This window comes from Eremococcus coleocola ACS-139-V-Col8, from assembly GCF_000183205.1.
In the GTDB taxonomy this organism is placed as follows: Bacteria; Bacillota; Bacilli; order Lactobacillales; family Aerococcaceae; genus Eremococcus; species Eremococcus coleocola.
Genome location: NZ_AENN01000005.1, coordinates 1 through 57671 on the forward strand (window position 1 = coordinate 1; position 57671 = coordinate 57671).

Here is a 57671-nt window from a genome sequence, read left to right on the forward strand (position 1 = left end):
GCTCAACAAATGGAGAAGGGGTTCTTTATATTAAAGTGCTTGAGACAGGTGATAAGTCCTTTATCTCTCAAGTACAGGATTTAATCAGCCAAGCTCAAAGTCAACCTTCTCGTGCAGAAAATATTGCTCAAAAAGTTGCAGGGTGGCTCTTCTATATTGCTGTTATTGTCGCGCTAATTGCTTTCGTAACATGGATGGTTATAGAAGATTTGCCAACGGCAGTTATATTTACTATTACTACATTAGTAATTGCTTGTCCGCACGCATTGGGTCTGGCTATTCCATTGGTAACCGCCCGTAGCACAAGCTTAGGAGCTAGTCGTGGCTTACTAGTAAAAGACCGCCAAGCCTTAGAAATAGCTCAAGATGCAGATGTGATGATTTTAGATAAAACGGGTACTTTAACAACTGGTGAGTTTAAAGTATTAGATGTAAAACTTCTTAATGACAAATATACAAAAGAGGAAATCATTGCCTTACTGGCAGGTATTGAAGGAGGATCTAGCCACCCAATTGCTCAATCAATTATAAGCTTCGCCAACCAAGAAGGTATAAGTCCAGTATCCTTTGATTCCATTGATGTAATTTCCGGTGCTGGCGTAGAAGGTAAAGCCAATGGGCACCAATACCAATTAATCAGTCAAAAAGCATACGGACGTAATCTAGATATGGATATTCCAAAAGGAGCAACCCTCAGTGTCTTAGTAGAAAACGATGATGCCATTGGTGCTGTAGCTTTGGGGGATGAATTAAAAGCAACCAGTAAAGAGTTAATTAAAGTTCTTAAAAAGAACAATATAGAGCCAATTATGGCAACAGGTGATAATGAAAAAGCGGCTCAAGGCGCGGCAGAAGATTTAGGGATTAAATATAGATCAAATCAATCTCCACAAGACAAATATGAGTTAGTAAAAAACTTAAAGAAGAAGGAAAAAAAGTTATCATGGTAGGTGACGGTGTCAATGATGCTCCTTCTCTTGCCTTGGCAGATGTTGGAATAGCGGTCGGTGCAGGAACTCAAGTGGCGTTGGATTCAGCTGATGTCATCTTGACTCAATCTGATCCAGGAGATATTGAATCATTTATTGAATTAGCACACAAAACAACTCGTAAAATGAAACAAAATCTCTTTTGGGGAGCCGGTTATAACTTTATAGCTATCCCTCTAGCTGCAGGAATTTTGGCTCCTATTGGTATCACATTAAGCCCTGCATTAGGAGCAATTCTAATGTCTGTGTCAACAGTCTTAGTTGCAATTAATGCTATTTTATTAAGATTAGATCCGAAAAAATAACGGTTAACAGATTGAATGATTGAAACTCCTTAAAGTATCAAGATACAATAGTTTTACAGGAGAAAAAGAGATATAAGTACTGGCTCTTTGTAAAATCGTGTTGGTAGAAGTAGACGATTTTTCTACCAACACGATTTTTAATTTATTATAGAACTGATTTCTTTTAAAATCCTAAAAGCCATTGATTTCAACAGTCCTATAGACTATTATCTTATTTTCTACACATCAATACTACCGCTTCAGTAGCCGATTGCACCCAATCATTCACTCGCTTCGCTCGTCATTCTTGGGCAATCCGTGCACGGGCAGGACAGCTGCTTCTTCAGTCGCTAACGCGCCTTCACAAGCAGTGTCACTGCCTCAACGTGTCCTTCCTTATCCCACCTAATTTCATTGGCCATTACACTATCACCAACATATTCCCAACGGTCATAAATCATCTCACCATGTTTTTCAATCAACTTGGCATTCTTATGTGGGACTAAATCACCTTTTGTGTAATCACTAGTTGCAAAACTCAACGGAAACTTAAAGACTATCTTTTTCACGGCTCTTTCTTTTCTGTCAAAGTCTTCAAAAAGTTCCACTCGTTCGATATATCTTCTAAAAAACTTCTTTTGTTCAAGCTCACTCATTGAACGCCAATTCCACAAGTATTCGCTCAAAGCCCTATACTCATCTGCAGCACTATTGCTTATGATGATTTCCTGTCTAAGTCGTCTATCAACTTCCCTAATTTCCTGCTTTACCCTTGCTAAATCCGTGTATTTTTTATCTTGGTCAAAGACTAAATCATCATATTTCATCTGGTAGGCGATATCATCAACATCAAGCTCATCTAATCTTGTGCTGATATTTTGAATTTGTGCCTTTAAGATCCTTTTGGTCTTTTCTAATCCTTCAAGCTCTTTTTCAATCTTCTCTTTATCCGACATCTCAAGCATTTTCGCCTTTAATTCCTCAATAATTAAATCTCCTATATCTGCACTTCGTAAAGCCAAATAAACTTCTAAGTCAATCTTATCTTGCGGTGGTTGTCTTCTAAACGTGCATATTCTGCCATCTGCGAGCTTTTGATGCTTGCAAACATAAAAGAAACTGTCTTTATAATATGTTCCATCTTTCTTACGCTTTCTATTGACGTTGCCATACATATTACCCCCACAAGATGGACATTTTAATATTCCTGATAGCTTATGTTCATGCTCAAGGCTATGGGTCTTGATATTGCCTACCCCTGTTCTTTTACGCTTTTCATGTGCCTTATTCCATAATTCTTCACTGACAATAGCTTCATGAACACCCTCTGAAACGATATAATCATCACTTTTTACCATCTCATACTGATTACGGTTTCCTTTTTTCTTCTGTGTTTTTCTCTTTCCATAGGCAATCTTGCCCATGTAGACTTCATTGTCTAAAACTCGTTTCACAAAATCAGCTGTAAAAAGCTCTAAGCTATTGTTCTTGTACTTCTTTCTCCTATAACCCCTGTCGTTTAGATGATTAGCAACCCTCATCATGCCGTTATCATCAAGATACAACTCATAAATCATCTTAACGATTTTTGCTTCTTCTTCGACTATTTCTAGCTCTCCATTAACTAGATTATAGCCATAAGGGGCTTGCCCACCATTCCATCTTCCTTGACGGGCTTTCTCTTTTCGTCCTTCCATGGTTTGAACGGCGATATTATCCCTTTCAAGCTCTGCTAAAGCCCCGAGTATCGTGATAATGACCTTGCCAATCCCTTTTGATGAATCAATCCCATCTTCAACGCATATAAGGTCCACGCCATAGTCTTGGATTAATTCAAAAGTATCTAAGATATCTCTTGTGTTACGCCCAAAACGGCTCAACTTATAGACAATGATTTAGTCTACATCTTCGCCTGCCATGACATACTCGAGCATTCTTTGAAACTCTTCACGCCCTTCAATCGACTTGCCACTTTTTCCTTCATCTGAGAACTCTCTGATGATATCTATATCAAGGCTTTTCGCATAACTTTCTATTCTTTGCTTTTGTGCATCGAGAGAAAAGCCCTCAATCTGCATTGAGGTACTAACCCTTGTGTATGAGTAGGCTCTTTTCTTTGCCAAAAGAACACCTCCTAGTCAATGTTGGTATTTTTATCAGCGATACAATCAAATTCATTGTATGTGCTAAAACCAAGCATATACATAGCTAAAATCATTCCCATATTTTCGCTTGTTCCTTCAAACCCATCAGCTACTCTTTTAATTTCTTCATAAACTTTATCTTTAGGAACAGCTAATTCATCACCTTCATCAATGACTTCTTTTACAATTTCTGGAAGGACTTTACAGATTTGATAAAACGCATCGCTTTGCCCTGTAACAATCTCATAGAACCTATCAATGCTTACTCGTCTAATCCTATTATGTGATACTTTTTGCCCATCAACTGTGGTTTGCCAAATAATATTTTGACTTCTTGCCGCTATGGCTTCAACTAAAAAGCAAACACAATTATCATCATGTAATAACTGATTTTGCATTTTCATATAAGTTTTACCTGCTGATGATGAGTTCATCGTATTGTGTTTATTTTTAAGCTCAACGCATACTTTGGCTACCTCATTTCCATTATCCAAAACATAACCTTCAGGTGATTCATAAATCACATCCCAACCACCTTCTTTGCCATTATCTGGCACACGACAATGTTCTATATAGTTAAAAATTCTCTGATGAAAATAACCTATTTCGTTTGTGTTTGACTTATCCCTTTGTCTAAATATCTCATTGGCAATGATTGTTTCCCAATCCTCACCATAAACTGCCTTATCAAATATCATTTTGACAGGGTCAATAAAATTTCTATTAAATTTTTTGACATCATAAGAAACTAGCTTAGTTCCATAATGTTTTATTGTATTTTTAACATGCTTTTTAAAGTCCTCTTGACTTATGAAATCAATTGTCCATTCCATTTTTATCCTCCATATCCAACGCCTTTATTATTTCTAAACCAATCCTTCTTGCAAGTTCTACTGGAACAGCGTTACCAATTTGCTTATATTGGTCACTTAGCCCACCACAAAATTCCCATTCATCAGGGAAACTTTGAATCCTTGCATATTCCCTCACTGTGAAGGGTCTTGTTTCTTCAGGATGGCATCTTTCTGTTTGTTTTTGTGATGGGGAAGTGGTCAAGGTCAAACTTGGCTCATCCCAAGATATCCTTCTTGCCATTCCTCTTCGTCCACCACCTGAATAATAGCTTTTGCCCATATAGTCTTTGGCTACCTCTTCAGGTAAATCAACCCAACAACCCCCAGCAGGAACAAGCTCCATAACCTTACGCTTATTCTCACTATATGGCTGATAAGGACTATCTGGAACATCTTTCAAAACATCTCTTAAAATTGTCATTTCTCCATCTTCTTTAGGATATTCAAAATCAATTTTATCCTTCAAATCGCTTCGAATACCAATAACAATGAGCCTTTGCCTTTTTTGTCCAACGCCAAAATAGGCTGCGTTTAATACCTTATAGCCTATTTCATATCCCAAAGACTCAAATTCATGTTTAATGGTCTTAAAAGTTCTTCCTTTATCATGACTTAAAAGCCCTTTGACATTTTCAAACAAAAATATTTTAGGCTGAACTTCTTTTACGCATCTTGCAAACTCCGCAAATAACGTTCCTCTGGTATCGCCAAATCCTAATCTTTTACCAGCATAGGAAAATGCTTGACAAGGAGCCCCACCACTCACCACATCAATTTTGTTTTTATATTGGCTAAAATCCACATTAGCAATATCATCTTCAATGACATTCCAATCTGGTCTGTTTTCTCTTAATGTTTCGCAAGCCCTTTGGTCAAATTCAACAAATAATTTTCCTTCAATGCCAGCTTCTTCCAAACCTAGAGCTAAACCACCAGCACCAGCAAATAATTCAATACCTGTGTATTTCATCATTTCTCCAATCAATCTTTCTTATTATTTTCAACATATTTAGCAGCTGCAAGCCTTAAAAAAGCAGACAAGCTAAGCCCGTATTTCTTCGCTATTTCCTTTAGTTCATCTCGTTCTTTTGGTGTTAAAGATACAGATATACTGCATCTTTTATTATCATCATTTTTACTCATATCTAAATCCTCCAATAAAAAATGGACCTATTTTTTAATAAGTCCATTATACTATATTCTTGACCAAGATTTCAATAACAGTTGACTAATAACCATAGTCAATACCTTTGTCTTGTGCATCTTCAATTTGAAGCCTTAAAGCATCCTGCATCAATGCCTCTTGTTTCTTAATCAAATCACTATTGCGACCACTTTTTACCCTATTGCCTAAAAATCGTTTTTGTTCTTCTTTCATTGTGGATTGCATTTTTTCCCCATGTCTTTTTTCTTCTTCAACTTCTTTCTTGTCAGCATTTAGATTGATTTTTTTACTATAATCAATTACTTTTTCAACCTTAATTTGAGCTGGTTTTTCAACTTCTTTTTCCAATTGTTCTTTTTCACGTCTTTCAGCTTCTCTTCTTGCTTCTTCTCGCTCTTTCGCCATTTTTTCTTGAACTCTTTGCCAAATGTCATCAACATCTTTTTGTCTTTGTGTTCTTGTATCTACTTTTTCTTTTCTCAGAGCTTTTTGTCTTTGTTCCTCTTGTTCTTCTTCTAGGGCTTCTTGTTTCTTTCTTTCTTCTTCGACCTTTCTCTTTGCTTCAGATTCTATTCTTGCTTCTTCTTCTTTTCGTTTTGCTTCAGCTTCTTGTTGCTCTTGCAAATTATCCTTAAAAAAATCATTTAATTCATAAGGCGAGTATACTTTACCCAACTTATATGACCTTGACTTCAAAGCTCTGTTTGGTAACTTAGTGCCTTCTGGAACATTGGATAAATCTTTCAGTTCATAGGTATAATATGCACCATATTTCTTGCTTTTACCTTTTCTTATACCAACACCATTTTCTTCAAGATTTTTAAAAAAAACATCTACACTTGTTACATTAAATGCCGATTTAGCAATTCGCTCTCTAATATCTTCTTTCCAAGAATACGTATCTTTGTCTTTTTTGACCCTTTCCATTTGCGTTATTTTAGAATAATAACCATAATTCTCTTTTCCATCGTCAAGCTCAAAATATCTACTTGCTACCTTATCTGTCCACTTAGTGATGTTGGGCCAGTAGTATTGATTATTTTTACAGCCTTTGCTCGTTTGCATGTGAACGTCATTGACGATGATATGGTTATGAATCAGTCCACTCTTACCATCTGTTTGAGTAAAAATTATACTTTGTCTACCCGGATAAAACTCTCTTGCAAACTCCATACCTATCTCATTTGCCGTCAAAATATCATTTCTGTTTTGAGAGTCAAGCTCATTCTTGCTAAAGCTTTGAACAATACGCAAAACTTGTGTGGTATGATTCTTGCCTGCCCTCATCCAATACTTTTGCATCTGAGTGATTGGGTCCATGCCATCAAACATGTTCACCATTCCGATATACTCATTACGGTTTTCTTTTCCGTTATGACCTTTACCTTTTCCCTGTGCATACTCGATTGCACCACGCCCATTCGCTGTTCTAGTTACCCTTGAATATGCCATAATGCTTCACTCACTTCCTGTGCAACCTGCTCATAATTAGTCACGATATCTTCCAACTTTTGCATGTCTAATATTTCTACATCTCTATCGAGCTTACCGTCATACTTCAATTTCAAATCTTGATAAAAATTCACTCCAATACGTCTTATCTGTTGTTTCATTTCACTTAATTCGTTCGCCAAAATAATCAAAATGCTATTGATTGCATCTGCTTGCTCTCTATCTATATACCTCAAATTTCCAAAGTATCTTTCAAGTCCTCCAGCAGCTGCAATACGGACTACTTGTGCCTTACTCACCCCATTACGGTCAGCTAATTCCTGAAACACTTCATTAGCTTCTCTACTGAATCGTACAGTCATTGGCACAAGCCAATCTTTCTTCATATCATCAATCATGTCTTCAGCTTCTTTATCGCTTACATTATTTCCCGTGCCGGTTAATAATGTTTGCTCATCGTCGTTAGCCCTCATGTTCTTATTCACTGCGTTCATAAATCTAACTCCTTTTATTTCACTTCTTCGGGCTTACGCATAGGGAGGTCAACTCGTTCATCTAACTTCAGTTTTTTCCCCTAACTACCTCCCTATGCTTATACAAGCATAGAGTTTCGGTGCCACATAGTGGCTTACCTCAACTCTACCGCTCGGACCATAGGTCCTTCGCTTGCTTGTAGGGTGGGGCTTCGCCCCTCCCTTAACCCTCCCTAATCGGCTAACGCCATAAGGGTCTGCAAGCCCCTGTAACTTCTTTTTCCTAACGATAGTTACTCTCTTGTTGATAATCCTGTTCAGGAAAATCTTCCTCTATGTCAGAAGAATTTTCTTCTTGTTTCTTCTTTGCATACTCCTCAAGATGTTGCTCATGTCTAAGTTTTGTTTCTCTTCTTCTTGCATTTGTTTCTTTTCGTTTGAGTCTTGCTTGCTCAAGCTCTTCACTTGCCATCTCAAGCACATGGTCAAAACTTTTTTCATAGAATGTCGCCAATACTTTTGCATCAGTCTTGGTATTCTGCTCTAACCAGACAGTGAGCTTGTCACTGTCTGTTAATGCATCAAAGATAACTTGAAGTTTATCTTTTACCTTTAACATTCTCGCTTCTTTTTCAAGTCGCTCTTTCTCTCTTGTTGCTTCTTCCAATTGCTTTTGCACTTGTCGTAAGTGATTGCTTTTGTTGTTTATATTACTCATGTGCAGATACCCTCCTTAAAATTTTATTTTTCTATACAATCAAGCTCTAAGTCTTCGCAGACTTGCTTGTATTTTCCTTGTTCCATTAAATCTTTTGGACATGTATTGTTATCTTGGCAATACTCCCACATTTTCTTTCTGACAATTCCTCTTTGGCGACCACCATAATAAACATCTTTATCATTAACCCTTATGGAAAGGACCCTTGATACTTCATGCCAATTATCAGAATTAATCAATAAACCCTTACCATCAGTTGTCTTAGGTTGTATCCACTTACCACTTTGCTCAACGATAATATTTAATCTTTTGATAAATGTGCGATTTGACATGACTGATGTATTTGGTCGGTTTTGTTTTAGCCACCAATTAAATAACTCCCACAAATAGCAGTTTGCTAAAAAGTCTTCATGAGAATTAGCGATATATTCATGGTAAAACTCAACCACAGGGTCGTTTTCCATGACATATTCTTCTTTCAACGCTTTTGAATCACTTGGTTCTAAAAGTTCATAAACCTTGTCCATTTCAACAAGCAGATGATAAAGCATATACTCACTAAACTCACGGGACTTCACCCATGGTTGGATTAACTTATCGTCTTCTTCACCGTCAAACCTTGCAGGAAAAGGAACTAATACGAGTCTATCTAGCCATGCTTGACTCTTATCTCTTGACTTTGGTAAATCATTAGCGGCAGCAAGAAGAAAAATAAGTGGTCTATAACTAAACATGTTTTCACCTTTTCTCTCCACAGCAATTGTTCCGTGGGCAATGAGCGTTTTTAATTTTCTTGTATTCCTAATATAAGTATTAGTATCGGAATCGTCACAAAGAACTAAACTCTTACCAACAATACCAGCTAAAGCAAATCGTCCAGCCCCATCAGTGTTAGATAAATCCTCAAGACTGCTTGGCATAACATTACCTTCACCAACAAGAGCGTTTATCATTTCAAGAAATGTACTTTTTCCATTCTTCCCGCTGTTATAAAGCAAAGCCATTTGTCGCCATATCCACTTAGGTCGAACACAAGCACAGGCAATCACTAAAAGGGCTTGGGAAAGCTTTTGATTGTCAGCCGCCAACTCGTTAATCCAATCAAGAGGGTTTATCCTTGTCCCATCAGGTTTAATGTGATATGGAATCGAAGGTGGTGACTCCGCTAAATTGGTTGATAGCTTGGATAAAAACACGTAATCGGGTGAAAAAGGAATACGCTGTTTTGTTTCGTAATTAAACAAAGTATTATTTAATGCAATGATATTTGGGTCATCACATTCAAGTATTCTATTTTCTGGTCTTGCTGCATAATCATGAAGACTAGTATAAAATTCACTTTTCCAACGTGAACTTCTATCACTACCGAGTAATTCAATCCAAAGGTTTAAAAGTCCATCACCAATAAATTCATATAAACCTGTCTTTTCGTTATAACGACAAATAGGTCCCTCAGCTCTTGGGTTTCTCATCGTTTCTGGTGTTACAACCATATTGATTTTCTCAGCCAAAGTAAGTATACGAACGGCTTGAGCAGGAGATAAACCTTTTGAAGATGGCCAGTTTAATTGACGGTAATTTTCCATCTCCTGAAGAGCCACCCCTTTTGGTGGTCTTTCATTAAGAATTTTAATCATTTCATTAAAATTTCCAACTACACTATTAGCAAAATCTTTCATAGTATCCAATAAGACCATCGCCTCATTAATCTGCCAATCAGCCATGGTATATTCCACAGCATAAAGTTCCAATTCTGCATAAAGATTTATAGTTTCTAAAAACTTATCACGTTGAGCATTTAAAGGTTCATTAGTTGTAATGAAATATGAATCATTAGCTATACCAGCGACAAATTGTTTTTCATATTCTTCAAATTCTGACAAAGTTTCTTCATCAATCTCTTGTAAAATCTCTTCATTTATGTTAAAATTATTTTGAGAATTGGAGATAGTCTCTTTTGATTCGTCATCAAGGGGGCTATCTTTTTTTATGTCTTCATTTTTTTATTCATAATAGAAATCCTTTCTTTTTTTATTTTCACGAACAAAAAAAGCGGCAAACCAAAAGAACCCTTTAAAAGGTCTTTTGATTCACCGCTTGTGACTTTGTTTGTCCAATTTTAGCCTAGGGCTACAATTCAAGATTGTAGTTTACCTGCTAAGACGCTGTATACATCGCAATTAGGTTGTCAGCCCTAATCACTCCCAGAAAGACTTACACCCTCTTACGCTTAATGCTGGTAGTTGCTTTTCTCTTGTATTTCGTGTTCGTGAATTTTTGCTATTCAATTTTCTTATTCTCTTATATTTTAGCACCTTTGAATAAAAAAATCAACCACTAACCACAATATATTGACTTTTTAAGTCGTTCTATTGCCATATGTTGTGGTTTTCTGTTCATTTATGAGGAGAAATTCCCTCACAACAAAAAGAAAAAAGGTGGGGATGAAGACCATCACAGACAAAAAAGCATGTTATTAATTTAAAAAATATATTCCTGAACACTTGAACACTTCAAAAATCCTAAGTGTTCAGCTAAGTGTTCAGCTCAAAGCCTTGATTTTACTAGGTTTCTTCCTCCCCTGAACACTTGAACACTTGACTTCCAACTCAATCCTTATTTATATAATATATATTATTTTTTCTCTCCCCCGCGTAAGAGGTGGTTTTCTAAGTGTTCAAGTGTTCAGACCCTCTACAAACGGCTAAATATCAACGTTTTATCCTGAACACTTAGAAAATCCAAGTGTTCAGCTAAGTGTTCAAGTGTTCAGTTATCACCCCCTTTTCTTGCTTTCTTCACTTCCACCACCCAACCAATGCCCAATATTGGGACGTACACTTCTAAGTTCCACCTCACAAAATCACCCTCCACCCTTTCCTGTGATAAATCCCCCATATAAGACTAACCCTAGCAAGGCGAAGCCTTGCGACAGTATGCTTGAACATCTATAGCAGGAGGGTAAAAACATGTTTGATAATATTAAAACTTATAAGGACTTTGCAGACCGTCTTGGTGGTCTTATTCTTTGTAATGAAATGGCTGGCCGTGACATAGAACTCATATCAGGGGAACTAACCTATGATGAAGATTGCTATTATGAAATCTTTCAATGGTTCATTATTCAAGACCCATCTTTTGCGATGGACCATACCGATGAACTAATCTTTTATGATAATGAGCTAAATCTTTATATCCTAGGTGTAACCCATTATGGAACAGCATGGGATTATGTATCTGCTCCAGACTTTCACTAAACGAAAAAGGCAAGATAGACTACTTCTAGTCCGTCTTGCCTTTATTTTCTTTTATAAGCCCATATAAGCCTCTAGAACGCCTGTAAACGCCCTAGGTATATCATTACTCGTCTAAACTCTAAAACAGTCCTTAAAACGTATCCTATGTGTTGCTTTTATTTCTTTCTCCATCCATCAATCATCTTGAAGTGGATAAAAGCTTCTTTGATAGCTTCCATCTTTTCTTCAGGACACTTAGGAACAACTTGGTCTTCTTTTTTGCTCAAATTATAGTTTTTCCTCTTTGCCAGCCCAAACTTTTCCTTAGCTTGACCAATGTATAAGTTCGTCACATTGAACCCATTCGTCTTCTTTATCCACGCTTTAATTTCCTCATAAGTAGCATCTTTATAAGGTATTATCTCATTATCTTTAGGTTCATACTCAATGTAAATAGTCTTCTCGACCTCTTGGTGGGATAAAAGGGCAACCGTCTCGACATGTGCCGGTTATAAAGTATGGATTGATTTCACTATGATGATTAGGTAGTGTGGATATTTAATTGAAAAAAGCCACTTAAAACTTTAACAATATTATTTTATTACTTGATAACTTCATGTTTATCAACAATCTCATACCAATCTACTCCAAATAAATATTCTGATGTTTCGGTATCAGGAAAGATGCCAAAGGCTAAACCATTCTCTAAATAAACATCATCATAATCGTATTGGCTATAACGGTGTCCATCAATATAATCAGTTTCTCCTTCTAATGCTATTGAAACTTCTATACCATGATCTTCAATCTCGATACAAGCAAATCGTTCTCCAGAATTTGGGCCTGATTTTAGCAATTGGTCTGACTCCAAAGTGCAAGAAATCGTATGTGCTTTACCATCAGGAACATATTCAATACCAATATAATATCGAAATTCGTAGCCCCAAATGCTACCTGTCTCACTATAATCATAAGGAACAGACTGACCATCAATTTTAATGTCTATATTACCCAATGGAGTACTTAATTTTTTTATCTTTTTCATTTGTCATTCACCCGTCTACAGTATACCAAAATAAGAGACACCGAACTATACTATACCGCTACAACATGGTTCTATCTCTAGAGTTGTGAACATGCCTACATAAAATGAAGTATCTTGGTAATTCAAGTCGTAATACCTTTCATTTTTTAAGATGTATCAAAAGAATAAACTTATTTTGATGTGACCCTCAAAAGTTAGATTTATGCTCCAACTTTTCGGGGCACTACACACTTACCTTGTTGATAGTTTAATGATAGAATTATGATAATAAAAAAGGAGGTCTTCTTATGAATATTCGTCCTGTTTCAGATCTAAGAAATAAATTTCCTGAAGTCGAAGAAGAAGTTATTGAATCTGGACATCCTGTCTTTTTAACTAAAAATGGCTATGGCACGATGGTATTAATGAGCATCGATCAATACGAATTTATGACCCAAGACATTGAAAGCAAACTTGATGAAGCGGATCACTTAGCAGCTTCCACAGAGACAAGGTATGGCCTCGATGAGGTGATTGAGCGAGTCATGGAGCGCATTAATCAGCATGGCTAACTATCAAATTCGTATTCTTCCTAGCTTTGAGCAAGATTTAAATCAAATTGTGGATTATATTGCTTTAACGTTGTCCAATCCATCTGCAGCGATGAATCTAGTAGAGAATATTCATAAAGCAATTGAGGAGCGAGCTAACTATCCTCTTAACTTCCAACCTTTCTTAAGTCAAAAATAGAGAAAACATCCATATTATGTCATCCGAGTTGGAAACTACTCTATTTTCTAAGTGGTGATTGATTCCTTCATGGAAACCGCCGTATACTTTACAGCAAACGACACCTAGACTCTCATCTATAAAAGATAGGGAGTGGGCAAGAAGTAGAAAATCAGTTGATTTTCGCTTCGTCTACTCAACCACTGCGCTTTGAATTAAATAGATATGCCTGAACAGAATTTAAAAAGTTTTTGCCCAACCTCAAACACTATCACGTTTAATCGCGACACTATAGCTAATCGCTATCGCTAAATGCGTTTTATCCGTACCTGGATTCCCTACTAATTCCACTTCTTGCTTCGTTATAAAGATGACTCAATAATCGTTCTTATTTGATTTTCTTCAACACTCGGCTGAAACGTGAAGTCGTAATCGTCGATGGTCTTTAAGTAAGGGAAAGCAGCCACTTTAACATTATACAAATGCTTATTTTCTATCAAAAGTGAATCACTTTTAAACTGCGAAATGGCTCAATTTTAACTTGCGAAATACAAATTTTCTTTTCATCTACCATTGAAAGTATTTCGGGGATAAGTTCAGTAAGGCGGATATATCTCTGTACCTGATTACGGCTTGAGCCTGCTTGCTCCGCAACTATTTCAACGGATTTTTTGCCATCTAACTTGTGCCCAACTTGGGTACAAGTTAAGTACGACCTTGCACCTTGCCTCTTAATAGCCTCTAATTTCAGCTTAAATGCAAAGGCTCGTTCGCTTGGTAAGATATTTTCTCTCTGCAAATTGCTGTCAACCATAATGATTATGGCGGCATCATCGTCAAGGTTACGGACTATTACAGGCATTGTATCAAGCTCAGCAAGTTCACAGGCTCTTTTTCTGCGATGTCCTGCAACAAGTTCATAACCACCTTCATCACGAGGTCTTGCAATGGCAGGAACAAGTAAACCATATTGCTTAACGCTTTCTGCTGTATCAAGCATGGCTTCATTGTCAATCACCTTAAATGGGTGGTCTTTAAAAGGAAACAGTTCTGTTAAAGGGATTTCAATTATCTTCTCTCGACTTTCATCAGCCCTGCTTTCTTCTGTGGAGAATAAATCATCTACTGATGCCAGCTTTATGTTTTTGGCGGATTTTTTCAATTTTAAGCACCTCCTTAGTCAAACTTGTATATCCCTCGGCAACCTTTCCTTTGGGGTCATGGGCAAAGATACTTTTTCCCTCTTCACTGATTTCTGCAGCTTTCACCGAACGGGGTATATCAGCATTAAATACTTTAATACTGCCTCCATAAGTCTCTCGTACCAATGCACTGATGTCCTTTGCAAAATTAGTGCGCCCATCTACCATAGTTAAGAGAATGCCGTCAATTTTCAATTTGGGATTTATCTGCCTGCGTACCTTTCCAATGGTCTGTAATAGCTGCTCTAATCCCTTTGCTGGGAGATAATCGGCTTGTACAGGAACGATTACACTATCTGCTGCAGCAAGGGCTTGATTGTCAGCGTTCCTAAAGAGGGCATACAGTCTAAAAGAATATAGTCATACTGTTTTTTTACCGTATCAAGGTATTGTTTAAGTATGGTTTCCCTGCTCATGGCATTAACTAGGGATATTTCCATACCTGATAACTCAATGTTGGCAGGTAGTAAATCTACTCCCTCATAGTGATGTAAAATACCCTCTTTAGGTTTAAGGGTAGTATCAGTAATCACTTTCCCCATAACCGTAGTAAGAGTAGTATCTATGCTATCTGGGTGTGAATACCCTAAGCTAATGGACAAACTACCTTGAGGATCTGCATCCACTAGCAAGACTTTCTTATTTTCCATAGCTAAACCTATACCTAAGTTGGCTCAGGTGATTGTTTTGCCAACACCGCCTTTTTGATTGGCTATGGCAATGATTTTTGCATTCAATTCTGTTCCTCCTTTTAATTTTGTGCATAAAAAAAGAGCTAGTCATATATAGACTAACTCCTTTTTCTAAAATATTTTATTGTAATCACGCGTTATGATTGGGAATCAAGACGCAATCTAAGTGTATTAATAGCACGATATCTATTTAATGCTTCTATTTCGCTATAAACATCTAAAGTATTGCTTACATCTTCAATGGTTACAGCTAATGCATATGGAACATCAATATTCTCTTCATCCCAACGTGAAAATAATTCAAGCCAAATCTGCCAATCACCAGCTTCAAATTTTGAAAACAATTTTGTAAACTGGTGACAAACATCCCATTTTTGTCTACCAACTTTAAAATCTTGTTTAACTGGCTTTAAACGTCCATCAGAACTACTCTTTTTTAATGATGCCCGTATATATGCCCCTAAATATTCTGTTCCTTTTGTTCTGTCAACTGGTGGCATTGAAATACATGTTACTGAAACTTTTGCAACATTTCTTCCAACCTGAGCAGCTAAAATTTCAGGCATATAAATTGTTACACGTTCTTTAGTAACCTTATTTAAGGTACCTGTTCTCACAAATGTTACTTTGGAGGGAGAAGAATACTTGCTCTCATCTACATTGGATAAACCTCTACCGTATAAATTATGAGTATATGCCAATTCTTCATCAGTAATACTGTCCTCATCCCAAATAGGCATAGCATTGTGATATAACAAGACTTTTGCCAACAGGATATCTTGGTTAGGGATAATTCCTAATATTTCTGCAAAATCTCCAGCTACAACAGGAGCAGTAAAACTTGTTCCTGCATCTGGCGTCAGTTGACCGTTTTTGTCTAAAAGTAAAGAATATTTATCTTCAGGCACTGATACTGAACCTGCAATACATGTTATACAACCACCGTAAGCAGTCAAATCAGGTTTAGAAAAACCATTAAATCCTGAACCTATCCGACTATATGAAGAAACTTCATTTATAGCAGAAAGACTATTTGGGTGCGTTTCTCCTGAAGTTGCTCCAACAACAACAGATAACATAGAATCAGCTGGAGCTGATACTCTCGAATCATCATCATCTAGAATATCTTCTAAACAAGATTCAGTGCTCCACAATTGGTGATTTCCAGCTGAAATAACAAACTGCACATTTCGTTTTAGTTGTAGAGCATCCAATTCATAACCTAAAATACTCATTTCATCCCCTTCAATTGGTGAGGATGCATTTGCAGATAGATTATATATTTTAGATATATCACAAAATGTAGCTACAGCATTCTGAATTCTTTTGATAAACACATTTACAGGAACACTTCCATCTAAAATGTTGCAATCAATAATACGAGTTCTTGGAGTAATTTTCGTACTAGGCAATTGGTCACATATGTATTTGAATGCAACTCTACTAGCAACTTTTGTTCCATGCTCACTATCACCACCAGAAGAACCATCTGTCCAATGATGGAGTATAAGTGGTTCTAATCCTTCTGGAAAATTCACTCCCGAGTCTAATACAGTTACTATGGGTAATTTATCAATAAGAACACTATCGTCCAATTCCAATTCATTTAAATCAATTGCATCTTTTGATGCTACATCTGCACTAAAAAAATCAGTTTCCTCAATCCTATAAATTGCTGAATCATTCTCGTAATGAAATAAGGAATTCGAAGGTATAATTACCCGAATTACTGGCGTGTTATCTGACAAGTAATATAGTTCTTCCTGAATAATCCCATCTCTGTCTCCAATTTTTTCAACTAATCTTTGTATTGCTAAATCATATATTTCTTCTCTTAAGTTAGGCACAAGCATTAACTGAATATCCAATGAATCAGAAACCAGATCCGAACAAGTGGTTTTTTTCAAAGAACTTGAATTCTTTTCACTGCCAAGATAAGGCTTAAAATCTTCTATATAATCAAAATATGTTTTACCTGATCCTGAACGAGTATAATCATCTATTCTCTTTTTTAATGATTGAAACTGGTTTTCTGTTGTAGCAATTACAGCCTTATTCTCACTTTTAACAACTTTAACTTCCATACCAGTTGATGTAAATAAATCCTTTTTATCTTTGATCTTTTCTCCATCTGGCAATTCAACTTTGAATATCATTAATCCTGTATCTGATAAAGAATCATCCTCTGAAACATTTTCAATCGCTTGTTTTATTGATTGAAGACTGCTACTTAATTTTTGTCCATGCTCAGTAAAAGATATATTTCTTGGTGTTGTTCTCCCTGTTGGTTTTTTGTCTACCCTAGTAACTTCTTCATCAGGTATCCACAAATGGTTTCTTCTTTTATCACTCATCATTTAGCTCCTCCTTTTTAAAGCGATAGTCCAACGTAGATTTGGGAATACTTGTTATCTCTTCTAATGTTCTTAATGATATACCATTTTTTTTAAGCTTATATAGTGCTTTCATAAAATCATCACTATTCTCACTTACAAAAAGTGTGTTTTGTTGCAACCATATTTCTGCAATCTCTTTTTGAGAGACAACTTTATTTACATTTTCCAATACACAATATTTGGCAAGTGATTGCATAAAACTCTGAACTTCTGCACCACTCATACCTTCAGACAATATTATTAAAGTCTTAATATCAATATCATACTCAGATAATTTTTCAGAATAAAATCTTTCTATAATTTGAGTTCTCTGTTCCATATTTGGTAATTCTAATAGTATTGAAGAATTAAATCTTCGCCAAATAGCTGGATCTAAAAGGTGATGGTGATTTGTTGCAGCTACTAAAAAAACGTTCGATGGCATGGCATCCATATTTTGCAAAAGAGTTGTCACAACCCTCTTGAGCTCCCCTAATTCATTAGAGTCATCTCTTTTTTTAGCAATAGCATCAAACTCATCTAGAAATAACATAATTCTCTTATTCTTAACAAAATCAAAAATTTTTCTTATGTTTGTTCCTGTTTGCCCTAAATAAGAAGAAACCAAGCCATCCAGTTTTACGTATGCAACTGGTATTTGCAACTCGCCTGCTAAAGCATTCGCAGTTAATGTCTTTCCACAACCCGGAGGCCCACAGAATAACAGCCTGTTTGCGGGAGCGATACCTCTATCAATAAGTTTTTTAACAGATTTTTGCTCTGCTACAATTTGCCGAACTGCTTGTAATGTTTTCTCAGGCAAAGCAACATCTGACAATGTAATTTTAGGGGTTAAAATCTCTAATAATTCCAAGGTACTATCCTTATCTTTAGGCATCGGAATTGCATTTTGAACGGAAAAAGACATTTCTGAAAGTGGACTATCGCTATAAGCTGCAGAACGTTTTTTATCATATACATATGCTTTCCTCAGTGAGGAAGATGTGTTAAGATTTCCTTTCTTCTCTTCATCATCAGCTAAACTATTTAATGCATTTTTAAAAGCATCTTCGCTACCAGAGCTATGAGCTTCTATCAATTTAACTACTAAACTTGATTTCATATTGACACCTCTTTTTGGGACACTATTGTTTATAATGTTAAATAGTATCATTTTTATTCCCATTTGTCAACATATTATTGGACGCGATTGGACAGGTAATTATTGATTGCAATCTCTCCCCAGAAATAATTGTTTTTATATTATCAGGAAAGGTATATATACTGGCAATATCTCATTGATTCTCCGTACATCTTTCATCATTTAAAATAGGTTCAAGTGAGAAATTTTGCCCATCCTTTGTTCTATATATTTTTACGTCCAATTCTGTCCCTCCTTTCAATTTTAGGCACAAAAAAAGAGCTAGTTATATAAACTAACTCCCTGTGAAAATGTACTATTTAATTTTATCTATTTTGATTGTCAAATTAAGCTAGAATTTTTACCTAACACATAATACATTTGCTTTTTGTCTAATTGATAATTAAAATGGTTGTTCGAAAGTTCAAGAATAAATTAGCCACTAACTTTAAGGTTTCCACAAAGTCAGATTTGTGGCAAATGAAGTGAGTCAAATTGATGCATTAAATCGTTAGATCTTTACTTGGATGCTCCGGTATGATACTCGCGAATAGCAAGTTGGGAAAAGGTTTGGGTAGGATACCCAAAAAGCATCCCTAAATCATCATGCCGGGCTAGGCACCAAGTCAAGCTCTAACAATCAGGTGCCTTACGCAATGGTTTCACTGCCTTTACAAACACATTGTGTGCATTAGAAAGCATCTATCCATCCAAGTTCCTTACAACAATCGATAAAAACTTCAATTGGCGTTCGATAATCGAATGATTTTCGTGGGATTTCATTACGGAAATGAGCTGTTTGGCTGAGTGTATCCTGCGATATATCGGTAAAATCCATCCCCTTAGATAACCCATCTCTTCGAAGAAGTCCATTAGAGTGTTCATTTAAACCGCGTTGTGACGGACAACCGGGATTAGCAAAGTAAATATTGATGTCATTGACATTTGAAATGGCTTTCCAATCAGAAAATTCTTTTCCACAATCAAACGTAATGGATTTAAATAAATTTCTCGGTAAAAAAGCAAACCAGTTATCACAAGCTATTCGCACATCACTTGATTTTCGACTGCTAATTTTTATCGGGATGATGAGTTTACTGATTCTTTTGACCAGTGTTAGGACTGCACTCTTATGGTCTTTTCCGACAATAGTGTCACCTTCTAGATGTCCAAATTCTTTCTCATATTGTGGATTTTCTTTTTGACGATCTTCGATGGTGCGTCTAAAGTGTTGTTTACCTCTTTTTTCCTGATGCCCATTGGGTTTTCTCTTACCTTTCATCGGTAAAGTTGAGGGATCAAAGAGTTCCGAGTCTTTAAAACGACGATAGAGTGTTCGAACTGTACATCCTAATGGGAGTTCATTCCGACCAATGATGACGTCAGGAGACCACCCCTGGTCCACTTTTTTCTTAATATATGTGGTTTGTTTAGTGTTAAAGACCTTCTTTTTGGCACCACAGCGTGATTTATTCTCTTTATATTGATCGTAGTATTCCTGAATATTACCACTATTTTTAAGAGAATTAACGACGTTATAAATGGTTTGGATGGCCCGATTTAATTTTTTAGCGATATCCGTTACTTTTTTACCGCTATCGTAATAATTTTCTATCCAAATCAATTCCTTCATGGTAACATGTTTATAAGCCATTTGTGTGTACTCCTTCCTTAGCATGTGATCGTATGTTTAGGATACCATACAAATGGCCTATTTATTTTTCTAGCTTAATTTTACTATCCAAGCAATTATATGGACTTTATCGATAATTCGAATTAATAAAATAAAAAATTGGCACCATTTTCAAATCCAACTTAAAAATGATGCCAAGACAAAACTAAATTATTTATTTAAATATTTTATTAAGTTCAGCTATTAGCTTCTCTTTTAATGCCATTAATTCAGTATCTGATGGACGATTCGAATCACTATACATTAATTCCATAGGATACCACCAAACTGGACCTTTTCCTTTATTACCATAGTTTTCTATATCACCCGCTACCCTTGGAAACAAATGCCAGTGTAGATGTGAATCTCCATTACCAAGTAGTTCATAGTTAATTTTATCTGCATTAAAACCTTTATATACAGCCTCTCCTACTAATGACATTTCTTCTAAGAATTTCAATTTAAAATTCTTTTCTAATTCAAAAAGTTCTGTCTTGTGTTGTTTACATAAAAAAATCGTATATCCCTTAAAATGTTGATTGTCTCCCAACACAACATAACCGGTTTCTAATTCTTTTACGAAATATTGATTCTCATTATTTTTAATCATTTCTATTCTTTCACATATTAAGCACATCGTTATTACCTCAACAATTTCTAATTTGTTCTTGTCATCAATACTAGAGCCTCCACATGCACAGTTTGTGGGAACATATCCACTGGTTTAATCGTTTTCACTTCATAACCAGCTTCGGCAAAGATGGCACAGTCCCGTGCACAAGTTGCTGGGTTACATGACACATAGACAATTTTTCCCGGATTTAAATCAATTAAGGTATCGACAAAAGTTCTATCCAAACCCTTGCGTGGTGGATCGACTACCGCCACGTCAAAGTCTAAGCCCTGCTCTTGCCATTTAGGCAGAATGACTTCCGCCTTGCCGGCTTCAAAATGCACATTAGTCAAAGCATTGGCTTGCGCATTGAACTTAGCCATTTCAATGGCTTGGGGCACAATTTCCATGGCATAAACTTCTTTAGCTTGTTGAGCCAAGGCCAAGGAAATCGTCCCAATACCACAATAAGCATCGAGGACGCGTTCATGGCCATGTAAATCAGCCGCAGCTAAGGCTAAGCGATACAATTCTTCTGCTTGCGGCGTATTGACTTGATAGAAGGATTGGCCTGAAATTTCAAAATCCAAGCCTAACATTTGATCATGGTAAGTGGCTTGGCCCCATAAGACTTTTTCTTGGCGACCTAAAATTGCATTACCTTTTGACCGATTAATATTCAAGATTAAAGAAACTAAGCCGGGCACTTGCGCCACAATTTTCTCAACGACTTGTTCTTGCTTAGGCAACTTATCCCCATTCACGACTAGAATGATCATAACTTGGCCAGAATAGTGGCCGCGTTTCACCACCAAATGACGCAGTAAGCCCTTGCCACTCTTTTCATCATAGGCGGATAAATTGAAGTCCCGTAAAATATCCCGCACCATCAAAATGATTTGATCAATGACTGGATCTTGAATATGAAAATTTTCAATGGGCACCAGGTCATGACTTAACCGCCGGAAAAATCCGGTTTCCAATTGTCCCTTGACTTGGCGCAAAGGCACTTGCGCCTTATTCCGATAGCCCCAAGGGTTGGGTGCTGCTAAGGTTTCTTGCACAGTGATATCGGTAAAATGCCCAATCCGGGCAAAGTCTTCTTGGACTAATTTTTGTTTAAAGGCCAATTGTCCTGGATAAGACAGGTGTTGCAAAGTCATAGTTCCAATTTGACTGCCTAAATTATCGCGAATTTCTACCCGATTCTGACTCGGTTGCATAATTTCTAGGAGACGACCATAACCAAAACGTTTACCGACTTTAATGACTTTAAAGCGAATTATTTCTTGCGGGAGTGCCCCAGCCACGAAGAAGGCAAAGCCGTCAACTTTGACCACACCTTCTCCTTGCGAGCTTAAGTCGAGGACGGTTCCCTCTAATTCTTGATTTTTCTTAAAGGTGATTGCTTGCATGCCTGGACCCCTTTCTGATACTCATAATTAAGTTTATTATAACTAAATCTCAACAAAATAGCACCAAGTCCGCTACTAGCTATTTTCAGATACCATACATATAAAGACGTTGCGCTCATGACTTCGCTCAACTACTGTGGCTCTAAATCGTTTCACTCAAAGAGCCACAGCAAAGACGGTCCCACGGGGCTGGTGCCAGCTAATTTCCAAGGTTTTAACTAATCTTTTCATTTATATAGTTTAAAAATATAACAAAAAACCTTGTCAGCAGCACACACTGCCAACAAGGTTAAACTTTTTTATTAAAAATACTTATTCAGCGTCTTTTTCCTTTTTGTCAAAACTATCTTTGACACCTTTAACAGCACCATCGACAGATTTCTTCACGTCTTCGAGACCTTCTTGAACTTTACCCACAGCATTTTGCACTTGACCTTCAATTTCTTTACCTTTATCGCCAGTTAATTTGCCAAGGCCTTCTTTTAATTTACCTTCGAATTGATTTTTTTCTTCTGTCATGGTAATTCCTCCTTTAGTTATCTTAAGTTAATTATACCACAATTACCATTGCTAACCTAATCATACGCTTTAAACTAGTCTTGATCAGGTAAAAAAGTCTCTAAGTGTGTCGCCAGTTGATCTTTATCACGTGCCTTTTGTGCCTCAGAAATATGACTTGGATCTAGGGCATATGAAAAAACTAACTTATCTTGACTGTCGTAACCTTCGATGGTCTCCCCCATCTCAGAATCCTGCCGATAAGTCACTTGCAAATTCTGATCTTGAACCCATTCCGTTACTTCTTGCCGAACAGATTGCCGTAAAACTTTATACATCTCTGCCATGGGTTTAGGAATATAAAAGATATCTACTAATTCTAATTCTTCTTCCTGACTTGCTTGGGTTTTCTTGCGCTTACTCTTAGCCATCCTAGTCTTGCACTCTTTCTTTACGATAGTTTTCGATAAAGGAAATATCCCCTTTTTCCACTAACTCTTCTAAGAAAGTTACCACCGCTTGATCTTGGTTAGACCCAATTTGATAACTACATAGGGCAAGTAGGTCAGGATCTGCATTAGCCATGGCCACACTGTATTTAGACACTTCCATCATGGAAGCATCGTTGAGTGAATCTCCAAAAGCTAGTGTCTGGTTAGGACTAATATTGTATTTATCTTGTAAATACAATAAAGCTTTTCCTTTCCCCCCATCTTTATAAATGGCATCCATCCAATTATCACCCGATGACATGGCAACTACACCCTCAAACTGGTCATTAATCGCGGCAACGACTTCTTTAATCTCAGCCAGAGGTGCTTCAGTATAAACCGCAATTTTAGTAATCGTTTCGGTTTCTGTAATTTCATTGTAATCATTTAAATGATTTAAAATACGATTATATTTTTTAAAGGCCGCATAGGCCTCTTTATTCTTTTCATCGTAATAGGAATGACTGCCTACGGAAACCATGGGATAAAAACCCGGATGACTTTCAATTAAGGCAATGATATCTAGAAATTCATGATGAGCTACCCCATTAGCGAAAATATTCTCTTCCGCCTTGACCATAAAATTACCATTATCACAAGCAAAGTAAAGGCTTTGGCGTTGATCTGGGGTAAAGAAGTCTTCCACCTTATGATAGGAATTACCCGTCGCTACTACAAAAAGTGCCCCTTGGGCTTCTAAAGCTTGAACACAAGCCATAAACTGATCGCGTTCAAAAGTCTTTTGACTAGTCAGTAAGGTTTCATCTAAATCCGTGACGATTAATTTGGGAATCATTAAGATTATTCCTCCTATTATTTAAGCTTCTTGTTTATTTTAGCTTAAACGTTTACGATTGCCAAATCGTTCCAAGGCAATCAATAAAATTGGGGTAAGAATGGCTGATAGAATTGCTTCTGGAATACCATTGGCCATTACAGCGGCACCTAAGAATGGCCAGAGTTGATCCATATTTATATTATTTCCAGCTGCAAAGTCCGCCCCTTTAAAAAGGCCGATGGCGCCTAGGACTAAAATTGTATTTAGAAGTGAACCTAACAGACCAGTTATTAAACCAATGGTCGGAGTCTGCATATTTTTCTTATATAAGTACGCTGCCAGAAGACCAATAATAAAAGGCATAATCATCCGCGGTAAAATAGAGACAAAAGGTGATTGGAAAATTAAACGTTCCACTGGACTCGCTGTAAAAATTGCCCGTAAAAGAGAATTAACACCCCAAACGAAACCAATCAAAATTCCCGCACGAGTAGAGACTAAGATTGAAGCAATAATCACAGTAATATGGATGATAGTCAAAGAAATAGTAGGCAACATAATATATCCTAGGGCGGGTACCCAAGATTGTAAGATAATGATGGCAATAAAAATAGCTACCGTCACGAGTTCCCGTGTTCTAGTGCTAGTGTATGAATTCATGTGTTTTCTCCTTTATTTATACAAATATATCTACATTATACCCAACTTAGCTCAAAATAAAAGATTTCTGCCTAATTTTATTGACCTACTTTTTAATTAGATATAAAATTTAAGCTAGTTGTAGAAAGTGGGTGTCTTATGAAAAAATTATTGACCTATATTTTTCCCTTAACCGTTCCAATTTTAGCGGGTTATATTTTCCTAGGACTTTCCTATGGAATTTTTGCTTATAGTGCTGGGATTTCTCCCTGGATAATATGTTTAATGAGCCTAGTTATTTATTCAGGCACGATGCAATTTGCGACGGTCGGTCTCTTAAATGCCCCTTTCGATCCCATCGGCGCCATCATGTTAACGATTATGGTATCGGCTCGAATGCTCTTTTATGGAGTGACCCTTTTGAAACCCTATAATAAAATGAAACATCCTTTTAAGGAGATAGCTATCTTTGGGCTCACTGACGAAGCCTTTTCCATTGCGGTCACCACGCCGGTTCCCCCAGATTTAGATCCCAACCATGTTTATGCCGGGATTGCTTTTCTAAATTATTTCTACTGGTTTATAGGATCAATTCTTGGAGTGACCATGGGTCAAATTATTACCGTAAATACTGAAGGCATTGAGTTTGTCTTAACTGCCTTATTTGTCACCCTCTTTGTCGAACAGTGGTTATCCAACGACAACCATCAACCGGCCCTGGTTGGTTTGACTGCTTCAATCCTCTGTTGGCTTATTTTGGGACCAACAAATTTCATGATCCCAGCCATGGTCCTCATTGTAGCTATCTTCGTGGCAGAATTCTATCGTAAAGGAGACCGCATCAATGATGACCAGTAGCCAAGTTTATATAACGATTGCCCTAATTACCTTAGTCACCGCTTTAATTCGGTTTTTACCTTTCATTATCTTTCCCGCCAACCGCAAGCCGCCATTATTTATTCAATATTTAGGAACCGTCTTACCCATGGCAGCTATTTCCTTATTGGTGGTTTATGCTTTGAAAGATACCGTTTTTCTTACTTCTCCTCATGGTATCCCCCAAATTTGTGCAGTTATCGCTCTTTTCTTCGTCCATAAATGGAAACGGAATACACTACTTTCCATTGCGACTGGTACCTTTGTTTACATGTTTATCATCCAAGTTTTCTTTTGATTTATCTGTAATCTGTACCGCTTGTCAAGGAACAAATTTGTGCATTCTGGATTTTCAATGCACAAATTTTTCAAAGCCTATTTTCAAAAAAAGGAACTATACTCAACTTCTAGAGTTGGTATAGTTCCTCTTTTTAGTTTTTACACTTACGCTTAATCATCGTCTTTGGGTTTTCTGATGATAATCACTAAACCAACAATCGCTACCACTATAGGAACAATATAGGCAAGCAGTGAAGAATTTTCACCCGTACCCGGCAAATTATTTTTCTTCTCAACACTGCTTGTCTTGGTCACTGTCACTGATTGGCTGGCTTGACTAGATTCTAGGCTACTTACTTGGCTGGCATCATCTGCTTTACGACCATAGATGACCGCGAAAGTACCCATTTCTTGGGTATTAAAGGTCATGTTTTGTTCACTTAGTCCAAAAGTAAGGTTCGCCAATTGATCTTGTCTTACTCGGACTAAACGAGCACCCTGACTTGTCTTGATTGGTAATTGGATTTTTGCAATGTGACTTAGGTTTGCTGCTTGACCATTACTATCTAGCAATTGGATTTGATACGCTTGATAATCGCTGCCTTTTAAAGAGCTTGGTTCGGGATCAAGCGGATTACTTACTGCCGCTACCTTAAGATTAGCCACTTGACCAGCATCAGCTGGATTAATCCAGACCTGGACTCCAGTACTTGGGTCACTGAAAGCTGTCGTTGCTGCTTTCGCTTCTTCTTGAACTTTTTCGACTGACTGGTCTTCCGTTACAATGACTTCTTTTTCAGAAGCTGCTTCCTGACGGGTCACCATGGCGGTGGTGACTTGAACTTGGTGGTCAACCACTATATTTTGTTCTGCTTGGTTAACTTGGTAGCCATCTGGCACTTGACTAATCGTATAAGTTAATTCACCTAAAGCCACTTGGTCTAATGTAACTTGACCATTTTGATCTGTTTTTAATTCTTGGTCTCCAGTTTTAATGGTGGCACCCGGAACGGGGTTATTCTGATTATCGACTACTTGAATCGTTACTTGACCTGTTTGGATTTTTTTGCTGACTTGATAGGCATAATCAAAAGCCATCCCTTCGGTTAGGTCAATTTCTTGCTCTTGACCTTGACCTTCATAATCCTCTGGTACTGCTTTAATTACTAATGAATATTTATTAGGTTCAAGGTCTTTAAAAGTCACTTGCCCCTTATCATCAGTCACAGCCTCTTGCTCACCTAAGCCAATCGTCACACCCTTAACGGCTTGGCCATCTTGGTCAAAGACTTTAATCACAGCTTGGGCCTTGGCTAAGTCTCTTTGAACTTGTAATTGACCTTGACCATCATGGTCAGTAAGGGTGATCGTGTCGTTTGCTTGACCTTGATAGCCTTCTGGCAACTGAGTAACTTGGTAGCTATAATCTTGGGCTGGTAAATTCTCAAAAGTAACCAAACCATCTTGATCACTTGTTTCTTCTTGGTCTCCTACTTGGACTTTAGCGCCCACGACAGGTTTTTGGTCTTGGTCTACCACTTTAACTGTCAATTTATACTTAGGCGTCTCTTTAGTGACTTGGATTTGACCTGTTTGGTTTTCTTCTTCAGTGATGGTCAATTTTCCTTCTGGATTGTCCACTTGATAACCTTGAGGCAATTCACTGATAGTATATTCATAGTCATCTGGGCTTAAACCCGTTAATTTAATTTGTCCTTGGTCATCGGAAGTAAAAGCTTGACCATCTGCCAGTTGGAGACTTACACCGGGCACTGGATTTTGGTCTTGGTCTACCACTTTCAAAACATAATCAAATGTTGTGGCTTCTTTAGTCACCTGGATTTGACCTGTTTGGTTTTCTTCTTCAGTGATGGTCAATTTTCCTTCTGGATTGTCCACTTGATAACCTTGAGGCAATTCTCTGATAGTATATTCATAGTCACCGGGACTTAAATCCGTTAACTTAATTTGTCCTTGGTCATCGGAAGTATATGCTTGACCGTCTGCCAGTTGAAGGCTGAGGTCAGGTACTGGATTTTGGTCTTGGTCGACCACTTTAATCACAAAATTAAATTTACTGGCTTCCTTTATAACTTGGATCGGTTTGCCTTGCTCTTGACCTTCTTGAATGGTAATTAAGCCGTCCGCCTTTTCTACTTGGTAGCCTTGGGGTACTTCCGTCACAGTATAGGCATAGTCACCAGGGACTAATTCTCTTAAAACAAGTTGACCTTGGTCATCCGAAGTATAAGAAGTACCCTCTTCCATTTGAATCGTAAGTCCTGGCACTGGTGCTTGGTCTTGGTCCACCACTGGAATCACCAGCGATTGAGCCTGGGCAGTTTTTTCGATAGCTAGTTCTTCACTAATAGGCTGATCAGAACTTAGGTCTATACTCCCTTCACTTTGACCTAGATAACCCTGCGGCACTTCTAAAATTTGATAATTGATGGATTCACCCACCGGTAATTCTTCAATCACAATCTGTCCTTGATCATCCGTTTGGTAAGTTTGGTCTTTGACTAATAGGGTAACACCGGGCACTGCTTGACCACTTTGGTCAACCACTTTGAAAGAGACCGAGGTCACTTGTGGACTAGATTCTTGGTTCAGCTTTTCCAAGTGAATTGATACGGGCTGATTTTCTACATAATCAAAGGTTTGTGGAGCTTGACTCAAAGCATAGCCGTCAGGAACAGAAGTCACCTGATATGTATAGGCGCCTGAGCCAATACTAGGCAGCTCAAGTTGACCCTGTTCATCACTAGTATAGGTTTGGCCTTCATAAGTAATCGTAACCTCTGGAATAGCCTGTCCTTGATCATTCACAAAACTTAGCTTAACCGTTTCAGTATTTGTTTCTGCCGTTTGACTGATAAGGTTAAGATCTAATGTATGTTGGGTATTGGCTTCGAGGGTCACCGTTAGATTATTCTGGTCTTCTGCAACTTGATAGCCTTCAGGTACTTGCGTAACCTTAAAGTCCAAACTGCCCGCTGGTAAGTCATTAAATATAGCTTGGCCGCTCTCATCACTGGTTTGGGACTGATCGCCTACTTGTATGATAACATTGGCAACCGGGCTAGAATTTTCATCCCTAACGGTTACAGTCAGACTAGCTAGGTCTTGGGCAGGTTCAGCTGAATCCTGGCTTGAATCCTGACTTGAATCTTGGCTTAGATCTTCACCTGAAATTTGGTCTGCCATTTGGGCTTGACTGGCTGCCACAGCCGCCTCAACTTCAGCTTCTTTGTCCGCAAGCTGGTCTGCATCCATAAGAGTCAATCTCATGGTATCAATTTGAATGGCTTGCTTAACGTTAAAGTCAAGTTCATACACATTAGAACCATCTTCAGCCTGCTTTAAACTATTATTCTTGAAAAATTGGTACACCATCTGATTATTACTTGAATCTTGGTATTCAAGTAAAATTTGATCAAGTTGATTCGCTTCTCTTTGGAAATTATCCTGATCACTTACTCGGATTATATAATCCCCTGCTTCTAATAGTTTAAGCATATTAGAATCAGATGCTACTTGATCAGATTGCCATAAACTCGTAAAAGTTCCTGCATCATTTTTTTGTAAAATTTCAAATTTTAAGTTTTCGGTTTGGGCGGTTTCTTGGTTATAAAGACTCGATATCTGTGGACTTGAATTAGTTTGGGCTAAACTGGTCATAGGAAAACTAGCTAAAACCAAACTAGACACTAATGTTAATGCGATTTTTTTATTTAATGTCGTCATATTTTTCTCCTCCCTTACATCTAAATTTTACCATACTTCGATTCCAAGGGGGCTCGTTTAGGTAATTCATCACAAATAAATCAACATTCTAAACCGGTTTCATAATTTCTTCATAATTAAGGGAGCGGGCTGCTTTTTTTAACTCCATCCATTATTGAAAAAGAAATTTTGCCTTCATTTTTTCACCACAAGTAAAAATATCTAAATAAAAAAGCCGAGGCAATTTTGTCTCGGCTTAAAGACTATTCATTCGCTTAAGCAGCGGTTGTTTGTGGTAATTCAAAGGCCTTAATCATATCATCCGAAGCTTCATCAATTGGTACAGTTTTAACTAAAGAACCTTTAACAACAATCCGATCAACTAAGTCAGAATCACACGTAATCAAGGTAATCGTTGGATCTTCAGTTGGATCTAGCACTTCAATCGCCGTTGCTGGCACCTGTTGAATTGAATCAATTTCATAAACATAGACCTTATCTAAATCGGTTAGATAAATTTTCTGTCCTTGTTGCACTCTTAATAAAGGTGCAAATAAAAGATTCTTATGGATTGAATGGTGACTTGCCAAACTATAATTTGATTTCCCCATTTGTTGGTCTGGACTCAGGGTACCTGCCCCATAGTACATTCCTTCATTAGAAACCCCCTTATAAATAGGAAGGTTCATACCAACATCCGGAATAGCAATCCCCCCAACTACTGGTAGATCATTGGGATTGATTCCGTCTGAAATAACTGATAAGGCATCAATATTTTGAATATCATCAAAATTATAAGTAACCTCTTTTTTATTGTTTGCTTCAATCATTTCACGGGTAAAGTTCCCCACCGTATTTTGTTCAGATCCATGGGCAATCATCCAGTCCTTAATTGGATTCATAGCAAAGAGGCCCACAGCTACTAAAATTAACAAGAAGCCTAGAAACATTCTAAAATTAAAACGTTTTTTCTTTTTGCCACCACGACTATTTCGTTTTTGATGACGTTGTGCACGTGTTTGAACCATACTAATCTCCTATCTATCATAGTATCTGCCTTATATTATACATGATTTATACTAGAAAACACTAGTTGAGACTTTTTTTTACCGAATAAATCATAGTTTATTCATAAATTGAAATAACTTGCTTTTAAACCAATCTTTCCTTATAATTATTTTTAAATAAGACATAAGGGAGTAACTAGAGGAGCTATCCTCGTCAGTATCAACAACGACAAGTAGTATTTGCTACTGGTACTGTACTTAATCAGTGAGACTTATGCTACCAGGTAAATGGCAGCATAGGTCTTTTTTTATAGGGATTCCCTGGTCAAAAAATAGGAGGAAACTATGTCGGAAAGCAAAAACTATCTAGCTTATACTGAGTCAATTGACCAAGTAAAAGCCCATTTTGAAACTGACCTGTCGCAAGGTCTTTCAAGCCAAGAAGCCGCAAAACGTTTGGAAAGCTATGGTACTAACGAGATTCAGGAAGAAGAAAGAAGATCTACCTTCCAAAAGTTCATTGATCAATTTAAAGATTTCATGATTATTGTCTTACTAGCAGCGGCTGCTATTTCAGCCGTAGTTGGGATTTCCCAAGGTGAAGGTATCACTGATACCATCATTATCTTAATTGTGGTCCTATTGAATGCTGTGCTAGGTGTTTTCCAAGAAGCCAAGGCCGAAGAAGCCATCGATGCCTTAAAGAAAATGTCTTCACCTCTAGCCCATGTTCTTCGTGATGGTGATGTTAAGGAAATTAAATCAACCCAATTAGTTCCTGGTGATGTCGTTTTACTCGAAGCAGGGGATGTCGTTCCTGCAGATATCCGTTTAGTTGAAGCCTCTTCTTTAAAAATTGAAGAAGCCGCGCTCACCGGTGAATCAGTCCCCGTCGAAAAAAATACCGATGCTTTAGAAAATCCTGAAGCCGGCATTGGGGACCGTTACAATATGGGGTATTCCTCTACAAATGTAACCTATGGTCGTGGTAAAGGAATTATTACCGGCACCGGAATGGAAACAGAAGTGGGCCATATTGCTAAAATGTTGTCTTCTACCCAAAAACAATTAACCCCGCTTCAACGTGACCAAGAAGCTTTAGGTAAAACTTTAACTAAAGCGATTATCGTGGTTGCAGTCGTGACCTTCTTAATCGGTACCCTCTTAAATGGTATGGGAATTATGGAAATGTTACTTGTTTCTATTTCGCTGGCCGTTGCTGCGATTCCAGAAGGTCTCCCTGCTATTTCAACCATTATCTTATCCCTAGGGACCCAAACTATGGCCGACCGAAATGCCTTAGTCCGGACCTTGCCTGCGGTGGAAACTTTAGGATCTACTCAAGTCATTTGTTCTGATAAAACTGGTACCTTGACTTTAAATGAAATGACAGTCGAACATGTTTTCCATGATGATCAACTTTTTGCTGCTAACCAAGACTTAGACTTAAATTCCCACTTTATTCATTCATTTGTCCTACCAAATGATTCAAAAGTTGATAATGATGGCAAAATAATTGGCGACCCTACTGAAACAGCCATGGTCAAATATGCCATTGACCACCAAATGGACTATAAAGGTCTATTAGCTGACTATCCTCGGATCGATGAAGTTCCATTTGAGTCTGACCGTAAGCTCATGTCAACCATCCACAAGTTAGAAGATGGTCGCTTCGCTGTTTATGTTAAAGGAGCGTCAGACCAATTAATTCAAAGAGCCACTCAAATTGAAATTAATGGCCAAGTTCGTCCAATCCAAGAAGCTGATATCAGCAAAATACAAGAACAAAATGAATCCTTAGCCAAACAAGCCCTACGGGTCTTAGCAGGTGCTTATAAGATTATTGACCAAGTACCAGCGACAGTTAATTCTGAAACGGTTGAAAATGATTTGATTTTTACTGGCCTAGTTGCCATGATTGACCCTGAACGTCAAGAAGCTAAAGATTCTATCCGTAAAGCCCGCAATGCAGGTATCCGGACCGTGATGATTACCGGTGACCATGCCATTACTGCTCAAGCTATTGCTGAACGGTTAGAAATTCTTGATCCAAAAGCTGCTGATAACAGTAGCCATGTTATGACCGGAGCAGATTTGAATGAAATTTCAGATGAAGAATTAGCTAAAAACGTGGCTAATTATTCTGTTTATGCCCGAGTATCACCTGAACATAAGGTGCGGATTATTAAAGCTTGGCAAGCCAATGACAAAACAGTTTCTATGACGGGGGACGGTGTGAATGATGCGCCTTCCCTTAAACAAGCCGATATTGGGGTTGGTATGGGGATTACCGGTACCGAAGTATCTAAAGGGGCTTCCGATATGGTCCTTGCCGATGATAACTTCCAAACCATCGTTGTTGCCGTTGAAGAAGGACGTAAAGTCTTCTCTAATATTCAAAAAGCGGTACAATTCTTACTTTCAGCTAACCTGGGTGAAATCATTACCTTATTTGTGGCGACCCTCTTCGGTTGGGTCATTCTTAAGCCTATCCATATCTTATGGATCAACTTGGTAACGGACGTTTTCCCAGCAATTGCACTGGGTATGGAAAAAGCCGACCCTGATACCATGAAGTATGCTCCAAGAACCAAAGAAGATTCTTTCCTATCTTTCGGTATCTTCCCAAGTATTCTTTATCAAGGGGTCTTTGAAGGGGCCATTACTTTACTAGTTTACTGGTATGTGGATATCCATCTTGGCTTAGAACATACCTTAGCTGAAACCATGGCCTTCATTACCTTAGGTTTACAACAACTCTTCCATTCTTATAATGTGAAGTCTGTCTTCAAATCTCTCTTCTCATCTAATCCATTTGACAATAAATATCTCAACTTAGCCTTCCTTGGATCAGGTGCCCTACTTTTTGGCGTCATCCTTATCCCTGGAATTAACGGTTTCTTTGATGTTCATAATCCTAATCTTGAACAATGGATTATCTGTATTGTCGCTTCCTTTGCGCTAGTTATCTTAACTGAAATTGTTAAGTTTATCTTTAGAACTACTGGGCTTGCGGATAAATATCAATCTATACCACATCTAGATGACTAAGAAACTTGAATCTTAAGCGTCAAACCTAACGGGACTGAAAATAATTAGTCTTTGCAACAAATAAATATCTCTACTATTCGGAATAATAAAAGGAGTTGGACAAATCAAGGTCCAGCTCCTTTTACTATACCCAAGAAAATAACTAGTTCTCATGCTTTTATCTCATTCCTAGTTTTATAGCGTGAACTTATTCTTGGCTTAGGCTTAAAGTATAGAAAAATTGTCCGAAGATTCTTAACTTGAAACGAAGGTAAAGAAAAAGAGACGGGTATTTCTATAATGGCCAATAAAGTTAAGACAAAATTATTTACTCACCAGTAAAGCATGGAAAAATGTTTAAATCTTTCTTTACTGAGCTACTCACTCAAGAAAAAAATCCAGACTTAAGCTTCAAGTCTGGAAAGCCACGGAAGTCTCGTCATCAAAACTAAAAACTTCCAGCTCAGGATGGAGCTGGAAGTTTTTATAAAATAAGATTATGATTTTTCACTGACTTGATAGCTATGATTGGTCGGTTACTTAATAAGCAGTCTAGCCATAAGCAGATCTCGCCCAGCTATTTCCAAACCATATACTCAGGAAAATAAAGCATTAAGATCTAACTTGACCTTGGCCCCGGACTTGATACTTATACGACGTTAAGGCATCCAAGCCCATTGGCCCACGAGCATGTAATTTTTGAGTAGAAATACCAATCTCCCCACCAAAACCAAACATTTGACCATCTGTAAACCGGGTGGAGGCATTGACATAAACTGCGGCCGCATCTACATCTGCTAAAAAGTTCTCTGCCACTTGATAATCTTCGGTCACAATGGCTTCGGAGTGACCAGTCGAATAGCGATCAATATGGTCAATGGCTGCTTGATAATCATCCACCACCTTAACAGAAAGGATATAGTCATTAAATTCCCTTGCATAGTCTGATTCACTGGCGGAAGTCGCTTGAGGCACAAACTGACAAACTTTTTGGTTGCCTCTGATTTCAACACCAGCTTGGATGAGCCCCGCTACTAAGTCTGGCAATTGCTCAACAATCGCTGCATCAATCAAAAGACTTTCTAAGGCATTGCAGACGGACACCCGTTGTAATTTTCCATTTTCTAATATCTGACGGGCCTTTGCTATATCAGCAGCTTGGTGAATATATAAATGACAATTACCTACACCCGTTTCAATCACCGGAACGGTAGCGTGTTTTATGACATTTTGAATCAGACCAGCTCCACCCCGGGGAATTAAGCAATCAACATAGTCATTTAGTTGCATAAATTCTTTGGCAAGACTGTGGTCAGGTTTATCTATCATTTGAACAAAATTAGGATCTAAGTTTGCTTGGCTTAAAGCTTGTCTTAATACCTTCATAATCGCCATATTTGACTGGAGGGCATCCCGGCCACCTCGTAAAATTACCGCATTTCCCGCCTTTAGACATAAAGCTGTGGCATCCACCGTAACATTAGGCCGTGATTCATAAATAATCCCTATAACCCCCAAAGGGACCCGTTTACGACTAATCCATAATCCATCGTCAGTTTGCCAGGCCTGATCAATTTTTTGTAAAGGGTCGGGCAAGGCAGCGATACTTTCGAGTCCTTGAGCCATAGCCTCAATTCGCTCAGGTGTTAAGGTCAACCGTTCAAGAAAGGCTGCACTTAATCCCTTAGTCGCGCCCGCTTCTAAGTCGATTTGATTCGCTTTAAGTATATCAGCTTGCACTTGGCGAAGGGCCGCAGCCATCTGGTTTAAAGCTCGATTCTTTTGTCCAGTAGGTAAGGTTCTTAGCTTACGTTCCGCTTTCTTAGCCTCTTGTCCTAAGGTTACTAAATATTCTGAAGTCATAGATGATTACTCCTTAATTTCTTAAATTTGATTGGCTAAACAAAGTTCCAATCGACTGCCCCTGCAAAATATCAAAAATATCATCCGGATTTTGACTCGAAGCAATAATCATGCTCTTATTTATCGCCAACATCCGTTTCGCTGCGGTTAATTTAGTCGCCATCCCGCCCTTAGCAAACGCTGATCCTTTCCCATCTGCCATAGCCTCGATAGTTGGACTAATTTCAGAGACAAAGGGAATCGGTTTAGCTTGGTCATTCGTCTTAGGATTACTATCATAGAGCGCCGAAACATCTGATAATAAGAGTAATAAATCAGCATCAATAATTTGGGCAACAATTGAAGATAAGGTATCATTATCGCCAAATTTAGTTAAATGATTGATTTCATCATCGGATACCACATCATTTTCATTGATAATTGGAACAATTCCCCGTCTTAAAAGGTGATTTAAGGTGCCAACCACATTCCGATGTGAATTATCATTATCAATAATATCACGGGTTAATAAGACTTGAGCAATGTGCTGACCATAATATTGAAAAAACCGATTATAGTGCTCCATTAGACGGACTTGGCCGACGGCAGCCACTGCTTGAAGCTCAGATACTTGACTAGGGTATGAATCAAGATTAAGCACTCGTGCGCCCACCCCGATAGAACCTGAGGATACCAAAACCACTTCAATTCCTGACTGGATCAAAGCAGTGCAAACATAGGCCAAGCGGTCCATTTTTCTTAAATCAATGGACTTATAATCATTCATAATTGAATTTGTCCCAATCTTGATTACCACTCGCTGCCATTCTTTGATAAATTCTGCCTTTTGCATACCTCTTATTCACCTATCCTACTTCGTTTTTAACTCTTATTATAAGCCTATTTTCAAAAAAGAAAAGCTCATCTTGATACATGATCTTTTACTTATAATTTTAGGAAATAGCTAATATTTTCTTATTTTTTTCTAATTATTTCTTGAAGAAAATTATATTGCATATCCTCTTTCAAAGTTTGTGCATCTCCGCCCAAACTATCAACTAATTGATATGAAAATTCTAAAGCAGTCCCTGGTCCTTTTGAGGTAGTAATATTGCCATCAACTACAAACAAACGATCATCAAGATAAGTACCATGACTAATCTGTTCTTCAAAACCAGGATAATTGGTAAAGTTCCGGTCTTCTAATAAGCCTGCCGCTTCTAAAACAATAGGGGCTGCACAAATAGCTGCTACTTTTTTTCCTGAATTTGCTTGCTTCTTGATAGATTCAATCACAAAATGATTTTTGCGGAGATTATCTGCTCCTGGCATGCCACCTGGTAATACAATTAGGTCATACCCATCAATAACCTGATCCAGAACTTTGTCCATGGTAACTTTAATTTGATGAGCCCCTTCTACTACAGGTTCCAAGCCAAGCAAATCAACTTCAAAACCAGCCCGTCTTAAGACATCTGCCGGGGTCAAAGCTTCAATTTCTTCAAAACCCGGTGCGAAAAAGATTGAAATTTTCATCATACTATCTCTCCTTTTCTATATAAGTACAATTTAATCAATTTAATTCAACTTTTAAAATATATTGCTTGCTATTCCAAATATTGTCCGTTATAATGACTTGTCTACTTAATAAAAAAGTAGAGCCGATGATTATCAATTTTATAAAATGTTAATAATTTTCATCAAAAATGTTCATAAATTATTCACAATTTAAAAGGATATTTAGATTTTTTTACATAAAAATCAGTTGCATATAGCTTCACATTTTACTAAAAAATGATATAATCGGGTTATAGTTTTTATAAAAGAATGGGGGCAAGAAATAAACATGCAACACGAACATGAGTTAGTACAAATTTTTAAGTTACTGGGTCATCCGATTCGTTTGACCATTGTTAAATTACTCAGTGACGCTGACCATATGACGGTGGGAGCAATCGTTGATGCGGTTGAGTTACCTCAACCTACAGTTTCACAACAACTAGCTAAATTAAAAGCTGGTAACATTGTTGACGCTGAACGCGCTGGTACCAATGTTAAATATAGCCTTTCAAATCCTATAGTTAAGCAAATTGTGAAGGATATCAAATAGTATTATTTTATTTGAAGCTCTTAAAACGACTAGCATTCAAACGATACCATGCGTGACTAGTTACCCGAACTAAGCAAATATGACCTAAGAGCATTCAAATACTTATTCAATATATAGGGTATTTCATGAGCATGTGTGAAATATTCGTTTAGCCTATCTCGGGACTCCTGTGGATAGGATTTTTTATATAATAATTGACCTGGAGTTTAAGCGGACTTAAACTCCAGGTCTTTTATATTTTCCCCTACCTTAACCTATCTTATTCAGACCAATTCTCTTCTTGACCCTGAGTCCATAAATAATGATAAGTCCCTTCCTTATCAATCCGTTGGTAGGTATGGGCACCGAAGTAATCCCGTTGGGCTTGGATTAAATTAGCCGGTAAAACTGGTGTCCGTAGACTATCATAATAAGCTAGCGATGCAGCAAAACCAGGCACAGGAAGACCGGCTTGGACAGCGCGAGCCACTACCTTACGCGCTGCACTTTGGTAATTAATAACGATTTCTTTAAAGTAATCATCCAAAAGAATATTTGAAAGGGTGCCATTCTTTTCGTAGGCAGCCATAATTTTTTCTAAGAATTGTGCGCGAATAATACAACCGCCCCGCCAAATTGCTGAAATTTCCTTGTAGTCTAACTTCCAATCCATTTCTTTAGCAGCATGTGCCATTTGAACAAAGCCTTGGGCATAAGACATAATCTTAGAAAAATATAGAGCTTGACGAATATCTTCAACAAAGGCTTCAGCATCCGTCACTGGTTCAGGTTTAGGTCCAGTCAAAACTTGACTGGCTTCTAAGCGGTCATCCTTCAAAGCCGAAATAAAACGGGAAAATACTGATTCCGTAATAGTTGGCAATGGAACTCCTAGATCTAGGGCTGACTGGCTAGTCCATTTACCAGTACCTTTATTTCCGGCCTTATCCATAATCACATCAACCATTGGCGTCTCAGTTTCAGGATCTTTTTGACCTAGAATTTCGGAGGTAATTTCAATCAAGTAAGAATCTAGTTCACCTTGATTCCATTCAGTAAAGTAATTTTTAATTTCCTCAATAGATAAGTTTAAATAGCGGCGCATCAAATCATAAGATTCAGCAATTAATTGCATGTCTCCATATTCAATCCCATTGTGAACCATTTTGACATAATGACCGGCCCCATTTTCCCCAACATAAGTCACACAAGGACTATTATCAGAAGGTGCCTTAGCTGCAATTTCTTCTAAAATAGGTTTTAAAATATCATAAGCATCTTTAGGTCCCCCTGGCATTAAGGATGGTCCATGCAAGGCACCTTCTTCACCACCGGAAACGCCCATGCCCATAAAATGAATGCCAGAACCATCTAATTCTTGGGCCCGCCGAATGGTATCTTTATAGAAGGTATTCCCACAGTCAACCATAACATCATCTTTTTCTAAGAGTGGTAGTAATTGTTGAATTACAGCATCGGTTCCTGCCCCTGCCTTAACCATAATTAAGACGCGGCGTGGTTTTTCCAAAGATGCAACAAAATCTTCAATTGTATAAGAAGGAAGTAGATTCTTATCAGGATTTTCTTTCACAACCGCTTCAGTCTTAGACCCAGTCCGATTAAAAATCCCTACCCGGTAGCCTCGACTTTCAATATTTAAAGCTAGATTTTTGCCCATAACGGCCATACCAATGACACCAATTTGTGCTTTTTCCATAAATCATCCTCCTAGATTGTTATCAACCCCACTCGTTGGGGCGCTCCCTTTAAATATAACACTCCTGATAATAAAAAACTATTTTTTTGCTAAAGTTGGCCATTAAATTAAAACTTTTAATTCGATAACAATCTTGTTACAATGAACTTAAGGAAGAAAGGAAGACTTATCATGCAGACTTATATTTTAGGTGGTTATACTAAACGCTTAAATAAAGGAATTAGCGAAATCCAATTCAATCCAGCTGACCAAAGTTTGAGTCAAACTCAATTAATTGCTAACCTAAATAGTTCAACTTTTGTCGCATTAAATTCCACTAAAGACCTACTCTTTGCCCTTAATAAAAAAGATGATCAAGGCGGTTTAGTGGTTTTTGAGAAGCAGAATAGCTCTTGGCGTAAAGTTTCTGAAGCCTATGCTTCTGGTGCAACGGGTTGTCATATTACTTTCCGCCAAGCATCGCAAACGATTTATGTATCAAACTATCATGAGGCTTCAATTGATATTTATCAACTTGATTCCAATAAACAAGTTCGCCTAGCCCAACGGATTCAACATCATGGTTCGAGTGTCCACCCTAACCAAAACCAATCTCATATCCATTTTACTGGTTTTAATCAAAATGAAGACCTTCTCTATGTCTGCGACTTAGGTAGTGACAAAGTATATGTCTACCAAGTTAAAACCGATGGGTCCTTATCTGTACAATCTGAATTAATCACCCCTGCCGGTATGGGGCCCCGGCACATTGCCTTTCATCCAGACCTAAACAGGGCCTATATTATCGGTGAGTTAAATAACCATACCTTGGAAGTTAGGATTGACTCAGTGGGTAATCTAGAAATTGAAGCTGATTATCCTAATTTTAATGAAAAAGTTGACCGAGCAGATGGCGCTGCAATTCGAATTAGCTCAGATGGTCGCTTCCTTTATACCTCAACACGTTTCCATAATATCCTTTCAGTCTTTGCTGTGGATGACCAAGGTCACCTTAACTTAGTCCAAACCATTGATAGCCATGGTCAAATCCCACGTGACTTTATCATCGACGAAAGTGAAGCATATTTATTAGTTGGTCATCAAGATTCAGATAACCTAGTTTTATTCAGTCGTGATACCCAAAGTGGGCGGTTAAACTTAATCAGTGAAAATACAAATGCACCTGAATGTGTTTGTATTGCCCACGCCTAGGTCAACCCGAATTCTCACAAAAATAAAAAGATAAAGAATTGAGGATTAAATATGAAAAATAATCTGTATAAATTTTCTCTCTTATCCCTTTCCCTAATTTTCTTATTTGCTTGCAGCCCTAAACTTAATAATTCAGTCTCCGAAACAGGTCAACATGAAACAGCAGTAATTGAGATTAAAGTCCAAGGCGAAGATCAAAAAGAGTCAAACAAAGAAGTTCAATTCGATCCTGGCATGGACCTTTTGTCTGTGATGCATGATAATTACACCATTCAAGCAAAAGAAGGTTTGGTTGAAGGCATCGATGGACTTATGGCAAATCAAGGACAAAATAAAGGCCGTTACTGGAAATTGATTATTAATGATCAAATGAGTCAAAAAGGTGCTAAAGAGATCATCGTAAAAGATAATGATCGTATCGTTTGGGATCTGACGGACGATTGGGACTTCTAAATGTTAGCCGATAGAAAATATTTACGCCGCCTTATTTGGGATGCTCTCATGGCGGCGCTTTGTTTCATTTTACGCCTCTTATTAGCCCCTCTACCAAATGTTCAACCAGTGACTGTCTTACTTATTTTTGTTTGCTGGTACCTCTCCGCAAAAGATAGTATCTTAATCGCAAGTTTAACCATTGTTATATCGAATCTTTTCCTAGGTTTTGGACCCTGGACCTTGGCCCAAATAACCGCCTATTGTATTTTAATCCTGATTTCTAAACTATTTGCACCATTTTTAAAAAGAGAAGGCTACCTTATCCAGGCTTTTTATATGATAGCGATTGGTTTTTTATATGGTTTAATTATTTCCCTTATCCAAGCACCTTTCTATGGGATTCAGCATTTTTGGGTCTACTACTTCAATGGTGTCTTATTTGACGCTTATCATGGTATAGGTAATCTTATTTTCTTTTTACTCTTACAACCAATTATTCCCCCTTTGATCCAAAAGTATAGATTCTAGTCAGCCAGTATCTTTTCGGATCCAATCACTTCTGATTATAAAATATGTAGTAAAGACCGACCGTGCACAAGATTCCCCAAATCACCAGAGAATTATTCATTACTAAATAAACTATAGGGACTGTATCAAGCTTAGCTTTGATACAGTCCCTTAATTATATCCATAATTACTCCACCCAACTTCACACTGGGAAACATAGTAACAAAGAAATTTAGCCAAGTCCTAAGTCTCACTTTTGCATACATAAGTACTAAGTCTTGGACAAGCCTGTGACCTTGACACCTGATCAGGAAATTATCCAACCTGATCTTACCCTGCTTATTCCTTCCTAATGATCTGTTTCAAGGATTAGTAATAAAAACAATTTGCCATTCAAAAACACAATAAGATAAAAGTATCTGTGGGAATTTCTCGCAATAATTAATTAGTTATATTAGTCACAAAGTATTCTAAATAAAAGCTTTCAATATAAAATCCCTTTGTTTTAAAAGCGTTTTCAATAAAATTAATTAAAAATTATTTGTGATATTATTCACTTTTAACTTTACATATGCTTGTTTTTCTTGTATGATTACTTTGTAAAACAAATCACAAAGTTGCTGAAAATTAAAAATTTAGGAGGATTATTATGGTAGAACAAACCTTAGTCAAAGAAGAAAATAATGTTGAAGTTCAAGTGGATAACTTGGTCCAAAAAGCGCTCATCGCTCTAGACCAATTCCGCTTACTTAATCAAGAACAAGTAGATTATATTGTTGCTAAAGCTTCTGTAGCTGCCCTAGACCAACATGGTGTGCTCGCAAAACATGCTGTAGAGGAAACCGGTCGTGGTGTTTTTGAAGATAAGGCCACTAAGAACTTATTCGCCTGTGAACATGTGGTCAATCATATGCGGGGCCAGAAAACAGTGGGCGTCATCAATGAAAATAAGGCAACAGGATTAACCCTCATCGCTGAACCTGTGGGAGTTGTCGCTGCTTTAACTCCTACGACTAACCCAACTTCAACTGCAATTTTTAAAGCCTTAATTTGTTTAAAAACCCGTAACCCAATTATCTTTGGCTTCCACCCTGCTGCCCAAGAATCTTCTGCCCATGCAGCCCAAGTTGTCTATGAAGCTGCAGTCGCAGCCGGTGCACCTGAAAACTGTATCCAATGGATTCATGAACCATCCATGGATGCCACCAACGCTTTAATGAATCATGAGGGTGTCGCTACCATCCTAGCTACCGGTGGGAACGCTATGGTGAAAGCAGCTTATTCTTGCGGAAAACCAGCCTTAGGGGTTGGTGCTGGTAACGTACCTGCTTATGTTGAAAAGTCTGCTGACATCCGTCAAGCTGCTCATGATATTGTTATGTCTAAGTCATTTGATAATGGGATGGTTTGTGCTTCTGAACAAGCAGTAATTATAGATCATGAAATTTATGATGATTTCGTTAAAGAATTTAAGTCTTACCATACTTACTTTGTTAATAAGAAAGAAAAAGCCCTCTTAGAAGAATTCATGTTTGGCGCTAAGGCTAAGTCCAAAAATTGTGGTGAAGCTAAATTAAATTCAGATGTTGTTGGTAAACCTGCCACTTGGATTGCTAAAGAAGCTGGCTTTACCGTTCCCGAAGATACGAATATTCTTGCCGCTGAAGTGAGTCAAGTCGGTGAAGCCGAACCCCTCACCCGCGAAAAACTTTCACCAGTGATTGCAGTCCTTAAAGCTGATACTCAAGCAGATGGGATTGCTAAAGCCAAAGCCATGGTTGAATTTAATGGTTTAGGGCACTCCGCTTGTATCCACACCAACGACGATCAACTGGCCAAAGATTTTGGTGTCGCTGTTAAAGCCATTCGAGTGATCTGGAATGCCCCTACTTCATTCGGTGGTATCGGAGACGTTTATAATGCCTTTATCCCTTCATTAACCCTCGGTTGTGGTTCATATGGTCACAACTCTGTTGGCGATAATGTATCAGCAGTTAACCTCTTAAATATCAAAAAATTAGGAAAGCGGAGAAATAATATGCAATGGTTTAAAGTGCCTTCTAAAATATATTTTGAACGCAACGCCATCCAATATTTATCAACTATGAAGGGCGTTGAAAAAGTAATGATTGTCACAGACCCTTCCATGATGAAACTCGGTTTGGTCAATAAGGTAATTGACCAATTGCAAGCACGGTCAAATCAAGTAACCATCCAACTTTTCTCTGACGTTGAACCAGACCCAGATATCTCAACTGTGCGCCGAGGGGCTGAAATTGTCAAAGGTTTCCAACCGGATACCATTATCGCTCTTGGCGGTGGGTCTGTTATGGATGCGGCTAAGGTAATGTGGCTCTTCTATGAACAACCACAAATCGACTTCCGTGACTTAGTTCAAAAATTCATGGATATCCGTAAACGTGCCTTCAAATTTCCAGAACTCGGTGAAAAAGCTAAATACATCGGGATTCCTACAACCTCAGGTACCGGATCTGAAGTAACCCCATTTGCGGTCATCTCAGATAAGAAAAACCAACGCAAATACCCATTAGCAGACTATTCTCTAACTCCAACTATTGCGATTATTGACCCTGATTTAGTTATGACCGTGCCTGACTTTGTTACCGCTGATACCGGGATGGATGTGCTAACCCATGCCATTGAAGCCTACACTTCTACCTTAGCCAATGATTATACAGATGGTTTAGCCCTACAAGCTATTAAAATGGTTTTTGAAAACCTAGAGGAATCAGTTGCTGGAAATAGCTTTGCTGCCCGTGAAAAAATGCATAATGCTTCTACCATGGCTGGTATGGCCTTTGCCAATGCCTTCCTCGGCATGTCCCATTCTATGGCCCATAAAATTGGTGCTTTCCACCATACTGTCCATGGTCGGACCAATGCAATTCTTTTACCATATGTTATCCGTTACAATGGGACTAAACCTGCTAAAACTGCTACTTGGCCTAAATACAATTATTGGAAAGCTAATGAAAAATACCAAGATATTGCTAAACTAGTCGGACTTAAAGCAGATACCCCAGAAGAAGCTGTAATTAATTTGGCCCAAGCAGTTTATGACTTAGGTGAACGTGTTGGAATTGAGATGAACTTCAAAGCTCAAGGCATCAAAGAAAAAGACTTTATGGACAGCTTGGAAGAAATTGCTTATCTAGCTTATGAAGACCAATGTTCTCCAGCTAATCCACGCCTGCCAATGATTAAAGATATGCAAGAAATTATGACCAATGCATATTATGGTTACGCAGAAAAACCCGGCCAATATAAATAAGTTATCCTCCTAAAGGATATAGATACAAAAAAGGAATCGGCGCCCCACCGATTCCTTTTTAATTTTATTTAATTGTTTTATCAACTGTTACACATTCAATCCCATCTTCAAAATAATGGTCTGAACATTCTTGGTAACCTTGACTCTTATAAAAGCCTAGTGCACGCAGGTCCGAATGAATGATGAAATGATGATAAGCTTGGCTTTGGGCAAAGTCTTCCATCTTTGCTAAACAAAGGGCTGCAATACCTTGGTTACGGTAAGGTTTTAAAGTGGCAATCCGAGAGATCCGGAAATCTGGACCAGGTTCAGGGACATAACGGATGGTTGCCACTGGATTTAGACCATCAAAAGCCACAACATAATAAGTATCGTCCCCATCAAGACCATCAAATTCTTCATCCTCAGGGATTTCTTGTTCTCCCACAAAAACCTCTTGCCGAATTCTTCGACTCGGTTCAAACAATTGGTCACCCTTAGCAAACACTATACGAATATTATCTTTCATTCTTTTCCTTTCCTTGTGGATCGGGGAAAAAGAGTCCAATCCCTAACAAGATTCTCCTTCTAATTTATCTAAACGTCGTTGGTGACGTCCCCCTTCGAAGTCTGTCGAAAGCCATGTATCAACAATCATCTTGGCCAATTCATCACCAATCACCCGTGCCCCCATGCAAAGAACATTTGAATTGTTATGAGCTCGGGTCATTTTGGCTGAATACACATCATGAACCAATGCGGCCCGGATACCTTTATGCTTGTTAGCAGCAATGGACATACCAATTCCTGTACCACAAATTAAAATTCCCAGTTCAGCCTCTTGGACATCAAGTTTTTGACAAACTTGGGCAGAATAGTCAGGGAAATCCACTGAATCCAAACTATGAGTTCCTACATCTAAAAGTTCATGTCCTTGACTTTGTAAATGTTCTTTAATCATTTCCTTCAAAGAGTAACCACCATGATCAGATCCAATTGCAATTTTCATTTTTATTTCCTTTCCTAGAGACATCATTTAATTTTTAATTATCAAACTGAGCTAAATATTCAGATACGATATTATCTGCCGTAAAGCCATAAGAAGCAACCACTGCATCCCCTTTACCAGAAGCACCAAATTGGTCAATTCCTAAGACCTTACCATCTAGACCGACATATTTATACCAAGCGCTACTTGCTCCCATCTCAATGGCCATCCGTTTACGAACGCCATCCGGTAAGATAGATTCTTTATACTCTTCATCTTGTTGGTCAAAGATATTTTGAGCTGGCATCGATACAACCGCCACATCATGGCCGGCAGCTTTTAACATAGCTTGGGCTTCGATGGCTAAGGAAACTTCAGACCCAGAAGCAATTAGAATACCTTGGGCTTGGTCTCCCGCTTGAGCAGAGACTACATAAGCTCCACGACGCACACCCTCTTCTAAGACTTGAGCCTCTACTGGAAGTAATGGCAAGTTTTGACGTGATAAAACTAATAAGCTTGGACGGTCTTTACTTTCTAAGGCAATTTTCCAAGCCGCAAAGGTTTCATTGGAATCAGCTGGGCGGAGAACGTTGAGGTTAGGCATGGCTCTAAAGGCTGCCAAATGTTCAACAGGTTCGTGGGTTGGGCCATCTTCCCCTACTGCGATGGAATCATGGGTCAAGACAAAGATTGAAGGCGTTGACCCTAAAGCTGCTAAGCGAATCGCCGCCCGTAAATAGTCAGAGAAGACGAAGAAGGTACCTCCAAATACTCGGCTACCGCCATGGAGGGTAATCCCGTTTAATATTGCACCCATAGCAAATTCACGGACCCCAAACCAAATATTCCGTTGGTCACGTGCTTCTGGCATAAAATCACCCGAAGCATCGATCATGGTCTTGTTAGAGCCTGATAAGTCAGCTGAGCCACCCCATAAGTATGGGATGCCTTGGGCTAAGGCTTGGATAGCCTTGCCAGAAGAAGCCCGGCTAGCCATATCTTTTTCACCTTGAGCTTGATACGTTAAGTGGGCGTCATAATCTTTAGGAAGGTCGCCCTTGAACGCTAAATCAAAGAGTTTAGCTTTTTCAGGCTCAGCTTTTTGGTAGGCTTCATAAAGGTCTTGCCATGCTTGGTAGGCTTTTTGCCCCCGTTCAAGGACATGTTGGTCAAATTGTGCTTGACTCACTTCAGGGACGGTAAATTCAGCTTGGTCATAGCCATAAGCTTGACGGGTTTGGGCCCAGGCATCGGCACCGAGAGGCGAACCATGGACGGCTGAAGTCCCTTGCTTAGGTGAGCCAAAGCCGATGACCGTCTTAATTTCAATTATAGATGGTTGTCCCTTATGATCTTTAGCCGCTTGAATCGCATCAGAAATAGCTTGTAAGTCATTGCCATCCGTAACTTTTTGATAATGCCAGTGCATGGCTTCAAAGCGTCCTTGAATATCTTCATTAAAAGCTAGGTTCAGGTCGCCATCTAAGGAGATATCATTTGAGTCATAGAGGACGATTAACTTATCAAGGGCTTGACGTCCTGCTAAGGAAGCCGCTTCATAAGAAATCCCCTCCATTAAATCACCATCTCCTACCAGGGTATAAGTATAATGGTCAATCATTGGAAAGTCTGGCGTATTATACAAGGCCGCCGTATGCGTTTCGGCCATAGCTAGACCCACAGCTTGGGCTAAACCTTGGCCCAAAGGACCCGTAATCACTTCGACTCCATCTGTATGTCCCACCTCAGGGTGACCGGGTGTCTTGGAACCCAATTGGCGAAAATCTTTTAAATCATTGATTGAAACGTCAAAACCAGACAAATGTAGTAATGAATAAAGCAGGGCAGAGCCATGACCCGCTGATAAGACAAAGCGATCACGGTTAGGCCAGTTTGAGGCTTTAGGATTAACATTCAGATGGCGGGTCCACAAACTATAAGCCATCGGTGCAGCTCCAAGGGGTAACCCAGGGTGACCTGAATTCGCTGCTTCAATTTGGTCAATACTCAAAGCACGCAAGGTGCTCACTGCCAGTTGGTCTTCTTTTGTAAACATATACTTCCTCCTAACGATTTTGGAAAGCTTCCCAATCCTTTAAAAAGTCCTTAATCCCATTATCAGTCAAAGGATGTGACCAAAGTTTCGGGAAGAGACTGCCAGGAATGGTAGCAATATGGGCACCGCAACGGGCCACTTCTTGTAAATGAGGTGCTGTCCGAATACTTGCCGCAATAATTTCAGTGTCAAAACCATAAAAATCAATGATTTGTCGTAAATCCGCAATCAATTGATAAGCATCGGTGCCAATATCTTCCAATCTTCCCACAAACGGGCTGATATAAGTTGCTCCAGCTTTCATGGCAAGTAAAGCTTGGGTCACACTAAAGATTAAAGTCACATTAGTTTTAATACCTTCTTGTGACAAGATATGAACGGCCTTCAAACCTTCTTCAGTCATCGGAATTTTCACCACAACATTGTCAGCCCATTGAGCTAACTTCCGTGCTTCTTCCACCATTTGATCCGCTTCTAAGCCAATCACTTCGGCTGAAACCGGTCCAGGCACCAAGTCACAAATTTCTTTAATGACTTCTTCAAAATCACGCCCCTCACGCGAAATAATTGTGGGGTTAGTTGTCACGCCATCGACCAAACCTAAGTCAACAATCCGTTTAATTTCATCAATATTTGCAGTATCCAAGAAGAATTTCATAGAGGACCTCCTCAAAATATTTTGTTTATACATCTTATTTTAAGCCAACCTTGCTTCCATTTCAATCTCAAGCAAGCAAGCTTACAAATTTACTCAAAAAGTTTGGCTTTTAAGCCTCTAAAACATGGTGGTTAACCCAATTCAATACCTCTTCATCTGTCTCACATTCAAAGTTATGAATAGGACCCTGATGAGGTGGCAGCGGACGTCTTCGGTGGTTAAACCAAAGTGTCTGCCAGCCTGCTTTGGCGGCCCCCATCATATCATTAACATAAGCGTCACCGATATAGAGCGTTTGACTTGGTTCAAAGTCCCAAATCTGGCTCGCTAAGTTGAACAAACGGGGGTCTGGTTTGTGGTAAGGGGTGGAACCACTGATTAAGAGGTGTTGGCTATCGAAATACTTCTCCAAGGCTAAGCCCTTAATCTTTAAGGACTGGTGGTCTACCTCACCGTTAGTAAGCACAGCACGCGGAAAATTTGTCTCTAGCAAAAGCTCCAGTAGCTGTTGCATATATGGAAACAAGCGAATCCGACCTAAAGCAGCTTGGTAGTCTGCCTTAAAGGCCCGAGTTTGGTCAGCTCTTAAGTCGATATCGGTGAAATGAGCCAACATGTGTCCTAGCCGATAGTGGTCATAGTCAAATTGAGACCAATTTTCTTGATAAGCTTGGTGAAAAGCAAGGTCTGAATAATAGCGATATGTATCAAACATCACTTCCGTCTTTTGCCCATTTATTGATGGAAAATTCTTGCTGATAGCCTCTTTAAAAGGACTTTGTAAGTCATATAAGGTATCATCCACATCAAATACGATTGCAGTAATCATTGTTTTCCTTTCTGATTTAGCTTTAATCCAATCGGCCCAAGAAACTAAGGAAAAGGCTAATCAAAATCAAGACCTTAATTACTCACAGAAAGGCCGGTCTAGTTATTTTGATTGGTCTGATTAAATATCTATCAAAATTATAATTATTTAAAATAATTTAATTGAACATGAGATTATTAAAATAATCTGGCTTCAGGTAATAAATACCCTGACGGGTAAAATTAATCAACCCTTCCTTATGGATCTGCTTGACCACCTTCCCCGCTGTTTCACGGGTAGTCCCCGCTACCTGAGCTAACTCATTAATGGTCAGGGGATGCAAAATCACCATTTTGTCTTTTTGGGTGACACCCATATCATACATCCAAATAGCAAGCGCCTGGACGACTCGGTCAGAAGCTGATGGGGTGGATCCCATTTGAATTCGTTTCTCTAAGAAGACTGAAATATTTGACAATTTTTTAAACATATAAATTAATAAATCCACATTTGAAGTCATAATTTCTGTCATAATATTATTTGAGATCATCATTAAGTCAACATCGGTCCGGGCATAGGCTGTATAGCCATAATTCTGCCGGTCAAGTGACTCTGAGTAAGGGAAGTAATTATGTTCCTGAACATAATCAACATAGGTATAGTCTCCCGATGAATTGGTGGTCTCTAATTTGATTAAGCCTTTAAGTAAATAATAGGAAAACATTTTAGGATCTTCCTGGAAGAAAAGAATTTGTCCTTTACGGTATTGATGAATAACGACATTCGATTTAAAATAATTTAACTCTTCTGTTGAAAAACATTTAAAAAATTCGTGATGTTCCAATTCTTCAATATATGACTCTAATTCACGATTCATTGGCAACCCTTCTTTCCCTGCCATTAACAGTTACATTCACCCTTTTTAATACTAAGTAAGGGTATTCACACTTCCCATTCTAGCACAATTTTTTATTAAAATAAATGAGACCCTAGCAGAACTAGGGTCTCATTTATTTTAATAATTTTAATTACATGTTTTCTGGTGCTTCTACACCTAATAAACTTAAACCATCTTTTAAGACAATTGAAGTTGCTTTAACTAATGCCATCCGTGCTGCTAATTGATCATCATCATTTAATAGACGTACATTTCCATAGTATTTGTTAAAGGCTTGAGCTAATTGAATGACATAACGGGCAATCATAGAAGGTTCATATTTTTCAGTGGCGGCCACTAAAGTATCACTATATTCAGCTAATTTCTTAATGACTGCCCAGGCATATTCATCGGTCAATTCATAGATTTCATCTGCCTTTAATTCCTTACCATATTTTTCAAGTAAGGATTTAGCCCGCGCATAAGTATATTGAACATAAGGACCTGTTTCACCCTCAAATTGAACGACTTCAGATAATTTAAAGTCAAAGGAGTTCATCCGGTCTGATTTCAAATCGTGGAAAATAACCGCACCGACCCCAACTTGTCTAGCCACTTCTTCTTTGTTTTCTAGGTCAGGATTCTTAGCTTCAATTTGTTCTAAGGCTAATTCCATGGCTTCATTCATTACGGCTTCTAGTAAGACAATTTTACCTTTACGGGTTGATAATTTCTTACCTTCCAAAGTAATTAAACCAAAAGCAATATGAACCATATCATCGGACCAATCGTTACCCATCCGTTTAAGGATTGCTTTTAACTGTCTAAAGTGGTTGGCTTGTTCATTCCCCACAATATATAAACTCTTAACGAAATTATAAGTTTCTTTACGGTAGTAGGCAGTGGCAATATCCCGGGTGATATAAAGGGTAGCACCATCAGAACGTTTTACTAGAGCAGGTGGTAATTCTTCATCGTCAAGATAAACTAAGGTTGCTCCATTTTCAACGGTTGAAATACCCTTATCTGCCAAGATTTGTAACTTATCTTCCATCTTGTCATTATAGAAGGATTCACCGGTATAATGGTCAAAAGAAATCCCCATTAAGTCATAGACTTTTTCAAATTCTTTAATGGATTCATCTTTGAACCAGGTCCATAGTTCAGTCATTTCTGGGTCGCCATCTTCTAATTTCTTAAAGGCAGCCCGACCTTGATCTTCCAAAGAAGGATCTTCTTCAGATTTTTCATGAAATTCAACATATAGTTTTACTAATTCATTCACAGGATCTTTACGGACAGTGGCTTCGTCACCCCAACCCTTATAGGCTACGATTAATTTACCGAACTGAGTTCCCCAGTCACCTAAGTGGTTTACTGATACAGTCTTATAATTCATCTTTTGATGCATTAGATCAAGCGAATTACCAATAACCGTTGACCGTAAATGCCCCATTGACATAGGTTTAGCAATATTTGGTGATGAATAATCAAGTACAACAGTGCCACCATGACCTAGGTCAACTTCACCATAATGACTGTCTTCTTTGATAACTTGAGAAATAATCTCATTTGATTTTTCTTTACGGTTTAAGAAGAAGTTAATATATGGTCCAACTGCTTCAACTTTGTCAAAATGAGCACCATCAATTTTTTCAACTAATTCTTGGGCAATTAAATTCGGGGCTTTACGGAAAGCCTTAGCCAATTGGAAAACCGGAAAGGCTAAATCACCATGTTCAGCATTTGATGGTTTTTCAATTAATTGTGCAATTTTCTCTTCATCTAAATGTTCACCCACAAGCGGGCTCAAAGCCGCAACTACGATTTGTTTATCTTCCATACTTTCGATTCTCCTTTTCAAATAAAAAACGCCTCCAGAAGCTCTGCTCCTAGAGGCGTATTAGACATTTACTAATACACGGTACCACTCTAATTGAACAGGCATCGCTGTCCATCTCTCTTTGCTAACGGAGATATCTCCGGACCAGGCTACTTAAGTTCACCCAATCTGTCTTAGAAAGTGCGGTTCAGTTAAATCATCGTGTTGGCTTCCATCATCCCAACTTGCTAGTAACGAAGTTTTTCAACTTACTCTCTTTCCGTGTTTAAAAATTTATGTGTTTGATTATAACATTTTAATTTTTACTTTTCAATGATTGTTCCAGCATCTGATTCAATTAATTGTTCTAAGTTTTCTAAAGAAGTAATTACTGCACGACCATTGTCAGTTTCTTCTACGAATTTAATGGTTGCTTCAACCTTAGGTAGCATTGAACCTGGGGCAAATTGATCTTGACCCATATATTCTTTCATTTCTGCAACAGTAACTTTTTCTAATTTAGCTTGGTCTGGTTTATTGAAGTTTACATAAACATAATCAACTCCAGTTAGAACGATGAACATATCAGCGCCTAAGTCAGCAGCTAATTTTTGAGAAGCGAAGTCTTTATCAATTACGGCTTCGACCCCGACTAATTTACCGTCTTCTTCAATAACTGGCACACCGCCACCACCGCCGGCTACGACTACGTGGCCAGCGTCAACTAAAGTACGGATTACTTCTAGTTCTTTAATTCCAACTGGTTTTGGTGAGGCCACCACTTTACGCCAACCACGACCAGCATCTTCTTTAAATGTCGCATTAGATTTTTCCATTTCGGCTTTGGCTTCTTCTTCAGAATAGAAAGGTCCGATTGGTTTAGATAAGTTAGTGAAGGCTGGGTCATTCTTATCTACAATAACTTGAGTCACGACTGAAGCGACAGATTTATCAATATTTAAGTCTTTTAAAGCATTTTGTAAAGCATTTTGTAACCAATAACCGATTGAACCTTCGGTCATAGCCACTAATGAATCTAATTCAAAAGCAGGGTTCTTTTCTGAATCAGCTGCAATATTTTGTAATAATAGGTTACCAACTTGAGGACCATTACCATGAGTGATAATTAATTCATCCCCATTTTGGATTAATTTTACTAAGAATTCAGCAGTTTGTTTCAAGGCATCTTTTTGAGCTTGAGCCGTTGGATTATCAGTAAGAATGGCATTTCCACCTAGAGCAACAACAATTTTACGATTAGACATAGATACACTCCTTTTTCTTTTTTTATCAGCTTACCTAGACATTGTCTATTTTACAATTGGACAATCTCACAAGATAAGTGATTCTATTTAGTTAAAGTAACTAAGCTGGGTCACTGGCTAATTCTTTGACCGCATGGGCATAGATTTCCATAGCATCATAGAAATTTTCGACTGAAATATATTCATCAATTTGATGTTCCGTAACCGCCGCTCCCTTAGTTTGAGCACCGAAGGCCACACAATTTGGCATGGTTCGAGCAAAAGTTGCACCGCCTGATGAAATAGGCTCAGTCATATCACCCGTTAAATCACGGTAAACTTCCAATAAAGTATTTACCAGTGGACTATCAAGGGGAACATAAAGTGAATTTAGATAGTCAAATTCTTGATATTCGAAATCATATTCAGCAGCTGCTTTAGCTAATTGATCAACTAGTAGGTCTTTATCAGCAGTGACTGGAATCCGAATATCGAGCCCAATTCGACTTTCATCTTCATTAATAATTAATTTAGATAAATTAACCGTTAAAGGACCTGACATTTCATCTTCGACTTCCCCAAAAATTGGTTTGGCATAGCCTGTTTCATAGAATTTATCTTTAATCAGTTTAAAGGCAGGATTTTCTGGAAATAATTTTTCTAAAGCTAGGGCTAAACGAATAACCGCATTCGTACCTTCATAAGCATCCTTAGCATGGACTGATTTTCCTAAAACGACAATTTGTCTTGCTTCTTCCGTATATTCAAAGCCTAATTGATCTAAGGCTGCTTTGACCGCATCCATCTTATCGCCTTGATACATGGCCTTGGCCGGTACAGCATTAAAAGCACGGTCATTATTGAGGGTAAGATCATTAGAACCAGGTCCCACCAGATAAGCTTGAAGTAAGCCTTTTTCGGCATAGGTTAAAGGAAAGGCTGAATCTGGGGCGAAGCCATAAGTAGCTTGTTCCTCAATTTCACCATAACGGGCCATGCACCGCCATAAAGTTTCTTCATCGGTTCCGAAAATAAACCGAACCCGTTTGTTAAACTCATAACCTTGGTCCATTAAGGCTTTAACCCCATATAAGGCTGCCACTGAAGGCCCTTTGTCATCTTGGGTTCCACGACCGTATAACTTCCCATCGCTTTCAACCATTTCAAAAGGATTATGGGTCCATTCAACCAAATCTTCAGCAGGTACTACATCTAAGTGACAAAGGATTGCAAGTAATTCCTCCCCTTGACCAATTTCAGCGTAGCCATAGTATCCTTGAGGATCGATAAAGGTTTTAAAACCTAATTCTTCACAGGTATCTAAAGCTATTTCCAAAGCTTCTTGAATATGACGACCAAATGGTGTTTTATCATCTGTTTCATCACACACAGATGGTACGGCAATCCAGTCCTTTAACACTGCTTTTGCTTGAGACTGTACCTTACTTGTCAAGGTATATTCCACGATTATATCAACTCCTTTAAATGAATGAGAGCGAGCAAGAAGCGGAATCTAATATTCTTCTACTTCTTGCCCGCTCCCATTGTGATTCGTATTATACACCGATTAGAACATTGAACCAATCACTAAGAGAATGATTGAAACTACGAAGACAGCAGCTATTAATTTAGCCACAAACTTCCACCAAGTACCCAACTCAATACCAGCAATGGCTAAGGCACCCACAACGACACCTGAAGTTGGCGTAACTAAGTTAACGATACCAGCAGCGGTTTGAAAAGCAGTAATAACGATATCTTTACCTACACCGGCAAAGTCACCTAGAGGAGCCATAATACCCATGGTAGCCGCAGCTAAACCTGAAGTAGATGGAATTAAGAATGACATTGGGATGTAGAACAAGAAGGTAATAACCGTGAACAGACCTTTAGATAAACCACTCAAGCCAACTTCACCCCAGTGAAGAACAGTAGCGGTAATTAAACCATCATTCATTACTACTTGGATACCACGAGCGATGGCACAGATCAAGGCAACAGTTAGTAAGTCACCCATACCTGCAATGAAGACATCAACAAAACGTGATTCGCTAATACCGTAAATAGCCGCGATAATGATTGACATAATGAAGAATAGAACGGTAATTTCAGTCAAGTACCATTGACCTAAAGGTAAGGAAGACTTACCAACTAAAGTACCTAAGACTGGCGTATTTAAAATTCCTTCATGAATTGAATCAAAGATCGTATGATCAAGTTTCAAGACATCGGCCCAAGGAATGAGACCAAGAATCATAATTACAAAGGTTAAAGCGAAGACCCAAAGGACAGATTTTTGTTTACCAGACATTTCAGGAATATCTTCTTTAACTTTGAATTTTTCTTTATCAGCTTCTAAGTGATCATAGATTAAGGAATTCTTTGGATCAGCTTGGACTTTCTTAGCATAATTAGAGACAAAGTAAGCCCCCATAATATAAGTCACAACTAAGAATACTAACCGTAGACCAATCCCTTCAGCAACTGAAATACCCGCCATACCAGCCGCAACCCCGGTTGCAAATGGGTTGACCGTAGAAGCAAGTACCCCTAAACCAGAACCAACAAGAACCACGGCGACTGCAACTAAGGCATCCATACCCACAGATACCATCAATGGTATTAAGATTGGATAGAAGGCAATAGTTTCTTCTGCCATACCATAACTAGTTCCCCCAAGGGCAAAAACAGCCATCAAGATCCAAATTAAGGTATTCATGGAATCTTTCCGGTGTTTAATGAGGGTGGCAATCCCTGCATCAATCGCACCTGTTTCAGTAACTACACCCAAGAAGCCACCAACGAAGAGGATGAAAAGGGCAACTTGGATGGCACCATCCGTTCCTTCTTTACCTAACATCCCGTAAGCAGGGGCAGCAAATAAGTCCCAAAGCCCTTGTTTATTAGATTCAACCGTATGGTAGGTTCCTTGAATAAAGTTACCTGCATCATCTAAATCGTATTGACCAGCTGGAATAATCCAAGTCAATACAGCCACAATTGCGGTAAGAATAAATAAAATTGTAAATGAGTTCGGCATTTTAAATTTTTTCTTTGTAGTCTCTTCCATTTTTACACTCCTTTTTTTATATATTTTTGATCAAATAAAGAAAACAGAGCCAGAATTGTCATTACATCCGCACAATCCTGGCCACTGTTGGTCGTAATCACAAACTAAATGGGTATTCAGTTTTTTGATTAACTTACTTATTAAATTTTAAGGGAGAGAGAGTATAGACTTATACTTTAGGAATAAACAAGTTACCATTTGTAGCAGCCATGATGGCTTTGATTGAGTGCATACGGTTTTCTGCTTGTTCAAATTGACGAGCTTGAGGGCTGCGGAATACTTCGTCCGTAACTTCCATTTCTTCTACGCCAAATTTTTCAGCAACATCTTTACCATATTTTGTTTCAGTATCATGGAAAGCAGGTAAGCAGTGTAAGAAGATGTAATCACCTTTAATATGGCTTACAAGTTCTTTATTAATTTGGTAAGGTTTCAATAAGTTAACCCGTTCTTCGAACTTGTCTTCTTCACCCATTGATACCCATACGTCTGCATATAGAGCATCAGCATTTTCAACCGCTTTAACAGCATCATCTGTCACAGTTACTTTCGCACCTGATTTAGCTGCATATTCTTCAGCCATTTTCACTAATTTTTCATCTGGGAATAAGCTCTTAGGTGAAGCAATGGTTACATTTACGCCTAAGATCGCACCAGTAACTAATAGGGAGTTAGCTACGTTATTACGGCCATCACCACAGTATACTAAAGTACGGCCAGCTAATTCACCAAATTCTTCTTTCAAAGTCATGTAGTCGGCAATCATTTGAGTTGGATGCCATTCATCAGTTAGACCATTCCATACTGGAACACCAGCATATTTACCTAGGTCTTCAGCCATTTGTTGGCTAAAGCCACGGAATTCAATACCATCAAACATTGAACCTAAAACGATAGCAGTATCTTCAACAGATTCTTTTTTACCTAATTGGATATCGTTAGCACCTAAGAATTCTGGAGCAGCACCTAAATCGTTAGCAGCAACAGTGAAGGCAGAACGTGTCCGAGTTGAAGTTTTTTCAAATAGCAAAGCAATGTTTTGGCCTTTCATGTATTCATGAGGAATACCACGTTTTTTAAGATCTTTCAAATGGATGGAAAAATCAATTAGGTATTCTAGTTCTTCACGACTGAAGTCGATTTCTTTTAAAAAGTTTTTTCCTTGGAACATATAGTCACTCTCCTAGTATTAGATTTGATTAAATATCTTCACGATATAATGGCATTGACATACAACGTGGGCCACCACGACCGCGAACCAATTCGGATCCACGTAATTTAATTAATTTCAAGCCATATTCTTCAAGGACCTTATTGGTTACAGTGTTACGGTCATAAACCACAACCACACCTGGAGCGATAGTTAAGGTATTAGAACCATCATTCCATTGTTCACGTGCTGCAGCAACAGGGTCGCCACCACCACAACGGATTAGGTGAACTTTTTCAACACCTAAAGCGTCTTGTAAGATAACGTCTAATTGGTCTTCACGTTCTACAATATTAACAGTGCCGTCTTCGTTAGGAGTTAGATCCCAAACTTTTAAGCCACCTTCGATTTCTGGGTGAATCGTGAATTTATCATAGTCAA

Annotated in this window: 48 protein-coding genes and 3 pseudogenes (1 of these 51 running past the window's edge); 12 read left to right on the forward strand and 39 right to left on the reverse strand. The window is 38.3% G+C overall.

The features are described from left to right. Positions 1-1294: pseudogene (locus tag HMPREF9257_RS01280) on the forward strand (copper-translocating P-type ATPase); the annotation flags it as partial. A 329-nt stretch (positions 1295-1623) separates the two neighbouring features. Here HMPREF9257_RS01280 and HMPREF9257_RS01285 read toward each other — a convergent pair. From HMPREF9257_RS01285 to HMPREF9257_RS01320, 9 genes and pseudogenes are all read right to left on the reverse strand, one after another. After that, a complete protein-coding gene (locus HMPREF9257_RS01285) occupies positions 1624-2970 on the reverse strand; it encodes a recombinase family protein (RefSeq protein ID WP_280960057.1) in 1347 nt (448 codons plus the stop codon). Next, a pseudogene (locus HMPREF9257_RS09330) lies at positions 2944-3396 on the reverse strand (recombinase family protein); the annotation flags it as partial. The gene HMPREF9257_RS01285 and the pseudogene HMPREF9257_RS09330, both read right to left, overlap by 27 nt. 11 nt (positions 3397-3407) lie before the next feature. Continuing rightward, positions 3408-4250, reverse strand: coding sequence for an Eco47II family restriction endonuclease (locus tag HMPREF9257_RS01295; RefSeq protein ID WP_006417678.1), 843 nt, complete (start codon positions 4248-4250; stop codon positions 3408-3410). After that, positions 4234-5241, reverse strand: coding sequence for a DNA cytosine methyltransferase (locus HMPREF9257_RS01300; RefSeq protein WP_006417696.1), 1008 nt, complete (start codon positions 5239-5241; stop codon positions 4234-4236). The genes HMPREF9257_RS01295 and HMPREF9257_RS01300 overlap by 17 nt, the downstream gene beginning before the upstream one ends. A gap of 11 nt (positions 5242-5252) precedes the next feature. Beyond that, on the reverse strand, positions 5253-5414 hold the full coding sequence (locus HMPREF9257_RS08900) for a plasmid mobilization protein (protein WP_081453707.1): 162 nt from the start codon (positions 5412-5414) through the stop codon (positions 5253-5255). Between the two features lie 85 nt (positions 5415-5499). Continuing rightward, positions 5500-6888, reverse strand: a complete 1389-nt coding sequence (locus HMPREF9257_RS01305) for a relaxase/mobilization nuclease domain-containing protein (RefSeq protein WP_040466622.1) — start codon at positions 6886-6888, stop codon at positions 5500-5502. Continuing rightward, complete coding sequence (locus HMPREF9257_RS01310; protein ID WP_006417715.1) at positions 6870-7382, reverse strand: hypothetical protein; 513 nt, start codon at positions 7380-7382, stop codon at positions 6870-6872. The genes HMPREF9257_RS01305 and HMPREF9257_RS01310 overlap by 19 nt, the downstream gene beginning before the upstream one ends. Positions 7383-7644: 262 nt before the next feature. Then, complete coding sequence (locus HMPREF9257_RS01315; RefSeq protein WP_006417709.1) at positions 7645-8079, reverse strand: hypothetical protein; 435 nt, start codon at positions 8077-8079, stop codon at positions 7645-7647. Positions 8080-8102: 23 nt separating this feature from the next. Next, a complete protein-coding gene (locus HMPREF9257_RS01320; protein WP_006417700.1) occupies positions 8103-9962 on the reverse strand; it encodes a DNA primase family protein in 1860 nt (619 codons plus the stop codon). A 1086-nt stretch (positions 9963-11048) separates the two neighbouring features. On the opposite strand from HMPREF9257_RS01320, the gene HMPREF9257_RS01325 reads away from it, so the two are divergent. Beyond that, positions 11049-11336, forward strand: a complete 288-nt coding sequence (locus HMPREF9257_RS01325; RefSeq protein WP_006417694.1) for a hypothetical protein — start codon at positions 11049-11051, stop codon at positions 11334-11336. Between the two features lie 580 nt (positions 11337-11916). Here HMPREF9257_RS01325 and HMPREF9257_RS08675 read toward each other — a convergent pair. Further along, entirely contained in the window at positions 11917-12360 is a 444-nt protein-coding gene (locus HMPREF9257_RS08675; RefSeq protein WP_050782803.1) for a hypothetical protein, read from the reverse strand. Positions 12361-12647: 287 nt separating this feature from the next. On the opposite strand from HMPREF9257_RS08675, the gene HMPREF9257_RS01340 reads away from it, so the two are divergent. Beyond that, entirely contained in the window at positions 12648-12911 is a 264-nt protein-coding gene (locus HMPREF9257_RS01340) for a type II toxin-antitoxin system Phd/YefM family antitoxin (RefSeq protein WP_006417695.1), read from the forward strand. Next, a complete protein-coding gene (locus HMPREF9257_RS09395; RefSeq protein ID WP_006417714.1) occupies positions 12904-13089 on the forward strand; it encodes a type II toxin-antitoxin system RelE/ParE family toxin in 186 nt (61 codons plus the stop codon). Before HMPREF9257_RS01340 ends, HMPREF9257_RS09395 begins: the two co-directional genes overlap by 8 nt. A 475-nt stretch (positions 13090-13564) precedes the next feature. Here the strand turns inward: HMPREF9257_RS09395 and HMPREF9257_RS01350 are convergent, their stop codons facing one another. From HMPREF9257_RS01350 to HMPREF9257_RS01400, 11 genes and pseudogenes are all read right to left on the reverse strand, one after another. After that, entirely contained in the window at positions 13565-14230 is a 666-nt protein-coding gene (locus HMPREF9257_RS01350) for a ParB/RepB/Spo0J family partition protein (protein WP_006417718.1), read from the reverse strand. Positions 14231-14335: 105 nt separating this feature from the next. After that, positions 14336-14920, reverse strand: a pseudogene (locus HMPREF9257_RS01355) (ParA family protein); the annotation flags it as partial. A 179-nt stretch (positions 14921-15099) separates the two neighbouring features. Beyond that, positions 15100-17319 (reverse strand): S8 family peptidase, encoded by a 2220-nt coding sequence (locus HMPREF9257_RS01360; protein ID WP_218015537.1) that lies wholly within the window; start codon positions 17317-17319, stop codon positions 15100-15102. Then, the gene (locus HMPREF9257_RS01365) at positions 17309-18460 is read right to left on the reverse strand and encodes an AAA family ATPase (RefSeq protein ID WP_006417677.1); all 1152 of its coding nucleotides are present in this window, start codon (positions 18458-18460) and stop codon (positions 17309-17311) included. Before HMPREF9257_RS01365 ends, HMPREF9257_RS01360 begins: the two co-directional genes overlap by 11 nt. 709 nt (positions 18461-19169) lie before the next feature. Then, complete coding sequence (locus HMPREF9257_RS01370) at positions 19170-20132, reverse strand: IS30 family transposase (RefSeq protein WP_006417669.1); 963 nt, start codon at positions 20130-20132, stop codon at positions 19170-19172. Positions 20133-20325: 193 nt separating this feature from the next. Next, positions 20326-20787 carry an HIT family protein gene (locus tag HMPREF9257_RS01375; RefSeq protein WP_006417676.1) on the reverse strand — a complete coding sequence of 154 codons (462 nt, stop codon included), beginning with the start codon at positions 20785-20787 and terminating at the stop codon, positions 20326-20328. Positions 20788-20807: 20 nt separating this feature from the next. Then, on the reverse strand, positions 20808-22178 hold the full coding sequence (rlmD, locus tag HMPREF9257_RS01380) for a 23S rRNA (uracil(1939)-C(5))-methyltransferase RlmD (protein WP_006417689.1): 1371 nt from the start codon (positions 22176-22178) through the stop codon (positions 20808-20810). Positions 22179-22490: 312 nt separating this feature from the next. Then, entirely contained in the window at positions 22491-22697 is a 207-nt protein-coding gene (locus tag HMPREF9257_RS01385; RefSeq protein WP_006417685.1) for a CsbD family protein, read from the reverse strand. A 74-nt stretch (positions 22698-22771) separates the two neighbouring features. After that, positions 22772-23107, reverse strand: coding sequence for a hypothetical protein (locus HMPREF9257_RS01390; RefSeq protein WP_006417680.1), 336 nt, complete (start codon positions 23105-23107; stop codon positions 22772-22774). Position 23108: 1 nt separating this feature from the next. Continuing rightward, positions 23109-23963 (reverse strand): Cof-type HAD-IIB family hydrolase, encoded by an 855-nt coding sequence (locus HMPREF9257_RS01395; protein ID WP_006417717.1) that lies wholly within the window; start codon positions 23961-23963, stop codon positions 23109-23111. Between the two features lie 39 nt (positions 23964-24002). Continuing rightward, positions 24003-24605, reverse strand: coding sequence for an ECF transporter S component (locus HMPREF9257_RS01400; RefSeq protein WP_040466625.1), 603 nt, complete (start codon positions 24603-24605; stop codon positions 24003-24005). 138 nt (positions 24606-24743) lie between these two features. On the opposite strand from HMPREF9257_RS01400, the gene HMPREF9257_RS01405 reads away from it, so the two are divergent. Continuing rightward, positions 24744-25442: an AzlC family ABC transporter permease gene (locus HMPREF9257_RS01405; RefSeq protein WP_006417664.1), complete on the forward strand. Its 699-nt coding sequence runs from the start codon at positions 24744-24746 to the stop codon at positions 25440-25442. Continuing rightward, a complete protein-coding gene (locus HMPREF9257_RS01410; protein WP_006417670.1) occupies positions 25429-25758 on the forward strand; it encodes a branched-chain amino acid transporter permease in 330 nt (109 codons plus the stop codon). The genes HMPREF9257_RS01405 and HMPREF9257_RS01410 overlap by 14 nt, the downstream gene beginning before the upstream one ends. 152 nt (positions 25759-25910) lie before the next feature. On the opposite strand, the gene HMPREF9257_RS01415 is transcribed toward HMPREF9257_RS01410, so the two are convergent. Both HMPREF9257_RS01415 and HMPREF9257_RS01420 read right to left on the reverse strand, forming a co-directional pair. After that, positions 25911-29486, reverse strand: a complete 3576-nt coding sequence (locus tag HMPREF9257_RS01415; protein WP_006417679.1) for a SpaA isopeptide-forming pilin-related protein — start codon at positions 29484-29486, stop codon at positions 25911-25913. Positions 29487-29740: 254 nt separating this feature from the next. Then, complete coding sequence (locus tag HMPREF9257_RS01420; protein WP_006417706.1) at positions 29741-30493, reverse strand: class A sortase; 753 nt, start codon at positions 30491-30493, stop codon at positions 29741-29743. Positions 30494-30817: 324 nt separating this feature from the next. On the opposite strand from HMPREF9257_RS01420, the gene HMPREF9257_RS01425 reads away from it, so the two are divergent. Then, positions 30818-33523, forward strand: a complete 2706-nt coding sequence (locus tag HMPREF9257_RS01425; protein WP_006417693.1) for a cation-translocating P-type ATPase — start codon at positions 30818-30820, stop codon at positions 33521-33523. A gap of 591 nt (positions 33524-34114) precedes the next feature. Here the strand turns inward: HMPREF9257_RS01425 and HMPREF9257_RS01430 are convergent. The 3 genes from HMPREF9257_RS01430 to HMPREF9257_RS01440 form a co-directional block, all read right to left on the reverse strand. Next, positions 34115-35365 (reverse strand): glutamate-5-semialdehyde dehydrogenase, encoded by a 1251-nt coding sequence (locus HMPREF9257_RS01430; RefSeq protein ID WP_006417687.1) that lies wholly within the window; start codon positions 35363-35365, stop codon positions 34115-34117. A 13-nt stretch (positions 35366-35378) separates the two neighbouring features. Next, the gene (gene proB, locus HMPREF9257_RS01435; protein WP_006417686.1) at positions 35379-36197 is read right to left on the reverse strand and encodes a glutamate 5-kinase; all 819 of its coding nucleotides are present in this window, start codon (positions 36195-36197) and stop codon (positions 35379-35381) included. A gap of 122 nt (positions 36198-36319) precedes the next feature. Beyond that, complete coding sequence (locus HMPREF9257_RS01440; protein ID WP_006417673.1) at positions 36320-36883, reverse strand: DJ-1 family glyoxalase III; 564 nt, start codon at positions 36881-36883, stop codon at positions 36320-36322. 307 nt (positions 36884-37190) lie between these two features. On the opposite strand from HMPREF9257_RS01440, the gene HMPREF9257_RS01445 reads away from it, so the two are divergent. After that, complete coding sequence (locus tag HMPREF9257_RS01445) at positions 37191-37454, forward strand: ArsR/SmtB family transcription factor (RefSeq protein ID WP_006417713.1); 264 nt, start codon at positions 37191-37193, stop codon at positions 37452-37454. Between the two features lie 259 nt (positions 37455-37713). Here HMPREF9257_RS01445 and gndA read toward each other — a convergent pair whose 3' ends face one another. Then, on the reverse strand, positions 37714-39150 hold the full coding sequence (gndA, locus tag HMPREF9257_RS01450; protein ID WP_006417707.1) for an NADP-dependent phosphogluconate dehydrogenase: 1437 nt from the start codon (positions 39148-39150) through the stop codon (positions 37714-37716). Between the two features lie 171 nt (positions 39151-39321). Here gndA and HMPREF9257_RS01455 point away from each other — a divergent pair, with 171 nt between their 5' ends. The 4 genes from HMPREF9257_RS01455 (at position 39322) to adhE (ending at position 44575) form a co-directional block, all read left to right on the forward strand. Next, positions 39322-40341 (forward strand): lactonase family protein, encoded by a 1020-nt coding sequence (locus tag HMPREF9257_RS01455; protein ID WP_006417668.1) that lies wholly within the window; start codon positions 39322-39324, stop codon positions 40339-40341. 51 nt (positions 40342-40392) lie between these two features. Beyond that, on the forward strand, positions 40393-40794 hold the full coding sequence (locus tag HMPREF9257_RS01460) for a DUF4430 domain-containing protein (RefSeq protein ID WP_006417667.1): 402 nt from the start codon (positions 40393-40395) through the stop codon (positions 40792-40794). Beyond that, positions 40795-41304: an ECF transporter S component gene (locus HMPREF9257_RS01465; protein ID WP_006417688.1), complete on the forward strand. Its 510-nt coding sequence runs from the start codon at positions 40795-40797 to the stop codon at positions 41302-41304. Between the two features lie 628 nt (positions 41305-41932). After that, positions 41933-44575: a bifunctional acetaldehyde-CoA/alcohol dehydrogenase gene (gene adhE / locus HMPREF9257_RS01470; protein ID WP_006417682.1), complete on the forward strand. Its 2643-nt coding sequence runs from the start codon at positions 41933-41935 to the stop codon at positions 44573-44575. A gap of 64 nt (positions 44576-44639) precedes the next feature. Here adhE and HMPREF9257_RS01475 read toward each other — a convergent pair whose 3' ends face one another. From HMPREF9257_RS01475 to arcA, 12 genes are all read right to left on the reverse strand, one after another. Next, positions 44640-45083, reverse strand: a complete 444-nt coding sequence (locus HMPREF9257_RS01475; protein ID WP_006417716.1) for a GNAT family N-acetyltransferase — start codon at positions 45081-45083, stop codon at positions 44640-44642. 42 nt (positions 45084-45125) lie between these two features. Further along, the gene (gene rpiB / locus HMPREF9257_RS01480) at positions 45126-45563 is read right to left on the reverse strand and encodes a ribose 5-phosphate isomerase B (RefSeq protein WP_006417675.1); all 438 of its coding nucleotides are present in this window, start codon (positions 45561-45563) and stop codon (positions 45126-45128) included. Positions 45564-45597: 34 nt separating this feature from the next. Next, a complete protein-coding gene (gene tkt / locus HMPREF9257_RS01485) occupies positions 45598-47601 on the reverse strand; it encodes a transketolase (protein WP_006417698.1) in 2004 nt (667 codons plus the stop codon). A 10-nt stretch (positions 47602-47611) separates the two neighbouring features. Next, on the reverse strand, positions 47612-48259 hold the full coding sequence (fsa, locus tag HMPREF9257_RS01490; protein ID WP_006417672.1) for a fructose-6-phosphate aldolase: 648 nt from the start codon (positions 48257-48259) through the stop codon (positions 47612-47614). 109 nt (positions 48260-48368) lie between these two features. Then, positions 48369-49088 (reverse strand): HAD family hydrolase, encoded by a 720-nt coding sequence (locus HMPREF9257_RS01495; protein ID WP_006417703.1) that lies wholly within the window; start codon positions 49086-49088, stop codon positions 48369-48371. A gap of 157 nt (positions 49089-49245) precedes the next feature. Further along, positions 49246-49944, reverse strand: coding sequence for a Crp/Fnr family transcriptional regulator (locus HMPREF9257_RS01500; RefSeq protein ID WP_040466626.1), 699 nt, complete (start codon positions 49942-49944; stop codon positions 49246-49248). A 151-nt stretch (positions 49945-50095) separates the two neighbouring features. Then, positions 50096-51787, reverse strand: coding sequence for an arginine--tRNA ligase (gene argS, locus HMPREF9257_RS01505; protein WP_006417666.1), 1692 nt, complete (start codon positions 51785-51787; stop codon positions 50096-50098). Between the two features lie 302 nt (positions 51788-52089). Next, positions 52090-53031: a carbamate kinase gene (gene arcC, locus HMPREF9257_RS01510; protein ID WP_006417663.1), complete on the reverse strand. Its 942-nt coding sequence runs from the start codon at positions 53029-53031 to the stop codon at positions 52090-52092. Positions 53032-53131: 100 nt separating this feature from the next. Further along, entirely contained in the window at positions 53132-54475 is a 1344-nt protein-coding gene (locus HMPREF9257_RS01515) for a M20 family metallopeptidase (RefSeq protein ID WP_006417674.1), read from the reverse strand. Positions 54476-54577: 102 nt separating this feature from the next. Next, positions 54578-56080 carry a YfcC family protein gene (locus HMPREF9257_RS01520; protein WP_006417712.1) on the reverse strand — a complete coding sequence of 501 codons (1503 nt, stop codon included), beginning with the start codon at positions 56078-56080 and terminating at the stop codon, positions 54578-54580. 169 nt (positions 56081-56249) lie between these two features. Continuing rightward, entirely contained in the window at positions 56250-57251 is a 1002-nt protein-coding gene (argF, locus tag HMPREF9257_RS01525; RefSeq protein ID WP_006417710.1) for an ornithine carbamoyltransferase, read from the reverse strand. A gap of 28 nt (positions 57252-57279) precedes the next feature. Continuing rightward, positions 57280-57671, reverse strand: the 3' portion of a protein-coding gene (gene arcA / locus HMPREF9257_RS01530) for an arginine deiminase (RefSeq protein ID WP_006417681.1). It continues 835 nt past the right edge of the window; the window shows 392 of its 1227 coding nt (coding positions 836-1227); its start codon lies beyond the right edge, outside the window; the stop codon is at positions 57280-57282.

Bases quoted from the DNA above. Each gene is read 5' to 3' on its own strand.
- HMPREF9257_RS08675 (WP_050782803.1), bottom strand. From the start codon at position 12,360: ATGAAAAAGATAAAAAAATTAAGTACTCCATTGGGTAATATAGACATT.
- HMPREF9257_RS01325 (WP_006417694.1), top strand. From the start codon at position 11,049: ATGTTTGATAATATTAAAACTTATAAGGACTTTGCAGACCGTCTTGGT.
- HMPREF9257_RS01415 (WP_006417679.1), bottom strand. From the start codon at position 29,486: ATGACGACATTAAATAAAAAAATCGCATTAACATTAGTGTCTAGTTTG.
- HMPREF9257_RS01395 (WP_006417717.1), bottom strand. From the start codon at position 23,963: ATGATTCCCAAATTAATCGTCACGGATTTAGATGAAACCTTACTGACT.
- proB (WP_006417686.1), bottom strand. From the start codon at position 36,197: ATGCAAAAGGCAGAATTTATCAAAGAATGGCAGCGAGTGGTAATCAAG.
- HMPREF9257_RS01385 (WP_006417685.1), bottom strand. From the start codon at position 22,697: ATGACAGAAGAAAAAAATCAATTCGAAGGTAAATTAAAAGAAGGCCTT.
- HMPREF9257_RS01520 (WP_006417712.1), bottom strand. From the start codon at position 56,080: ATGGAAGAGACTACAAAGAAAAAATTTAAAATGCCGAACTCATTTACA.
- argS (WP_006417666.1), bottom strand. From the start codon at position 51,787: ATGGAAGATAAACAAATCGTAGTTGCGGCTTTGAGCCCGCTTGTGGGT.
- HMPREF9257_RS01295 (WP_006417678.1), bottom strand. From the start codon at position 4,250: ATGGAATGGACAATTGATTTCATAAGTCAAGAGGACTTTAAAAAGCAT.
- HMPREF9257_RS01500 (WP_040466626.1), bottom strand. From the start codon at position 49,944: ATGAATCGTGAATTAGAGTCATATATTGAAGAATTGGAACATCACGAA.
- HMPREF9257_RS01315 (WP_006417709.1), bottom strand. From the start codon at position 8,079: ATGAGTAATATAAACAACAAAAGCAATCACTTACGACAAGTGCAAAAG.
- rlmD (WP_006417689.1), bottom strand. From the start codon at position 22,178: ATGCAAGCAATCACCTTTAAGAAAAATCAAGAATTAGAGGGAACCGTC.
- HMPREF9257_RS01425 (WP_006417693.1), top strand. From the start codon at position 30,818: ATGTCGGAAAGCAAAAACTATCTAGCTTATACTGAGTCAATTGACCAA.
- HMPREF9257_RS08900 (WP_081453707.1), bottom strand. From the start codon at position 5,414: ATGAGTAAAAATGATGATAATAAAAGATGCAGTATATCTGTATCTTTA.
- HMPREF9257_RS01310 (WP_006417715.1), bottom strand. From the start codon at position 7,382: ATGAACGCAGTGAATAAGAACATGAGGGCTAACGACGATGAGCAAACA.
- HMPREF9257_RS01460 (WP_006417667.1), top strand. From the start codon at position 40,393: ATGAAAAATAATCTGTATAAATTTTCTCTCTTATCCCTTTCCCTAATT.
- HMPREF9257_RS01390 (WP_006417680.1), bottom strand. From the start codon at position 23,107: ATGGCTAAGAGTAAGCGCAAGAAAACCCAAGCAAGTCAGGAAGAAGAA.
- HMPREF9257_RS01455 (WP_006417668.1), top strand. From the start codon at position 39,322: ATGCAGACTTATATTTTAGGTGGTTATACTAAACGCTTAAATAAAGGA.
- HMPREF9257_RS01300 (WP_006417696.1), bottom strand. From the start codon at position 5,241: ATGAAATACACAGGTATTGAATTATTTGCTGGTGCTGGTGGTTTAGCT.
- HMPREF9257_RS01370 (WP_006417669.1), bottom strand. From the start codon at position 20,132: ATGGCTTATAAACATGTTACCATGAAGGAATTGATTTGGATAGAAAAT.
- HMPREF9257_RS01495 (WP_006417703.1), bottom strand. From the start codon at position 49,088: ATGATTACTGCAATCGTATTTGATGTGGATGATACCTTATATGACTTA.
- fsa (WP_006417672.1), bottom strand. From the start codon at position 48,259: ATGAAATTCTTCTTGGATACTGCAAATATTGATGAAATTAAACGGATT.
- HMPREF9257_RS01445 (WP_006417713.1), top strand. From the start codon at position 37,191: ATGCAACACGAACATGAGTTAGTACAAATTTTTAAGTTACTGGGTCAT.
- HMPREF9257_RS01305 (WP_040466622.1), bottom strand. From the start codon at position 6,888: ATGGCATATTCAAGGGTAACTAGAACAGCGAATGGGCGTGGTGCAATC.
- HMPREF9257_RS01400 (WP_040466625.1), bottom strand. From the start codon at position 24,605: ATGAATTCATACACTAGCACTAGAACACGGGAACTCGTGACGGTAGCT.
- adhE (WP_006417682.1), top strand. From the start codon at position 41,933: ATGGTAGAACAAACCTTAGTCAAAGAAGAAAATAATGTTGAAGTTCAA.
- tkt (WP_006417698.1), bottom strand. From the start codon at position 47,601: ATGTTTACAAAAGAAGACCAACTGGCAGTGAGCACCTTGCGTGCTTTG.
- HMPREF9257_RS01285 (WP_280960057.1), bottom strand. From the start codon at position 2,970: ATGGAAGGACGAAAAGAGAAAGCCCGTCAAGGAAGATGGAATGGTGGG.
- HMPREF9257_RS01475 (WP_006417716.1), bottom strand. From the start codon at position 45,083: ATGAAAGATAATATTCGTATAGTGTTTGCTAAGGGTGACCAATTGTTT.
- HMPREF9257_RS09395 (WP_006417714.1), top strand. From the start codon at position 12,904: ATGGCTAACTATCAAATTCGTATTCTTCCTAGCTTTGAGCAAGATTTA.
- gndA (WP_006417707.1), bottom strand. From the start codon at position 39,150: ATGGAAAAAGCACAAATTGGTGTCATTGGTATGGCCGTTATGGGCAAA.
- HMPREF9257_RS01375 (WP_006417676.1), bottom strand. From the start codon at position 20,787: ATGTGCTTAATATGTGAAAGAATAGAAATGATTAAAAATAATGAGAAT.
- HMPREF9257_RS01365 (WP_006417677.1), bottom strand. From the start codon at position 18,460: ATGAAATCAAGTTTAGTAGTTAAATTGATAGAAGCTCATAGCTCTGGT.
- HMPREF9257_RS01340 (WP_006417695.1), top strand. From the start codon at position 12,648: ATGAATATTCGTCCTGTTTCAGATCTAAGAAATAAATTTCCTGAAGTC.
- HMPREF9257_RS01405 (WP_006417664.1), top strand. From the start codon at position 24,744: ATGAAAAAATTATTGACCTATATTTTTCCCTTAACCGTTCCAATTTTA.
- rpiB (WP_006417675.1), bottom strand. From the start codon at position 45,563: ATGAAAATTGCAATTGGATCTGATCATGGTGGTTACTCTTTGAAGGAA.
- HMPREF9257_RS01410 (WP_006417670.1), top strand. From the start codon at position 25,429: ATGATGACCAGTAGCCAAGTTTATATAACGATTGCCCTAATTACCTTA.
- arcC (WP_006417663.1), bottom strand. From the start codon at position 53,031: ATGTCTAATCGTAAAATTGTTGTTGCTCTAGGTGGAAATGCCATTCTT.
- HMPREF9257_RS01440 (WP_006417673.1), bottom strand. From the start codon at position 36,883: ATGATGAAAATTTCAATCTTTTTCGCACCGGGTTTTGAAGAAATTGAA.
- argF (WP_006417710.1), bottom strand. From the start codon at position 57,251: ATGTTCCAAGGAAAAAACTTTTTAAAAGAAATCGACTTCAGTCGTGAA.
- HMPREF9257_RS01430 (WP_006417687.1), bottom strand. From the start codon at position 35,365: ATGACTTCAGAATATTTAGTAACCTTAGGACAAGAGGCTAAGAAAGCG.
- HMPREF9257_RS01465 (WP_006417688.1), top strand. From the start codon at position 40,795: ATGTTAGCCGATAGAAAATATTTACGCCGCCTTATTTGGGATGCTCTC.
- HMPREF9257_RS01360 (WP_218015537.1), bottom strand. From the start codon at position 17,319: ATGATGAGTGATAAAAGAAGAAACCATTTGTGGATACCTGATGAAGAA.
- HMPREF9257_RS01420 (WP_006417706.1), bottom strand. From the start codon at position 30,493: ATGGTTCAAACACGTGCACAACGTCATCAAAAACGAAATAGTCGTGGT.